Raw genomic sequence first — 54,392 nt, 5'->3', positions numbered from 1 at the left:
GGTCCCCGGGACGGCCGGGCTCCGGCTGGAACTGGTAGGTGTACTGGCCGTCGACCTCGAAGGAGGTGTGTCCCACGCCGTCGTTGCGCGGATCGGGTTCCATGCCGTGCCAGTGAATGGTGTGGGGACCCATGCTCGGATGCACGGTGCCGTGGAAGACCTTGCCTTCCTGCAACCTCAGGGTGGGGCCGGGGAAACCCCGTTCGTAGGTCTGGTCCTCGAAACTCCACATCTCGAACACAGCGCCGTCGTCCATCCTGAGTTCCCGCTTGTGCACATCCAGCTGAACCGCGAGTGCCGGGGTCTGTCGGAATTCCGTCACCGGATTGCTCACCTCCAGCTGGTCCGAGCTGAAATCCACCTGGCTCCGGAACCGGTGCTCCAGCATCTCCTCCGGCGTGCCGACGGGTGGCACCTGCGGTGCGGAGGTGACCGAAGGAGTTGCCGTGGGTGAGGCCGTCGCGGTCGGTGTGGGGGACGGGCTGCGCGGGGGTGTCGCGGTCGGCGTCGGGCTCGGCTTGACCGTGGTGGGGCGCGGAGTCGGGGAGGGCTTCTGGGTGGTGGGTTTCGGCGTAGGACTCGGCTTCCGCGTCGGTGCGGCGCGGTCCCGATCCTCGGAACGGCGTTCGGCGTCCGCACGCTTGCGTGCTTCCTCCTGCCGCTTGCGCTCGGCGGATTCCTGCGTTTTTCCGACGGCACGGACCGAGCGCGGGCCGATGCGTCTGCGGCTGAAGATACTCATCGTGCACCTCCCGTGTCGGGGCCCTTCAACGTCCAGTGGGCAACGAGGCCGCCGGGGTAGAGTCCGCCGGCGGCGGTCTGGGACGGCTCGGCATGGCAGTGCATGGGATAGACCCAATCCGTGGTGCGAGCGAACCAGACCGGGTCGATCGCATCCGGTGGTCGCTTGATCGGAATGATGCAGTCCTTGCGGTTCATCGGTTCCAGTTCGACGACGTCCTCCCACTGCTGGAGGATCACGTGCCCGTCACCGTCCACGAAGCCCTCACCCCGCGGCCAGTCGATGTTGTTCTTGCCGACGGTCCAGATGTGGTTCCCGTGGAAGTGCATCTGATGGAACGCGATTCCTGGATTGACGAGCCGGACGAGTTGGCCCCCGCGGAGGGTTCCGAGTTCGCTCCCTTCGCCGAACTGCCGTACGTCGAGTTGCCGCGGGTAACCGGAGATCAGGGTCTCCTCCTCGCTGGCCAGGTTCAACTCGTCGTCGAAAGTGATTCCGAGGGATTCGAAACCGCTGCGACCGTTGAGCGTGAAGTAGCGCGGCACCGCCCGGGTCTGCACTGGATCGACGGTCTGACCCGAGGCCTCCATGGCCGCCCACCGGGGTTCCACCGCGTGGCAGATCCACACCCACTGGCGCTCGAAGGATGCGCGGCCCTCCGCTATCTCCCACCGGTGGTCGGGATCGATGACCACCAGCACACCGAACAGGCCCAACACCCGTTCGACCGGCGCGTTCGTCGGGTCGGCGAAGATGTACGTCCCGGGCGGCGGGCAGTCGAACTCCAGGAGGGCCACGGAATCGGGGGCGATGGAACCGGAGGTGAGGTCACCGCCGTCGGGCCCCGCCCCGAAGACCGTCAGGACGTGGGGCTTCCCCAGCCGGTTCTGCACCCTCAGGCGGACAGTACTCCCCGACTCGGCGATGACGGTCCGCGGCGGGAAGTAGCTTGCCCAGTAGTTGCGGCGGATGAAGTACTGGCCCGGGTTCACAGGATCCGGGCCGACCGGCGTCGGTGTGCCTCGTGGAGGCACGGGCGCGCCGAGGGGGTAGCTGCGGCTCTGCACCACATCGCCCGCAGCGGTGATCACCGTCGGTTCCGTGGTCAGGCTCGGGCTCGGATCGCCGATATCGGTGGGCCGGCTGCCGAAACCGCGGTGATACACGAGGGTGTCGTCGACCATCTTCAGGTAGCCCTCGTTGATGTAGAGATCCAGCACTCCCTGCAGCGGCGCGAGCGCCAGTGGTATCGGGGCCCGTGCCACACGTCGGGGTGGTGCCGCCGGTTGAGCCATCGACAGCGCCGCGAGTCCCAGCCCTGCTGCTGCACCGAACCTGAGGAAGTCCCCTCGGGCCAATACTTCGGGGGGCAGGGGTTCAGCCATGGTCGTCCTCCAGGGAGCCGGGTCGAAGGGATATCCGGGGGAGGGCCAGCGCCAGCGGAGCCGGACCGCCCCACGGGTCGGTGAACTGGGCCGCGAGGCCTGAGGCCCCGATCGGGACCAGGAAGCTGATCCACAGACTGTGCTGTGAGTTCGCGGTCAACAGGATCTTCGAGACGTCGGCAGCGCGGTTGGTCACCGTCGTCGTTTCGCTGACGAGAAGGCGCAACTGTCCCGGCGCGAACAGCACGTCACTCTCCGAGGTGTTGCGCACGTCGAGCCTTATTGCCAGATGTTCGCCCCACGTGTGGTTGAAGGGTTGGGACAGCGCCCCGGGCGGAGCGGCTCCCATCGTCGAATGGGCACTCGGGTGTGCGCCGCCGGCGCCCACCAGCCGGGCCTGCCGCTCGGCGGCCGCGATCCGGACGGAACCGAACGACGTCGGAACCTCCTCGGTGCCGCCGGAAGCGACGACGACGCCCCAACCCGCCGCGGTACCCACGGCACCCGTGCCTAGCAGGACGCCGAACACTCGTCGGCTGAGTCCGTCGGGACGGTCGGCTGCCTCCCCGGGCATCAGGTCGGTCGCATCCCGTCGGGCCGGCGCGAGCTCCTCGATCGTCATCATTTGCCTCCGTGTCGTAGGTGGACGCTGCAGGGCCGATTCTCTGCAGTCGACCTTGGAAAAATGCTGTGCCCGCGAAAATACTCCGCGTGCACCCTCGATTGCGCTTCGCCCGTCCCGGCACCCCCGTCGGTGCCGAGCCACGGCCCGCCCCGGCGGAACGGTAGGGTCGAGACATGAGTGGTATGTTCTCGCATCCGTCCGCCGCGGCCGACTTCCCGGAGGCGCGGCCGGAGCTTCATGCGTCGGTGACCGTCCCGGCATCCATGGACCATGCCTGGGCAGGGCTGACGCAGCACCTCCACCTGTGGTGGCCGGCCGATGAACTGAGCCGCTGGGGTGAGGACAGCTTCTTCGACCTCGAGGACAACGCCCTCGTCGAGACGTCTGCTCGCGATGACGAGAACGTCTGGGGCGAGGTGACCGACAGCAGCCCCGGGGAGTGGCTCCAGCTGTCGTGGCGGCATGTCGGTTCCGCGTCGACGACGGTGGTGCGTATCGAGATGGCAGCAGGTGGAGGAGCAGAAGGAGCCGCTGAATCCCGCGTCACGCTCACTCTCACCCACGGCGGGTGGACGGCCGGGGATCCGAAGGACGTCTACGATTTCTACCGCGCGTTCTGGCCCGATGCGCTGTCGCGTTACCGACGCTTCATGGGCGGGAACCGATGATCCACCCAGCGCTCGATGAGCTCCGGAACGCCCTCCCGGGTCGCGTGTCGACCGCCCCTGAGGACCTGGACGAGTACTCCCGGGATCGTGGTCCCGTTCTCGAACCAGCGCTCCCCGGCGCGGTGATCCGTGCCCGCACCGTGGAGGACGTGCAGGTGGTGCTGCAGTGGGCAACCCGTCATCGTGTGCCGGTGGTGAGCCGGGGCGCAGGGTCAGGGGTGTCCGGTGGCGCCCATGCGACGGAGGGCTGTGTGATCCTCTCGCTCGAGCTCATGGACAGGATCCTCGCGATCAACCCGGACGACGAAACCGCCGTCGTCGAACCCGGAGTGATCAACGCCGACCTCGACACGGCTGCTGCGGAGCACGGCCTGATGTACGCGCCGGACCCCGCCAGCTACCGGTGGTCCACCATCGGGGGGAACGTCGCCACCAATGCGGGGGGTCTCCGCTGCGCGAAGTACGGGGTGACGCGCGACTCCGTTCTCGCGCTGAAGGTGGTCCTGGCGGACGGCACCCTCATCTCGACGGGGCACAGCACGTTCAAGGGAGTTGCCGGGTACGATCTGACGGCGCTGATGACGGGGTCGGAGGGAACCCTCGGCGTGGTCGTGCAGGTGACCGTCCGTCTCCGTTACCTGCCGCAGGAGGTCCACACCCTGGCCGCCTTCTTCGACGACTTCCCCCGGGCAGCAGCCGGTGTCCTCGCCATCGGTCGCGCCCGGGTGCAACCCTCGATCCTGGAACTCCTCGACGGGAGGACCCTCGATGCACTGGACGGCGTGCACGGTTCCGAGCTCCGTCGGCGAGGCGGTTCGCTCCTGCTGGTCAGGACGGACGGTTACGGTGCTGCGGCCGAGGCCGAAGCCATCCGGAGGGTCCTGATCGGGCTGGGTGCCGATGTCAGCCAGGAGGGATCGGAGGAGGCCGAGCGGCTCGTCGACCTGAGGCGCCACAGCCGGGGAGATGACGTGGATGACCTGTTCCGCGTGGGCGAAGACGTCGCCGTACCGAAATCCCGGCTCGTCGACTACGTCCAGGCACTCGAAGTGATGGCGGACAGGCATGCCGTCCATCTGAAGGTCGTGGCCCACGCCGGTGACGGCAATCTCCATCCCACTTTCTGGGTGGCGCGTAGCGAGGGTCCTCGATCCACGGTGCGGCTGGATGAGGCGCTCGACGAGTCGGTGCGCCTCGCGCTGGAGTTCGGCGGGACGATCACGGGCGAGCACGGCGTGGGACAGTTCAAGCGGAGATGGCTTGCCTGGGAGCAACAGGCGGCGGTCCTCGACCTGCAGGCCCGCATCAAGGAGGTCTTCGACCCCCTGGGCATCCTGAATCCGGGCAAGGCCATCGTCGCCTGATCGTTGCTGTCCCTGCCGGATGGGCAACGGCGCCCGGTGATAGTGTTCAGGAAAGTGTCGGAAATCTCCGTCAATTCCACTACATCTTTTCGGGGGCACCATGTCTGACAACAATCCGGGATCGCAGGGCGGACCGCCCTACGGTGAGCGTGACAAGCCGCAGTACGGGGAGAACGAGCCGAAGTACGGCGAGAATCAGCCGCAGTACGGGCAGCAGGATCAGCCGAAGTACGGCGAGAATCAGCCGCAGTACGGGCAGCAGGATCAGCCGAAGTACGGCGAGAGCCAGCCGCAGTACGGGCAGGCTCCGTCTCCCTACGGGCAGCAGGGCTCGGCTCCCTACGGGCAGCAGAGCCCCTACGGACAGGGTGCCGGCAACTACCCCGGACAGCAGGGCTACCAGGTCCAGACGGCGGAGAACCCCGGCAAGACGCTCGGCATCGTCGGCTTCATCCTTGCCATCCTGATCGCTCCGGTCGGCCTCGTCATCAGCATCATCGCCTTCGTGAAATCCCGGAAGGCCAAGATGGGCAACGGGTTCGCCCTTGCAGGCATCATCATCGGCGCTGTATTCACGGTCCTGGGAGCAATAGCTCTGATCGGTCTCATCGCCTTGATCCCGGCGTTCACCGAATTGGCCGAGCTGTGCCAGGGCGTGCCCAGTGGCACCCAGGTCGAGTTCCAGGGCACGACGACCACCTGCCCGTGACAGCACCCTAGACGAGGACCGGCAGCCGATGGCTGCCGGTCCTTCCGCGTTTAGGGCCTAGTTGTCCCTGTGCTCGGAGTCCTCGTCGATGCCGATGGTCTTCGCATCCGCCGTCAGCATGATCTCCGCCTCGTCACGGCGGTGACGGAGTTCGTCGTCGAGGTAGGACTGCACGGCTTCGGCCATCGGCACGTTCCTGTCCTCCCGCTCTGACATGTACCACCGGTGCTCGAGCACCTCGTGGACCACTTCGGCGGGCTCGAGCTTCCCACCCAGTTCGCGGGGGACGGCGCGGACGATGGGCTCGAAGACCTCGTTCACCCAGAGGTGCGCCGTGAACTCCTCGTCCAGCGTGGGGTTGTTGTCCGCCCGGTAGGCGTCCATGTCGTTGAGCAGGCGCCGGGCCTGGTTCTCCTGCGCGTCCAGGCCGGTCAGGCGGAGGAGTCTCCGGCTGTGGTGCCCTGCATCGACGACCTTGGGCTGGAGCTGGATCTGCGTGCCGTTGGCGGCCGTCTTGATCGCGTACTCCTCGACGTCGAAGCCGAGCTCGTTGAGCCGGCGGATGCGGGCTCCCACACGCCACCGGTCCCCGAGTTCGAACGATTCCTGCTCCGTCAGCTCGCTCCAGAGGCGTCGGTAGCTGTCCATGATCAGCTCGCTGGTGGCGAGCGGATCCACCTTCTCCTCGATGAGGCCACCCTCCGCGAGGTCCATCAGCTCGCCGGCGATGTTGACGCGGGCGATCTCGAGGTCGTACTCGCGCTGGCCGGTGGACAGCTCGGGGTAGAGCTCGCCCGTCTCGGCGTCCACGAGATACGCGGCGAAGGACCCGGCATCGCGCCGGAACAGGGTGTTGGAGAGGGAGACGTCGCCCCAGTAGAAGCCGACGAGGTGCAGGCGCACGAGGAGCAGCGCCTGCGCATCGATGAGGCGGGTCAGTGTGTCACGGCGGAGGGTCTGGGAGAACAGCGCCCGGTACGGGAGTGAGAACTTGAGGTGGCGGGTGACGAGGACGGGATCGAGTTCTTCGCCCTCGGGCGTGGCCCGGCCGGAGATGACGGCGACGGGCTCGACGCAGGGCACGTCGAGGCGCTGGAGCTTCCGGAGCATGTGGTACTCGTGGCGCGCGATGTGCTCGCCGGTCTCCTTGACCGCGATCACGGATCCGCCGAGGTGCGCGAAACGCACGATGTGCCGGGAGATGCCGCGGGGGAGGGCGGCGAGGGCACTGGCGGGCCATTCCTCGAGAGCGATATGCCACGGCAGGTCGAGCAGTTCCGGGTCGGTCGCTGCCGCGGTGATGTTGAGGGATCCCAGGTTGGGGACCTCGGAGGACGCGGGACGTACCCGCGGCAGCTTGCCGGTCTGACCGTAATCCGTCGGCTCGTCATGCCACTGCGCGTTCGAGGTCTCTGTCATGGGTGCTGCCTTCGTGTCTGGGCGGGAAATGAGCCTGCATCAAGCGTAGTGGCCGTTAAACGACAGCGGTGGCTTCCCCAGGGCCTCCGAAGGATGCCCGGCGAAACCACCGCCGTCGTCGTGCGTGATCCGCGAGGAACCTAGATCGTCTCGGCCAGGCGGAGTCCGTTCGTGGTGTCGAACAGGTGCACGTGGCCCTGCTCGGGGCGCACGTAGACACTGTCGCCCTTCATCGGCGGGCGGCGCCCGTCGACGCGAACCACCATGTCGTGGTTCTTGCCGTCCAGCGTGGTGTGGCCGTAGATGTAGGCGTCGGCGCCGAGTTCCTCGACGACGTCGACCTCGACCTGCAGTCCCTCACCCGCGGCCGCGAGGACGAGGTCCTCGGGGCGGACGCCGAGCGTCACGGTGTTGCCGGCCGCGGCGTCGAGGACGGTGCGCGGGACGGGATAGACGATGCCACCGAAGAGGACTCCGCCGTCGGCGACGGGCAGTTCCAGGAGGTTCATGGCCGGAGAGCCGATGAAGCCGGCGACGAAGACGTTCTTGGGCCGCTCGTACAGGTTGCGCGGGGTATCCACCTGCTGGAGGATGCCGTCCTTGAGCACGGCGACGCGGTCACCCATGGTCATGGCCTCGACCTGGTCGTGCGTGACGTAGACCGTCGTGACGCCGAGGCGGCGGGTCAGCGAGGCGATCTGCGTACGCGTCTGCACACGGAGCTTCGCGTCCAAATTGGACAGGGGCTCGTCCATGAGGAAGACCTGAGGGTTACGCACGATCGCGCGACCCATGGCGACACGCTGGCGCTGGCCACCGGAGAGGGCCTTCGGCTTGCGGTCGAGGTAGTCCTCGAGGTCGAGGAGCTTCGCCGCTTCGCGGACTCGCTCGGCGCGCTCCTCCTTCGAGACGCCGGCGATCTTGAGCGCGAAGCCCATGTTGTCGGCCACCGACATGTGCGGGTAGAGCGCGTAGTTCTGGAAGACCATCGCGATGTCGCGATCCTTCGGGGGGACGTCGGTGACGTCGCGGTCGCCGATGAGGATGCGTCCGGAGTTGACGTCCTCCAGCCCCGCGAGCATGCGCAGGGAGGTGGACTTCCCGCAACCGGAGGGCCCCACGAGGACGAGGAATTCGCCGTCGGCGATGTCGATGTTGAGCTTGTCGACGGCGGGCTTCTCGGTGCCCGGGTACAGGCGCGTGGCCTGGTCAAACGTTACCGTTGCCATGGAATTGGTTCCTTTTCACGGGCAGGTACGTGCCCGACGATCCGTAGTGAATGGAATGTATTCAGTTGTTGCGCGTGGTCCGCCAGCAGTACCGGTGACGTTGGTCACGCCTCCTGAGTATGACACGTTCCCTATCCGGGTGCACCTGCCGCGCGCAGCGTCGCGAGTTCCTCGAGCACCTCCGTGAAGGCCTCGGGGGTGGCGACGGAGAAGGACGCCGCAGTGTCACCGGGGCCGATCCTGATGCCGACGTCGTCCGCGCCGAGGGTCTGCTGGGCATGCTCGTCCGTGACGTCGTCGCCCGCGAAGAAGACCGCCGTCGCTGCTGCGGCCTGTCGCAGCAGCGTCAGTCCCTGGCCCTTGTCGGCCTCGACCACCGAGATCTCGAGCACGCGCTTGCCGTCCGTGATGCCCACGCCGTCCAGGAGGGCGAGCTCCGTCCGGGCCGCTGCCACGGCGGCGTCGGCGACGGCGTCCGCGGCCGTCCTCGTGTGGAGCACGACGCCGGCGGGCTTGAACTCGATCCGCGTCCCCGCGTGCGCGGCGACGACACGTTCGACGACGGCGACGGCACGCGCCAGGAGGTCGGACTGGTCCGGTGTCAGCGCCAGCGGGGCGCGGTCCGGCCCGGTCCAGGTCTCGGCGCCGTGGCTGCCGATCAGCATCGTGTCCGCCGGCGGGTCCGCGACGGCACGCAGGCTGTCGAGGGCCCGTCCGGAGATGAGCGCCGTCGTCGTGCGGGGCAGTCCTGCCAGCACCCGGACTGCTGCGGCCGACGCCGGGAGGGCGCGGGCATCCTCCGCCCGCTCGACGAGCGGGGCGAGCGTGCCGTCGAAGTCGAGGGCCACGAGCAGGTGCGGCGTGGAGGCGAGGGCCTGCAGCGCAACGCGCAGGGCCGGCTCAATCGCCACTGCCGGGACCTTCCGCCTGGAGAGCGGCGAGGAATGCCTGCGACCAGCGCTCGACGTCGTTGTGGACCACCTGGCGGCGCATGAGTCGCATGCGCCGCATGGCTTCGGGCTTCGGCATGGTGACCGCGGTGAGGATGGCGCTCTTCAGCCCGTCGATATCGTGCGGGTTGACGAGGATCGCCTGGCGCAGGGTGTCCGCCGCGCCCGCGAACTCGCTGAGGACGAGCATGCCCGTGTTCCCGGTCCGCGCGGCGACGTACTCCTTGGCCACGAGGTTCATGCCGTCCCGCAGGGCCGTGACGAGCATGACGTCCGCAGCCAGGTACAGCGCCACCATCTCCTCGACCGGGTAACTGTGGTGCAGGTAGCGGATCGCCGTGTTCTTCATGGTGTCGTGCGTGCCGTTGATGCGGCCCACGGCCCCCTCGATGTCCTCGCGCAGGAGGCGGTACTGCTCCACCCGCTCGCGGCTGGGGCTGGCGACCTGGATGAGGGCGGCACCCTCCACCGTGATGGCGCCGTCCTCCAGCAGTTCCCCGTAGGCCTTGAGGCGGTGGCCGATGCCCTTGGTGTAGTCGAGCCGGTCGACGCCGAGCAGGATGTGCTCCGGGTCGCCGAGTTCACGACGGATCTCCTTCGAGCGTTCGATGACGTCCGGTCGCTGCGCGAGTTCCGTGATGGATGCGGTGTCGATGGAGATGGGGAACGCCTCGGCCCGCGACACGTAGCCCGGTGTGCCGTCGGCGCCCGCCGGGACCTGCACCTGCTGGGCCTTGATGGTGTAGCCCTTGAAGCGGCGCACGCACCGCAGGAAGTTGCTCGCGTCGCTCGGGCGCTGGAAGCCGATGAGGTCGGCGCCGAGGAGTCCCTCGATGACCTGCCGGCGCCACGGCAGCTGTGCGTAGATCTCCAGCGGGGGGAACGGGATGTGGTTGAAGAAGCCGATCTTCAGGTCCGGGCGGGCCTCGCGCAGCATCTTGGGGACGAGCTGCAGCTGGTAGTCCTGGACCCACACCGTGGCCCCCTCCGCCGCGACGGACGCCGTCGCCCGCGCGAAGCGCTCGTTGACCCGCCGGTAGGAGTCCCACCAGGTGCGGTGGAACTCGGGGGAGGCGATGACGTCGTGGTACAGCGGCCAGAGGGTGGCGTTCGAGAACCCCTCGTAATACAGCTCCACCTCCTCGGCACTGAGCGGCACGGGCACGAGGCGCATGTTCGCCTCGTCGAAGGGCTCGAGCGTCTCGTCGGGTGCGCCGTGCCAGCCGACCCAGGCGCCGTCGGCCTTGGCCATCACGGGCGCCAGCGCGGTGACGAGACCGCCCGGCGAACGCCGCCACGAGCTCTCACCGTCCTCATCGACGATGCGGTCCACCGCGAGCCGGTTGGAGACGACGATGAAGTCGAACTCACCGTACTGGCCGTCCGCCGAGAACGACGCCTTGACGCCTGGTGTGGTCGAGGGTTGTGCAGCACTCACAGCGGGCTCCATAAAAGTAGTTGGTCTCGGAAATGACTCTATCCGGTCGGGCGCTGCCGGACGCGTGGCTGATTTCACGCGGTGCCGGCGCTGGGCTACCCTTATTGAGCGCTCGGCGTCATGCCGCCCCCGGCAGTCTCCACCCAGGACCATGACGACGGCGCCGCGCTGGCTCGGTCAGCACGCCTCCTTAGCTCAGTTGGCCAGAGCACCGCTCTTGTAAAGCGGGGGTCGTCGGTTCGAATCCGACAGGGGGCCCGACGAAAGAACCGCGCCGCGACTGGGAACCCTCCCGGTGGCGGCGCGGTTTTCGTTTGTCCTGGTATCGGGGAACCCGCTACTACCCCGCTACGGCGCCGGCCGGATGTTCTGGTTGGAGCGGAAGAGGTTGGTTGGGTCGTATTTGGCTTTGGCAGCGCTGAGTCGGTCGTAATTCGCCCCGTAGGCTGCCTTCACCCGATCCTCACCTTCATCGCCCAGATCGTTGACGTAGACCCCGCTCACCGCGAAGGGCTGCAGCGCCTCGAACAACGCGCGGGTCCAACCGACGTTGCGCTCCGTTTCAGCCGGGTCGGCCCACTGGGACAGGATGAGGAGTTCGATCTGCGACCGGCGATGAGGGAACGCCGTGGCTGCGGTGTCGACTCGCGCGGCCGCACCGTGCATCTGCTGCATACCGATGCTGCTCGCCGGTGAGGGCAGCTCGGCCGCGAAATGGAGCAGGATGTCAATGGCGTCGTCGGTGAAGTCCGTGAAGAAGCTCGATTTCCAATAGTGGTTCTGGCCCCGAGGAAAGCCCGCATCATGAGCGCTTTGCAGTTCGCAATAGTCGGTTGGTGCGACTATGTCCACCGCCGGGCCGAGATCGCGCAGGGGTCGGAGCGCCGAATCCGCCCCGCGGTGCTCGCCGCTCCAGCACACGCCGACGCCAAGAACAGGGCGCCCCGAGTCGTCGCGCCCCAAACTTGCTGACATCGAGAGTTCATCGGGACACGAGGCGGCGAATTCGGGGTAGAACCGCAGGACCTCGCGCGTGCGCTCCGCCGGGAACAGGAATCCTCCGGCAAGGACCGGTCCGACGGGATGCAGCCGATAGGTGAACGAAGTGACCACGCCGAAGTTGCCGCCGCCTCCCCGGATCGCCCAGAAGAGGTCTGCGTGCTCGTCGGCGCTCACCGTCAGAAGCACCCCGTCCGAAGTGACAATATTGGCGGCGAGCACGTTGTCGCAGGCGAGACCGTGCTTGCCGTTGAGCCAGCCGATGCCGCCGCCCAGAGTCAGGCCGGCGATGCCGGTCACCGACACCACTCCCAGCGGCGTGGCAAGGCCACCTGTCTGGGTGGCGCGGTCAAGGTCGGCCAGTAACGCCCCGGCCCCGGCCACGGCGACGCGCCGTTCGGCGTCGACCCGAATCTTCTTCATGCCTGAGCAATCCAGCATGAGCCCACGGGCGATAACGGCACTCCCGGCTACGTTATGACCGCCCCCCTTGGCGGAGACGGGGAGATGGTTTGTCCGTGCGAAGCTCACCGTACGGCAGATATCTTCGGCGTCGGCTGGGCGGACGATAAGGGCGGGACGGCGGTCGATCATCGCGTTGAAGACCTTCCGGGCGTCGTCATAACCGTGTTCGCCGGGGTGGAAAAGCTGGCCCTGAAGGGCCGAACTCAGAGCGCCGACGGCGGACGGGTCGAGCGATGGCCAGGGAGTTGGGATATCCACGAAAGGGCACCTTTCTCGATCCGGACGCCATCGCGTCCCGTGGGCCAAGCCGATCGAACGTGCTGTCAGGCGTTTTGAGCCTACGCTCCCTACAAATGCTGTCAACGAGGGAACATGACCTGCCTCCCCCCGCGCGACCAGGGTCATGGCGAAGAACGAGGCAATGCGGGACATGGTCGCAAAGGTGCGCTGCGGGAGCTCCAACGGGCGTCCCAAACCAGTCCGGCATGGTCCGCAGGCCTGAGCGACCCACGGCGGTGATCGCCCAGCCGACGCCACCGATGGCGTAGAGGCTGATGGGCACGAGCAGGCACCACTCGCGGATGGAACCGGCGTTGGCGAGGACGGGGACGGCGAAGTAGCCGTTCTTCTTCCACATCCGGTTCACGCCCGGGAGCGCACCGATCGCCTTGGGCGGCTTGATGGTGGACGGGTAGAAGAGGTCGCAGCCGCCGGTGCTCGTTGTGTCGTCGATGATGTGAACGATCACGCCGATATCCATGGCCAACGGGAACCGGAACTGCTCCTCAGGGGCGAAGGCGGTGACGCACGCACCCGCGGCGAGGCCGACGGCCACGGGGACTTCTCCAGGCCGTCCGGGATGATCTTCAGGTCCTTGGCGGCGAAGGCCGCCAGCAGGACGGTGAGCAGCCCGGCGCTCGGATAGATGGTTCCGAACGGCTCGGTCTCCATCGTCCAGAGGCCGGCCACCCAGGCGACGGTGATGAAGGCGACGATCCAGAGGAGGGAGTGGGCGCTGTGGCGGTGGCCGACGGGGTTCACGCCCAGCAGGCCCGGGCCGAGACCGATGGAGTCGGGCAGGAAGGGAGCCTCCGCCGGCCGCCTCCCCGCCGTCGTCGTCGTCGAGGTGCCCGTCACCCTTCCCGGAAACGGTTCCGGTAGTCCTTCGCCAGGACTGCATCCCGGACCGTCCGACGAAACGCCTTCCCCTGACGACGCTGCTCCGCGACGTTCTGCCGCCGGTGGAGGCTCGCGAGCTCGCGGTCCATCTTCCGGTAGCTCAGCCAGCGTCGTTCCTCCAGGTCCCCGGCGGCGATGGCGGACTGCACCGCGCACCCGGGTTCGGTCTCGTGCGCGCAGTCGTGGAACCGGCATGAGGCGAAGAGCTCCTCGATGTCGCCGAACACCTGGGACAGCCCCTCCTCCGCGTCCCAGAGGGCGAAGCCGCGCAGCCCCGGCGTGTCCATCAGGACGGCACCGTCCCCGAGCGGCACGAGTTCCCGCGCCGTGGTCGTATGCCGCCCGCGTCCGTCGCTCGCGCGGACCTCGCCGGTGTCCTGCCGGACGCCGCCGGTGAGGGCGTTGATCAGGCTCGACTTGCCGGCACCCGAGGGGCCCAGCATCGCCAGGGTCTGCCCGGCGCCGATCCGCCCGCGCAGTTGCTCGAGGCCGTCACCGGCCTCTGCCGACGTCGTCAGCACCTCCACCCCACGGGCACGTTCGACCGTCTCGGCGACCACGCCGTCGAAGCGCGAGCTGAGATCGGCCTTGGTCAGGATGACGACGGGCACCGCGCCGGAGTCCCAGGCAGCGACGAGGGTGCGCTCGAGCCTGTTGGTCGAGAGCGGCCGGTCCAGGGGCACAACGACGCCGAGGAGGTCGATGTTCGCGGCGAGGACCTGGGGCTCGGACAGCGGATCATGGGCCCGTTTGCGCTGGAGCAGGGACCAGCGCGGAAGGTGCCCGGTGATGGCGTGGGCGTCGCCATCGCCCTCCAGCCCCACCCAGTCCCCGGTGACGAACGCGTCCGGGCTGTCGAGGTGCAGGATGCCGCGCCGTGTAGCGACCATCACCCGCCCGCGGTCCGTGCGGACGACCCTGGCCGGATGCACGCCGGACGGATAGTGGAAGGAGAAGAGGGCGCCGATGCGGTCGGTGAAGCCGTACTGCAGGAGAGTGTTCAACGCGGTTCCTCCGGAGGAGGCCTCCCGCGGGGCGCGGCTAGGGCGCCGAGGTCGGGGAGGCGGGGTTCATGGGGTTGTTGTCGGCGCACAGCGCAACGGCAAGGACCTTCTTCATGACTCCACCTCCTCGTGCTCTCCGGTGGCTCCTCGAGCCTCCGGGCCTACAGCCTAGCGGGGCCGGCGGGGGAAAGGAACAGGCGCCGCGGGCCTAGTGCGACCGCCGTGGGACGAGCGGCCCCAGGACCTTCACGAGTCCCACGAGGCAACCCATGATGATGACCGAGAGTACCGCGAGGAAGGGCATGTTCGGCTGCCTCCGCGCTTCCGTCCGGTCGATCGCCACGGCCTCGTCGGCGCTCGCCGACGCGGAGGCCGTGGGCGTGGAGGGTGTCGCGGAAGGGGACGGGGAGGGTGTGGAACTCCGGGTGGGCTCGGCTGACGGCGTCTCCTCCGCCGGCACCTCCTCGACGATCGGAGGCGGCGGCAGCACCTCGGGCGCCGGAGGCAGGGGGGCCACGGGAACCACCGGCTGCGCCGGTAGCGGGACGGGGACCGGTGCTGGCGCGATCGGTTCCGGCGTCGGATCCGGGGTCGTCGGTGGTGGCGTCGTCGGCTCGGCGGGCTCGACCGGGGGATCGGTGACCACCGGTGGGGTTGTCGGGAGGGGGTCCTGCGGCGTCGTCGGCTCGGACGACGACGACGGCGACGGCGACGAGGTCGGTGGGGCAGGGGAGGTCGTCGCCGGTGTCGAGGGGGTGACCCTGCCCGGGCTCCCGGGGGCCTGGGTCCCGGGAGCCTCGCATCCCGCGGCGCCGACGCCGGGGCATACCTCCGCGGCCGCAGCGGGCAGCGCCCCGAGGGTGAGGCCGCACAGCATGACCGCGGTGGCGGGCACGAGCGGGTACAGGCGCTTGCTCACGGGGCTCCAGGATCTCGACAGGCTACTGACTTCTGGTGGTCACACTACCAATCCGGGGCTTCCGCAGCGGACCGTTGCGCGATCGGACGGGATGCCGGAGCGCCCCGGGATCAGCGCGGCGGCAGGCGGCACAGGGCGACGCCCAGGTGCCCTGCGTCGATGGTCGCGGTCATGAAGGTGCAGTGCGGCTGGCGCCGGCGGTCCGTGGGGGAGCCCGGGTTGAGCAGGCGGAGCCCTGTTGCAGCCCTCGTGTCCCAGGGGATATGGCTGTGCCCGAACACCAGGACGTCGACGTCGGGGTAGAGCGCTGCCATGCGGGCCTCCCGCCCCTGCTTCTGGCCCGTCTCATGGACGACGGCGAGACGGACGCCGTCGAGCTCGGCACGGGCGACCAGGGGCAGGCGTGCCCTGAGGTCCCCGCCGTCGTTGTTCCCGTAGCAGGCGATGAGGCGGCGGGCCCGGGCCTCGAGCTCGTCCAGGAGTGGCGTCTCGGTCCAGTCGCCGGCGTGGACGACGACGTCGGACGCCTCGATCGCGTCCCACACCTCACCGGGCAGCTGTCGCGCCCGCTTGGGCAGGTGGGTGTCGGCGAGGACCGTCAGGAGGAGGGGCATCCAGCCATTCTCCGGTGTGTCCCGGGACCCGTGACAACTGGGAGGCGTTGTGCCATGATCCCCTAAGCACGCTTACTAATCGGTGTCCGACCCATCAGGAGGCAGCCATGGAGATCGACAGGGCGCAGATCATCGATCTGCTGAAGAGCCAGGGCAGGAACGACGACGCCGAGCAGGCGCAGTCCCAGCTCCCCGACCAGGTGGACCCGGAGCAGCATTCCGACCTCCTCGCCAGGTTCGGCATCAATCCGAAGGACCTGCTGGGCAAGATCCCCGGACTGGGCGGCTTCGAGGGCTAGGAACGTCCCCGGGCCGCCGTCGCCAACGATCGAAGGAGTCAGCTGTGGATACGAATCAAGTGGTGTGGATCGTCGTCGGGATCATCGTCGTCCTTGCCGTCATCGCCGTCGTGGCGATCCTCGTCCGCAAGCGCGGAGCGACCCAGCGCCGACACCGGGAGGACCAGGACCGGCACCGCGCGGCCGAGATGCGCGAGCAGGCGAACGCCACCGAACTCGAAGCGCGCGAGCGCGAGGCCAAGGCATCGATGGCGGAAGCGGAAGCCCAGCAGGCCGAGGTGGAAGCCGAGAGGCTCCGCCAGCAGGCCCAGGAGCGGCACGCCGACGCGCAGGGGCTGCGTGAGGAAGTGACGCATCATCATCAGGAGGCCGACACGATCGACCCGGACGTCACACGGGACGACGATCAGCGCGGGGGTCGCTGACCGGCCCTGCCCGACACCCGGAAGGGAGTCGGCCACCCGGGCGGGTCTTTTTCCTGCGTCTGCTGCTCCTCGGTAGCGGATGGTGTCGATCACCGTGACGCGGACGGCGACGACGGCCGGGACGAGCCCGTATGTCGTGGGTCCGTGGGGCCCGGCCCGCTCCTGCCGGGCAGGGCGCGCGAGCAACCCGTGGAGTGGCAGGGTCGGCGCCCCGAAGGCGCGGGCGGATCATGCCCGGCTCCGCCGCACGGCCGGGCACCGAGCCTGCCTCCGGATGCAGCCCATGGATCACCGGCCCGCCGGTGTGAGGGACACAATAGCGACGGCTGGCCGTGATTTGCGGTTGCCACCCCATAGTTGAGCTATGAATCAATGGCAGGGCCTCCTCAAGCAGTGCGCCCGGAGTATGGGTCTCGATCGTGGGCACAGGCGCGCGGCCTACGCGCTCGCAGGGGTGGGCGTCTTCTGGGCCGTCGGCCTGTTCGGCGGTCTGCGGATCCTGCACAGCGCCTCGTCGCCGATGACCACCCTCGTAGTGCTGTACGTGATGCTGGCCGCCGTTGCACTCTCCGTGGTCGTCGCCGCAGCCGCGATCGCCGAGCTGGGTCGGCACGCAGCGGCGAGGCGCCGGCGCTAGCCGCCTCGGGAGGCTCGGCCCTCCCCGATCGACCGACGCGATGGTCGATCTCGCGGGGGCGAGAAAACGCTCGGCAGGCGCAGGTGGCGGCAGGTAGCGTGAGGTCATGCTCACCGTTCCAGAGAACTTCCCGCCCGCCTACATCACCTTCCTCGAAGCCCAGGATGAGGGTTTCGCCGAGACCGTGCTGATGGTGATGAAGCAGTCCGTCGCCGAAGGCAAGTACGGCATCCTCGTCAGTGATCAGGCCGTGGACCGGCAGGCCGAACTGTCGCAGGAGGTCCCCTTCGGTGAGGTCGTCGAGGGCGTCCGCTGACACTGGTCCGCTGATGCCGGTCCGCTGACATCAGCGAGACCGCACAGAGCCGCACCTACAGGAGAGCACGTCCACGGAGCGGGTTCTCGCGCACGTGCGGTACGCGCGTGGAAGCAGTCAGTGGCGGCTCACCGTCCGGATGCGGATCGGATCACGTGTCGTCGCTGACCTGGTCCTCGCGGTCCGCGCCTTCGGCGGGTTCTTCGGCGTGCACCCGGATATCCGCGGGGTCGGCGGCGGTGTCGCCCTCAGCCGGGGCCTCGCTGTGGATACGGTCGTCGTCGCCTGAGGTCTCTGGCATGCGCTCATCCTCTCGATTCGAGGGAACAGAAGCTCCCATGGCGTCAGTCTACGGATCCGGGGCCCAGGGGGTCCCGGTGAGGTTCCGCGTGACGCACGGTCATCAGCATGCTTACGATCAGGGGATGGAAGCCCTGGACGCCGCCCCGCCGTCCGTCGACCGCCCCCGGGTGAGCGCGCTCCCTGCCGCCGTGGGCCTGCTGGCGGTCGGGCTCGGGGCGGTGGTCCATACCCTGTCCGGCGGCTCGCTCCCGGCCCTGCCGATCCTGGGTGCTCTCGCGATCTTCGCCGTCCTGGCGGCCACCCTCGCCGGACGCGCACGGGTGCCCGGATGGTGTGTGCTGCTGCTGCTCGGCGCCGGGCAGCAGGTGCTCCACTGGCTCCTCGGGGGGCTGGCGGACGGGGCCGTGACATCCGCCCCCGACCCGGCGGTCCACCACGACGGCGCCGTGCCCGTCGGGTCGGCCGCCGCACCGGGGCACTCCCCGGAGGTCATGCTGATGCTCCACACGCACCTGGCGGCGGCCCTCCTCCTCGGGTGGGCCGCCCTCCGCTGGTCGGGTCTCCGCGCTCGGCTGGAACGCATCCCGCGGCCCGAGCGCCGCCCGGAAAGCGCGGAGGGCGCCCCCGTCGAATGACGGGGGCGCCCTTCGGGTGCGCCGTGCGGAGCCGGTCGGTGCCGGCCCGTGGTCTAGTTGGCGCTCACCGAACCGTCGTAGAACGGGTAGTCCGTGTACCCCTCGGCGCCCGTCGAGTAGAACGTGGCGGGATTCGGCTCGTTCTCCGGCAGGTTTTCCCGCCAGCGGCGGGCGAGGTCGGGGTTCGCGATGGCGGGACGGCCGACGACGACGGCGTCCCCCACCCCGTCCTCGAGGATGGCGATGGCCTCGTCGCGATTGGTGATCACGCCGAATCCGCTGTTGATCAGGACGGGTCCGCCGAAGCGCGTGCGCAGATCCTGGACCAGCTCTCCCGTGGGGTCGGCGTGCAGGACGCTCAGGTACGCGAGCTTCAGCGGGGCGAGGGCGTCGACCAGCGTGCCGTAGGTCGCGTGGACGTCGGCAGCCTCCGTCTCGAGTGCGTCCTGGATGTTGTGCGCGGGGGAGATGCGCAGGCCCACCTTCTCCGCGCCGACCTCGGCCACGACGGCCGTGACGAGTTCGATCAGGAACTGCGCACGCTTCTCGGGTGATCCGCCGTAGGCGTCCTCGCGCTGGTTCGACTCGGGGGAGAGGAACTCGTGCAGCAGGTAGCCGTTGGCGCCGTGCAGTTCGACGCCGTCGAACCCTGCGACGTCGATGGCCTTCCGTGACGCGGTGACGAACTCCTCGATGATGCCCGGGAGCTCCTCGGTGCTGAGGGCGTGCGGCACCGGGTAGGGCTGCTTGCCGGTGCTGGTCCGCGTGACGCCGTCGATCGCGATGGCGCTGGGGGCCACGACCTCGTACCCGCCGTTCGTGTCGGGGTGGGTCACCCGGCCTGCGTGCATGACCTGGGCGACGATCCGCCCGCCGTCCGCGTGGACGGCGTCGGTGACGCGCTTCCAGCCCGCGAGCTGGTCGTCCTCGACCAGCCCGGGCTGGCCCGGGAAACCCTGGCCGGCGTGGCTGGGGTAGGTGCCCTCGCTGACGATCAGGCCGAGGGAGGCGCGCTGCCGGTAGTGCTCGACGACGATGTCGCCCGGGACGCCGGCGTCACCCGAGCGGACCCGGGTGAGCGGCGCCATGACCACGCGGTTGGGGAGTTCGAGCGTGCCGAGCGTGAGGGGGGAGAACAGTTTCACGAGGTCCTACTTTCCGGTCGATGTCTACTGGCGGCAACCGGGGCGCGACAGGGCGTATTCCGGATGTGTGGTGCATCACGGGTACGAAGAGGCCCCGGGGGAATGCCCCGGGGCCTCGTACTGCATCACGCGGTGGGCGCTACTCGATGTCCTGCTCGTCGATCGCGCTCAGCGGCGAACCGCCGCGGTTGGCGGGATCGTCGCTCGCATCGACCTCGTCGTCCTCCATCATGCCGAAGTCGACGTCGGCCGCGGCCTCGCCGAGCATCGGCTCCTCCGGCGGGTACTGCTCGTCGCCGTGCTCGTACCGGGCCTCGGCCGTCTCCGCGCGCAGGGTCTGGTCGCTGAGGACGCCTTCCTCGCCGACCACGGCGACACCGTTCTCATCGGCGACGGCCGCGGTCACCCCGGGCTCGTCTTGCAGCAGCGGATCCTCCTGCCAGCGGTCCGGATTGTCCTCCGCTGCGCCCTCGTAGCTGTCCGGCCGGCCGTCGAGGACCGGGTCGAAGGCCTCCGGGGCCAGCGCGTCGTTCGGCACCTCGGGCTCCTCGTCAACGATGGTCAGTTCCTCATCGGGAAGGTTCTCGGTCATCTTCTCTGCCTTTCGTCGGTGCTGCGCATCTTCAATCATCAGCCTACTGATGAACTGGTCCGGACGACAGTCCGCACCGCTGCCCGGACCGTCGGGACCTGCCCGGATATCGCCCTAGACGTGGTCGCGCCAGCTGTGCCGGGGCTCGTACCCCAGCACCCGGCGGGCCTTGTCGATCGAGAGCAGCGTCTCGTGTTCGCCCACCGCGCGCGTCAGCTCCACCCCGGGGAACACCTCGGCCGCCAGGTCCGCGCTGCCGCGGCTCATCACGGTGTCGGCGGCCGCGATGATGAAGCGGTCGAAGCCCGGCGCCGCGTTCTCGAGGGCCTTCGCCACGGCCTGGGCCCCGTCCCGCCCGTCGATGTACCCCCACAGGTTCCACTTCCGGGCGGTCGCATCCGCATCGAAGGACGGGAACCCGGCGTAGTCCTCCGGGTCCATGACGTTCGAGAAGCGCAGCGCCGTGATGCTCAGCTGGGGATCCCAGCGCGTCAGCTCGATCGCCAGCTGCTCCTCGAGGTGCTTGACGAGCGAGTAGGTGCTCTCGGGCCGGGCCGGGTACTCCTCGTCCACCGGGATGTACGGGGGCGGGGTGTCGAACGGTAGCCCGAGGACGGTCTCGCTGGACGCGTACACGACCCGCTTGATGCCCGCCCGCCGGCAGGCCTGGAAGACGTTGTAGGTCGCGGCCATGTTGTTGTGGAACGTCGCCACGTCCGCCTGCAGGCCCGGGGCCGGGATGGCACCGAGGTGCACGACGGCGTCGACGCCGGAGTGCCGGTCGTCCACACCGAGGAGGGCATCGACCACCTGGCCGTAGTCCCGCAGGTCGATGCGCAGGAACGTCGGGGTGCGCTCGCCGTGCTGGTCGAGCTCGAGGACGGTGTGCCCTGCCTCGCGCAGGCCGCGGACCACACTCCGCCCCAGCTTCCCGTTGGACCCCGTGACCGCGACGGTGAGGGGGCCGGTCGCAGCCACCATCAGACGGGCCGCGTCTCGGGCGAGACGGTCTTCGCGACGTCCGTCTCGGCGAGGTCGCCGATGGCGTCGTCGATCGCCTTCAGGACGTCGTCCTCGAGCTTCACGCCGGCGGCGGCGGCGTTCGACTCCACCTGCTCGGGCCGGGAGGCGCCGATGATCGCCGAGGCCACGTTCCTGTTCTGCAGCACCCACGCGATGGCCAGCTGCGCCATCGTGAGGCCCACTCCGTCTGCGATCGGGGCGAGCTTCTGCACGCCCGTGAGCACCTCGTCGCTCATCCAGCGCTTGATCATGTCGGCGCCGCCCTTGTCGTCCGAGGCGCGGGTGCCCTGCCCCGGCTGGGCGCCCGGCGTGTACTTGCCGGTCAGCACGCCCTGCGCGACGGGCGACCAGACGATCTGCGACAGCCCGAGCTCCTCGGACGTGGGGATGACGTCGCCCTCGATGACACGCCACAGCATCGAGTACTGGGGCTGGTTGGAGATGAGCTGGAAGCCGAGGTCCTTCGCGAGGGCGTGGCCGTCGCGGATCTGCTGGGCCGTCCACTCGCTGACCCCGATGTACAGGGCCTTGCCCTGGCGCACGATGTCGGCGAAGGCCTGCATCGTCTCCTCGAGGGGCGTCTCGTAGTCGTACCGATGCGCCTGGTAGAGGTCGACGTAGTCGGTCTGCAGGCGCTGCAGCGACCCGTCGATCGACTCCATGATGTGCTTGCGGGACAGCCCGACGTCGTTGTGTCCCTTGGGCCCGGTGGGGCCCCAGACCTTCGTGAAGATCTCGAGCGACTGGCGCCGCTCGCCCTTGAGTGCTTCGCCGAGGACCGTCTCCGCCGCGGTGTTCGCGTAGACGTCCGCAGTGTCGAAGGTGGTGATGCCGACGTCGAGCGCCGCACGCACGCACTGGTGGCGACGTCGTTCTCCACCTGCGATCCGTGGGTGAGCCAGTTGCCGTAGGTGATTTCCGAGATCTTGAAGCCGCTGTTGCCGAGGTATCTGAAGTCCATATCGCCGATGCTAGCCACCCGGATGGGACGAGTACAGGAAACCCGGTTCCCAAGGCAACAAGTACGGCGCTGCGACGCGGAGGCGTAGTGTGCAGCCGCTAGACTTGTGGGCGTCCTTCTGTTGCCACCACCAGTGAATGAGGAATCTTGGTCGATTTCAGCGCTCGTTTCGCCACCGGGACGGAGCAGCGGGACTGGGATTCCCTCGTGATGGCGAACCCGGGCGGGGGCAACATGCTCTCCTCCGCCGCGTTCGCGGAGGTGAAGTCGCACCACGGGTGGCGGCCGCGCTTCGTGGTCCTCGAAGGCCCCGGGTACACGACCCACACCCTCCTCCTCGAGAAGAAGGTCCCCGTCATCGGGGCCCTGTGGTACCTGATCAAGGGCCCCACGGTCACCGACGCCGCCCATGTGCCCGCCGCGGCGCGCGCCGTCGCCGACCTCGCCCGCAGGGAGGGGCACAACGTCTTCGCGATCAAGGTGGAACCGGACCTCGTGGACGGGCCGGAGGTGCGGGAGGCGTTCCAGTCGGCGGGGCTCGTCAAGACCTTCAACCTGCAGCCCAACGACAGCACAGCCATCCTGGACACCACGCCGGACGCGAACCAGCTGCTACGGAACCTGCACTCGCGCGGCCGCAACGCAGTGCGCAGGGCCATCCGCGAGGGCGTGGAGGTCCGGCGCATGGAGCCGACGCAGGAGACCTTCAGGGCCATGTACTCGCTCATGACGCACATCGAGGACCGCTCGGCGGCACGCATGCGCTCGTTCGAGTACTACAGCCGCTTCTGGCAGAACTTCGTGGACGCCGGGCAGGGCCGTTTCTACTTCGTGTACGAGGACGGACAGCCCTCGGTCGGCGCCTTCGTGGTCAACTACGGCACCAAGGGCACCTACAAGGACGGCGGTTCACGCCCGGGGAGGCGCCAGTACGGGGACTCCCATCTGGTGCAGTGGCGGGCCATCACCGACCTCAAGGACGAGTTCGGGATCGTCGAATACGACTTCTGCGGCACGCCGCCCGGCGACCGGCTGAAGGACACGGACCACCCGTTCCACGGCCTGGGACTGTTCAAGACGAGTTTCACCAAGACGGTGACGGATTTCGCCGGCTGCTACGACCTCGTGGTCAGCGGCTGGAAGTATCGTGTCTGGAACACGATCGCGGAGCGTGTGGCGCGCCAGATCTACTGGCGGCGCACGCACCAGCCGTTCTACTGAGGAAGAGCCCGCAGAGGGCACGGTGATCGATGCATGAAAGGCCGCTGTGACAGACGGTTCGACCCCGGCCGATGGGCTCCTGCCCCCTGACCCATCACCCATGGCGGAAGCGCTCCCGGTCATCCGGCGGCCCTTCGACCCGTCCGACGACGAGAAGCGTCAGCTGGCGGCGGGCAAGGGGGGTGCCGGCAGGAAGGGCAGCAGGGCAGGGGCTCCGCCCAAGCGTCCGGCGTCGGAACCGAAGATCCCCCGGCCGTCCCGCCAGCGGCAGCCTGTCACGCGGCCCACCGACGCGTTGCCCACCACGCCGCGGAGCGTGCCGTCGTCGAGCCGGTCCAACGCCGCAGCCCGGAACGTGCTCCGCCGCCTCGTCCAGGGCGAAGCGCCGCCCACCCAGGCCATGAGCATCGTGGAGCGACTGGCCGGCAGCCCCTACGCGAACCCGATGATCCAGGTCGGCGGTCCCGACGCCGGAGCGCGCAAGGCCTTGGACTTCGCCCTCAACCTCGCCGAGACCATGTTCCGGTACGGCGCGGGAGCCCTCGAGGTGGAAACGAGCATCATCGCGGTCACGGCCGCCTTCGGCCTCGACCACATCGAGGTGGACATCACCAACCAGTCCGTGATCATCAACTACTCCGCGAAGGACCAGACGCCGACGACGGTGCTGCGGGTGGTCCGCTCCTGGACGAACAACTACGCGGGCCTCACGGCCATCCACCGGCTCGTCTCCGACATCGCCGACGGCGGGGTCTCGCGGACCGAGGCGGCGCAGCGGCTCGACGAGATCACCCACCGGCCGAAGCCTTTCCCGCGCTGGATGGTGACCGCCGCGTTCGGCATCTTCTCGGCCGCCATCGTGGCCTTCGTCGGCGGGACCCTGCTCGGCTCGCTCGTGGGGTTCATCAGTTGCATCCTCGTGGACCTGGTCAGCCGCAAGCTGGGGGAGTGGCGCGTCCCGGAGTTCTTCTCCGTCGCCACCTCGTCCGCGCTCGTCACCCTGATCGCGATGCTGTTCTGGTGGCTCGAGGTGCCCATCGCCCCGGCACTGGTGGTGGTGGGCGGCATCCTGCTGCTCCTGCCGACCGGCCGGCTCGTCTCGGCCACGCAGGACGCCATCAACGGGTTCCCGGTCACGGCCGCGGGCCGGTACCTCTCCGCGATCCTCGTCTTCGCGGCGCTCGTGGCGGGTATCGCCGTCGCCCTCGTCGCCGGCTCGGCGATCGGGATCCCCGAACTCGACGTCTTCGAATCCGCCGGCAGCCAGTACCCGTGGCCCCTGGTCGCGGTGCTCGTGTTCATCGCCGTGGCCATGATCTGCATCGCCGAGCAGACCGACGTGAAGCTCGTGATCCCCACCTCGCTCGTCGCCGTCGCCGGGTATCTGCTCATGATCAGCGCCGTCGCAGCGGGCGTCGGGTACCGGTTGGCGCCGGCCCTCGCGGCCATCCTGATCGGCGGGCTCTCGCGTGTCGTGTCCCTCCGGCTCGGCGCCCCCCAGCTCGTCGTCGCGGTTCCCGCCGTGCTGTTCCTCTACCCCGGGCTGTCCATCTTCCGCTCGATGTACATGCTCACGATCGAGTCGGAGATCGTGTCCGACGGCGCGCTCGGCCTGTTCAACGCCCTGACGGTCGTGCTGGCGATCGCGGCGGGCGTGGTCCTCGGAGACAACCTGGCTCGACCCTTCACGCGGAAGCTCAGCTCCGACGAGCGGCAGCGGAACCGACGGCGGTAGGCGGAGGCATCGATTCGCCGGCACGGCGACGCCCTCCCGCCGGACAGGTGGCGGACGTCCTGCGGAGACGGGGTGCGGACACGGGCCCGGGAGGGGCGTCAGTCGGTACGGCCTGCCGTGCGCGTCCAGTCGACGGGGTCGGCGCCCTGTGCGGCCAGGAGGTCGTTGGCCCGGGAGAAGGGCCGGGAACCGAAGAACCCGCGGGAGGCGGAGAGCGGGCTGGGGTGCACCGATTCGACCGTCGGTGTCGGTCCGAGCAGCGGCTTGAGGCGGAGCGCGTCCTTGCCCCACAGGATGGCCACGAGCGGGCCGCCCCGCGCCACGAGCGCGCGGATGGCGGCATCGGTCACGTCTTCCCACCCCCATCCCCGGTGCGACGCCGCTTCGCCTGCACGGACCGTCAGCACGCGGTTGAGCAGGAGGACACCCTGCTCGGCCCAGCCGGACAGGTCGCCCGATGCGGGCGGCTCCGCACCCGTGTCGGACGCCAGCTCGCGGTAGATGTTCGCGAGGCTTCGGGGGATCGGCCGGGTCCGCGGATCGACGGCGAAGCTGAGCCCGACGGCGTGCCCGACCGTCGGGTAGGGGTCCTGCCCCACGATGACCACGCGTACGCTGTCCATCGGGGTGGTGAAGGCCCGCAGGATCCGGGACGGATCGGGCAGGACCCGGCGTCCGCCGTCGAGGTCCTCCGCCAGGGACACCGCGAGCCGGTGAAGGACAGGCTCCACCGGTTCGAGCGCGGCCGCCCAGTCAGCGGGAACCAGGTCCTCGATGCGGGCCGGGGCGGCGAAGGGGAAGGCCGAGGTGTCGGGGGTCGGCTGTCCGGCCGCACGAGGTCCCGCGGCGCCGGTCGCGTCGCTCCTGGGCGCATTCGGCAGGTCGAACAGTGTGGGGTCGGCGGAAGTCATGACCCCATTCTCGCCCGGTCGGCCATGCGGTGCCGTCCGAATGACAGTGCTGTCATTCCCCACTATCATGGGACGACAGTTATGCCCGCTGACGGAAGGCGACAGGGGAGATGGCCGAGCTACAGCGGCATTCGGATGACGCGACGTCCGGGACGGACGACCGGCTGGCCCTGGGCGACCGCGAGCAGCGGATGCTCGCCCTCGAACGCGAGTGGTGGAAGTACTCCGGTGCCAAGGAGCAGGCCATCCGTGACCTGTTCAGCATGTCCGCCACCCATTACTACCAGGCGCTCAACGCCCTCATCGACACCGAAGCGGCCCTCGCCCACGACCCGATGCTCGTCAAGAGGCTGAGGCGCCTCAGGTCCACCCGTCAGAAGGCACGCTCGGCCCGCCGGCTCGGCGCGGACATCTAGCACGTCCTGCCAGTCTCGACGAGCGAAGGACCACGCACACCCATGACCGATCACCCGCGGGACGAATTCGACCGCGTCCCGGCAGCGTCAGCGCGCCAGGGCGTCCACCGCGAGCGGCTGATCCCCGCACGGTCGACCGGCCTCGGACCCAAGCTCGCGGTGGGCGTGCTGGCGCTGCTGATCGGCCTGGGCTCGTTCTTCCTTCTTCCCCGCCTCGGCTTCCCGGGCGGGAACGACGGCGGCATGTCGTCGTCGTCGTCGAGCCCCGAGGCCTCCGCGACGGGAGGCGGAGCGGCGACGGCGGAGCCTTCGGGCAGCGCGTCCCCCGGCGCGACCAGCGAGCCGGGCGGCACGGCGACCGACGGCGCGTCGGCCTCCGCCTCCGACGAGGCCGACCCCGCGGACCGGGCCCAGACCGTCAACGTGCTCAACGGCACGGGTGCGCCGGGGCTGGCGTCGGTGGCGGCCGGCCGCCTGGCGGCAGCCGGATGGACCTCGGCCCTTCCCGGGAACTGGGCGGGAGTTCCCGTAGACGCGTCCGTCGTCTTCTACAACGGCGAGGATCAGCGGGCCGACGCGGAAGCCGTGGCCGAGGATCTCGGCATCACCGACCTCGTCGAGAGCGCTGACGTGTCGCCGGCCATCTCCGTGGTCCTCGGGCCGGAGTTCCAGTAGGAGGTGGGGCCTGCTGGGCCCCGCCCCCGTGGGACGCCGCGGTTGATCCGCGTCCGCCGAAGCCCGGACCGTGTGTGACGCCGGGATGTGGCGCGGCGGGTGGGACCGTCGGGAGCCCCGCCCGCCGGTGGGTCAGTCCTTGAGCGGGATGCCGCGGGCGTCCCGGCGGAACTGCTCGGACCCGACGAGGATCATAATGCCCTCGATGAGCCCCCAGATGCCCGCAGCGATGGCGCTCAGTCCGAACGTGAGCGCGGCGCCCACCGTCGACATGAGGAGCTGGATGATGCCGATCGTGGTGAAGCCGAGGTAGAACCGGTGGATACCCAGGGAGCCGAGGAGGATGCCCAGGACGCCGGCGATGACCCTGGACTTCTGCGGAGCATACGGCTGGCCGTACGGGTTTGGGTTGTACGGGCCCTGGCTGTAAGCGCCCTGGTTGTAGCCGCTCTGGCCGTACGGGGTCTGGGCATAGGGGGTCTGGCCCGGGCCGGACTGCGGGTACGGGGGCCGCTGCTGGTAGGGCGACGGCTGCTGGTAGGGGCCCTGCTGGTAGGGATCCTGCTGGTACGGCGGTTGCTGATGCGGGCCCTGCTGGTGGGGTTGGTCCCCGTAGGGGTCTCCGGCGGTGTCGCCGGGGGCGTCATCCCCTGGTGCGTACGGCTCCGGGGACGGGCGGTTCCCGCCGATCGGTCGTCCGGGGCGGGCTGCGTCGGCAGCTCCGCTCGCCGTACCGTGCTCCCCGGACTCTTCGTGGTCCGGACCGCTTGCTGACGTCGACACTGTGCCTCCTTGACTGATGGTCCGCCCAACCTATGCCCTCGCGAGTCCCCGCGCCATGGCACCGGGACGAGGTCGGCGGGAGGGCGCGGCGACCCGTACCGAGGGGCCCGGGCGGGTTGCACTCATAGGGTGGGAGTGCTAATTATTGAGTTAGCACTCGCGCGCGCAGACTGCTAAGACTGTGCGTGGCGCGTGAAGCAGGCAAACCTCTGTGGTGGGGGTGGTGCAGGAGCGTGAAAGAGATCGTTCCGGCGCCGCCCGGCCGTCGCGGGCACCACACGCAGGCAAGCATTCACATGCTGAAATGCAACCGTCCCGAAAGGACCTAAGCCGTATGGCCAAGATCATTTCTTTTGATGAAGAGGCCCGCCGCGGCCTCGAGCGGGGCCTCAACATCCTCGCTGACGCCGTCAAGGTGACCCTCGGCCCCCGTGGCCGCAACGTCGTGCTCGAGAAGAAGTGGGGTGCCCCCACCATCACGAACGACGGCGTGTCCATCGCCAAGGAGATCGAGCTCGACGATCCGTTCGAGAAGATCGGTGCCGAGCTCGTCAAGGAGGTCGCCAAGAAGACCGACGACGTCGCAGGCGACGGCACCACCACCGCCACCGTGCTCGCCCAGGCCCTGGTCAAGGAAGGCCTGCGCAACGTCGCGGCCGGCGCCGACCCCCTGAGCCTCAAGCGCGGCATCGAGAAGGCCGTGCAGGCCGTCACCGAGGAACTGCTCGCCTCCGCCAAGGAGATCGAGACCAAGGAGCAGATCGCTGCCACCGCGTCCATCTCCGCCGGTGACAACGAGATCGGCGCCCTGATCGCCGAAGCACTCGACAAGGTGGGCAAGGAAGGCGTCATCACCGTCGAGGAGTCCAACACCTTCGGGCTGGAGCTCGAGCTCACCGAGGGAATGCGCTTCGACAAGGGCTACATCTCGGGCTACTTCGTCACCGACGCAGAGCGCCAGGAGACGGTCCTCGAGGATCCCTACATCCTGATCGTGAACTCGAAGATCAGCAACGTGAAGGATCTCGTCGCCGTCCTCGAGAAGGTCATGCAGTCGGGCAAGCCGCTGCTCATCATCGCCGAGGACATCGAGGGTGAAGCCCTCGCGACCCTCGTGGTCAACAAGATCCGTGGCACCTTCAAGTCCGTCGCCGTCAAGGCCCCGGGCTTCGGAGACCGCCGCAAGGCGCAGCTCGCCGACATCGCCATCCTCACCGGTGGCCAGGTCATCGCCGAGGAGGTCGGCCTCAAGCTCGAGACCGCCACCCTCGACCTGCTCGGCACTGCCCGCAAGGTCGTCGTGACCAAGGACGAGACCACCATCGTCGAAGGTGCCGGCGACGCCGACGCCATCGCCGGACGCGTGGCCCAGATCCGCGCCGAGATCGACAACTCCGACTCCGACTACGACCGCGAGAAGCTGCAGGAGCGCCTGGCCAAGCTGGCCGGCGGCGTTGCAGTCATCAAGGCCGGCGCCGCAACGGAGGTCGAGCTCAAGGAGCGCAAGCACCGCATCGAGGACGCCGTCCGCAACGCGAAGGCCGCCGTCGAGGAAGGCATCGTCGCCGGTGGTGGCGTGGCCCTCATCCAGGCCGGCGCCAAGGCGTTCGCCAACCTCAAGCTCACGGGTGACGAGGCGACGGGCGCGAACATCGTCCGCGTCGCCATCGACGCACCGCTGAAGCAGATCGCCTTCAACGCCGGCCTCGAGCCCGGCGTCGTCGTCGACAAGGTCCGCGGCCTGCCGGCCGGCCACGGCCTGAACGCGGCCACCGGCGTGTACGAGGACCTCCTCGCCGCCGGGGTCAACGACCCCGTGAAGGTCACCCGCTCGGCCCTGCAGAACGCAGCGTCGATCGCAGGCCTGTTCCTCACCACCGAGGCCGTCGTGGCCGACAAGCCGGAAAAGGCAGCTCCTGCCGGCGGCGGCGACGACATGGGCGGCATGGGCGGCATGGGCGGCTTCTAGTCCCCACCGCCTGCGCGCCACCCGCGCGCAGCACGACCAGAGGGCGGCACTCCCGGACAGGGGGTGCCGCCCTTTCGTGTGCGGGGCCCGGACGGGGGCACGGGCGGGAACGATCAGCGGGCGTCGCCGGCCGCCCGGCCTGTCCCGGTCAGCTCATGAACATCCGCGCATTGCTCTGCTCGGCATCGGCGTACTGCTGCGTGGCGACGTTCAGGGCCGTGTTGATGCCGGTCAGCGACTCCTCGACCTGCTGCTGCGTGGCCCGCCACTGCAGGATGAGCTGCTGGAAATTGGTGGCCGCCTGCCCCGTCCAGAGGCCCTCCAGTTCACGCAGCCCGGCCTGCATGGAGTTCACCTCCGCCTGCAGCCTCCCGATGGTGCCCTGAACCTGGCCGCTCTTGACCGCCAGGCTGTCGGTGTCGACGTTGAAGAATGCCATGCTGTGCTCCCTTGTTCCCGTGCTCGCGCTTCCTTGACGTCGTCGACGCTAGGGCACGGGCGGGGACGATCAGCGGGCGTCGCGGCGTTTGTGGACAACAGGCTTCGTCGGCGGGGGCTGTGGAGGAGTGATGCCGTTCGAGAAGGCCGGGTGATGATCGGAGTCCGGCTCGCCGGGCACGTCCGTCACCGCCCTGTCGGACACGCCGTCCTGCTCCGGGGCTCCCTCCTCGGTGGCCTCCCCGTCCAGCGGGACGTGCGGAAGCCGGATCGACAGGGTCGCACCGCCGCCCGGCGTCTCCTCGAGCCTGACCGAGCCGTCGTGCTGGGCCACCAGTGCGGCGACGATCGCCAGGCCGAGTCCCGTGCCCCCGGTCTCGCGATGACGCGAGGTGTCCGCCCGGTAGAAGCGCTCGAAAACCTTCGCGGCGTCCTCCTCGGAGATCCCGGGGCCGTGGTCGCGCACCTCCAGGACGGAATCGCTGTGGCCGTGCAGCACGGGGGCCACGCCGACGGCGATCTCGATGGGTGAACCGGCGGGCGTGTACCGCAGTGCGTTGGTCATCAGGTTCGCGACCACCTGGCGAAGCCGCGCCTCGTCCCCCCGGGTGGGTGCGGAGCGGGGGCTGCCGCCGTCGAGCCCGACGACGGAGATGGTGCGGTCCGGGGCGGTGGCCCTCGCGTCGAAGGCGGCGTCATGGCCGAGCACCGTGAGGTCCACGGGCTTCACGTCGGGGCGGCGCTGCTCGTCGATCCGCGCGAGCGTCAGCAGGTCCTCGACCAGCTGGCCCATGCGGATCGCCTCGCTCTCGATCCGGCCCATCGCGGCGGCGACGTCCTCGTCCTTCTGCAGGGCCCCGTGCCGGTACAGCTCCGAGTAGCCGCGGATGGTGACGAGCGGCGTCCTCAACTCGTGGGACGCGTCGGCGACGAACCGCCGCATCTTGGTCTCCGACGCGGTGCGGGCGGCGAATGCCCGCTCGATGTGCGCGAGCATCGCGTTGAGGGACCGGGAGAGCCGCCCGATCTCGGAGGCAGGGCGTTCGACGGCGACGCGGCGGGAGAGGTCGCCGGTCGCGATCGCTGCCGCCGTCCGCTCCACGCGGGCGAGCGGCGCGAACTGCCGCGTCACCGTCACGAAGGCGATGAGGGAGGCCAGGGCTGTGGTGACGAGGCCCGAGGTGAAGATGATCTCCTTCGCCTCCTGCACCGATTCGTTCACCGTGTTCAGGCGGGAGGCGATCGCGAGGTAGCCGTCGGTGTTCGCGAAGCGGAAGATCCGCACGCGCCACCCCTGGCTGTCGGCGTCGGTGCTGGGCACGTCGAAACCCGAGCCATCGAGATCGATGATGCGTTCCTGCGTCATGTCCCCGAGATCGGGCACGTCGACGGCGTCGTCGGACTGGTTGGCCACCACCACGCCGCCGTCGCTGTCCAGCAGGGCCGCGTAGTACCTCAGCACGGCGCCGTCCGCCTGGGGCTCGGTGGAGTAGATGTCGTTCGCGACGGTCCTGGCGTTGTTCCACAGGTCCTGGTCCACGCGGTCCACCAGTCCGTCACGCAGCAGCGAGACGGTGGCGAGGCCGGTGATGCCCACGGTGACGATCATCAGGAGCATGATGATCGCCACGAGCTGCGAGCGGAGCGACGCCGCGTTCCAACGCTTGACCAAATCGCCGGTGCTACCGCTTGTCAGCGGTGCGCAGGAGATATCCCACGCCCCGCTTGGTCTGGATCAGGGCGACGGCGTCGGGGTTCCTGTCGATCTTCCGCCGCAGGTAGGAGATGTAGGACTCCACGATCGACGCGTCGCCGTTGAAGTCGTACTCCCAGACGTGGTCCAGGATCTGCGCCTTGGACAGCACGCGGTTCGGGTTCATCATGAGGTAGCGCAGGAGCTTGAACTCGGTGGGGGAGAGGTCGATGGTCTCCCCGTTGCGCCGGACCTCGTGTGCGTCGTCGTCCAGTTCCAGGTCGGCCACGCGGATCACGGCGTCGTCGTCCTCGAGCGGGTGCGTGCGGCGCAGGACGGCGCGGATGCGCGCGACGACCTCGTCGAGGCTGAACGGCTTCGTCACGTAGTCGTCGCCGCCGACCGTGAGGCCCGTGACCTTGTCGTCCGTGTCGTCCCGGGCCGTCAGGAAGACGACGGGGAAGTGCCGGCCCGCGGCACGGAGGCGCCGGGTAACGGTGAAGCCGTCCATGTCGGGAAGCATGACGTCGAGGACGGCGAGATCGGGATTGTGCGTCTCGGCGGCGGCGAGGGCGTCCCGGCCGTTGGCGGCGGCGACGACGTCGAAACCGGCGAAGCGCAGCGACGTCGACAGGAGTTCGCGGATGTTCGGTTCGTCGTCGACGACCAGTAGTTTCGCTTCAGGGCCTGTTTTTTTCACCCTCCCAGTATCCTCGCGATGCCTGTGAATTGGCTGGACCATTCCTGTAAGGAGGCTCCTCAGTCCCTGGGCTCGTTGTCCGCGATGGCGGTGGCGTCGAGGATGCGGTACGCGTAGCCCTGCTCCGCCAGGAAGCGCTGGCGTTTCGCCGCGAAGTCCTGGTCGAGCGTGTCCCGCGCCACGACGGTGTAGAACCGGGCCGCCCGGCCGTCCGTCTTGGGCCGCAGCAGCCGGCCGAGGCGCTGGGCCTCCTCCTGGCGTGACCCGAACGAGCCGGAGACCTGGATCGCGACGGACGCCTCCGGGAGGTCGATCGAGAAGTTGGCGACCTTCGACACCACGAGCACGGTGATCTCCCCGGCCCGGAAGGCGTCGAAGAGCCGCTGCCGCTCCTTCACGGGGGTCTCGCCCTTGATGACGGGGGCGTCGAGGCGCGCCGCGAGGTCGTCGAGCTGGTCGATGTACTGGCCGATGACGAGCAGCTGCTCACCCCGGTGCGCCGCCACGAGCTTCTCCACCACGTCGGACTTGGTGTCCGACGTCGCGCACAGGCGGTACTTGTCGCCGTCGTCGGCCATCGCGTACGCGACCCGCTCGTCCCGCGGCAGGTCGACGCGCACCTCCACGCAGTCCGCGGGGGCGATGTACCCCTGTGCCTCGATGTCCTTCCAGGGGGCGTCGTAGCGCTTCGGTCCGATGAGCGAGAAGACCTCGCCCTCGCGGCCGTCCTCGCGGACGAGCGTCGCGGTGAGCCCGAGCCGGCGGCGGGCCTGGAGGTCCGCCGTCATCTTGAAGATGGGTGCCGGGAGGAGGTGCACCTCGTCGTACACGATCAGGCCCCAGTCGTTGGCGTCGAGCAGCTCGAGGTGCGGGTACAGGCCGCCGCGCTTCATCGTGAGGACCTGGTACGTCGCGATGGTGACGGGCCGGACCTGCTTCACCGCGCCGGAGTACTCCCCGATCTCGTCCTCCGTCAGGGACGTCCGCTTGAGCAGCTCGTCCTTCCACTGCCGCGCGGACACCGTGTTGGTGACGAGGATCAGCGTGGTGGTCTGGCTCGTGGCCATGGCGGCGGCACCCACGAGGGTCTTCCCCGCGCCGCACGGCAGGACGACGACGCCCGAGCCGCCCGACCAGAAGTTCTCGACCGCGAGCTTCTGGTACGGGCGCAGCGTCCAGCCGTCCTCGTCGAGCACGATGGGGTGCGGCGTCCCGTCCACGTAGCCGGCGAAGTCCTCGGCCGGCCATCCGAGCTTGAGCAGCAGCTGCTTGAGCTGGCCGCGCTGGGAGGAGTGCACCACGACGGTCTCGCCGTCGATCCTGGGTCCGAGGAGGGGCTGGATCTTCTTCGCGTGCAGGACCTCCTCGAGCACGGGGTAGTCCGTGGTGCGCAGCACGAGGCCGTGCTGCGGGTCCTTCTCGAGCCGGAGGCGCCCGTACCGGGACATGGTGTCCTCGATGTCGATCAGGAGGGCGTGCGGCACCGGGAAGCGGGAGTACTTCAGGAGGGTGTCGAGGACGCGCTCGGCGTCGAGGCCGGCGGCACGCGCGTTCCAGAGCCCGAGCGGCGTGAGGCGGTAGCTGTGCACGTGCTCGGGGGCGCGCTCGAGTTCCGCGAACGCGGCGATCGCGTGGCGCGCCTCGGTGGCCTGCTCGTGGTCCACCTCGAGCAGGATGGTCTTGTCGCTCTGGACGATCAGCGGTCCGTCAACCATCGGCGGCGCTCCCTTCGAGGATCTCCACGTCCATGACGCGGTGTACGGACACGACTTTCTCCACCTGGTTCTCGGGATCGAACACCCGCAGGCGGCCTCCCGACACCGAGAGGGGAACAAGGACCTGGCGCACGTGATTCCCCTCGCTGTCCGCAGTGCCGAGGCGGATCCTGCTGCGCGACCGGATGGCCGCGCGCAGCGTCTCCAGCCCCAGGAGCGTCTCGCTGTCGGCTGCCCCCGCCGGATCGGCGGGGCCCGGGCGGGGAGTGCGGAGGGTGACCAGCTGCGCCGTGATCTCCTCCTCGGCGACCGACCACGGGTTGAGCCGTGACCGGAGCCTGTCCGGCGCCACACCTCCGGGCGCGGTCGCATCGGCTGTCCCGGCGGGCGCGGGTGCGACGGCGGTCATGGCGTCCGACGCCGGGGCGAAACCGAGGTCGCGGAGCAGGCCCGCCAGCTCCTGGGCGGAGGCGGGGGACACCAGGACGGTCGGAGCGATCTGCACGATGCCCAGCACCGCGGCGCGCGGGTCCGCCAGGACGGTGGCGGCGACGGCGTCGTCGTCCGTGCGCAGGTAGCTGCCGGCCCGGCCGACACGGAGGCCGCCGTAGCGGGACGCGGTGTCCTCGACGAGATACGTCAGGGCCTGCGGGATCTCCGTGGCCGAGTGCGTGCTGAGGAAGGCGAGGATGGAGGGCGCGTCCTCCCCGGCATCGAGGGCCGTGCGGATGGAGTCGGCGGAGAAGCGGTAGGTCGTGGCGGGCCCCTGGCCCTCGGGCGTGGACATGCGCAGGAGGCCGCGTGCGACCTCGGGCTGCAGGTACCCGGGCGCGACGGCGGTGAGATCGGCCTGCAGCACCACGTGGGAGACAGGGGCAGGCAGGGCGTCCCGTACACCGAGGGTGGCATCCTCGAAGCGTCCCTGCGCGACGAGCCGACCGGCCTCCGCCAGGGCTCCGCCTCCGGTCAGCCCGAGCGCGGCGGCCTCGGCCATCATGCCGGGGATCAGTCGGGAGAAGCGCCGGTGCAGGCGCGGCTGGTGCCAGGTGGCGAGGCCGACGACGGCCTGGTCGGTCAGGACGGGGACGGTCCCGCGAGCTCCGACGCCTGCCGCTCCGTCCGCGTCCGCGGGGGCATCCGACAGGTCGAGGGCGACGGAGAGGAGCCGCCGGCGCACCATCGGTGCGTCGGGCCGGGACGCCTCCGCGGCGAGGGCGTTGACGGACGTGCCGTCCGGCAGCTTCGATCCGACGAGCGCCGGGGCCCGGTCGACGGCGAGCCACCCCTCGACGAGCAGCTGCCACTGGGCGTCCCGGTCCAGCGACTCCCAGGCGTCCGGCCGGGGGGCCTTCCAGCGGGAGTCGTCCGGATCGAGCACGAGGAGCCCGACGGCGGCCGCGAGCTCGAGCAGCCATGCGGCGTCGCCGTCGCTGCACTGCACCGCTTCGCGGACGCGCCGCAGCTCGCGCACGCCCACGCCGCCGGAGCGGAGGGTGGAGACGGGGGAGCCGGCGACGACGGCGAGCAGGGACCCCACCTGCCGAAGGGTCTCGGCGATCGCGCCGAACGCCGCGTTGTCGCGCAGCGTGGCGCGCGTGGTCCGCGCAGCGGCGAGCGGGGGCTCCAGCTCGAGGGAGGCGAAGACGGCGTGGCCACGGACCGCCCGTCCGACGCCGCGGGGAAGCTCGACGTGCAGGGCGTCCAGCGGTGCCAGCAGGCAGCGGTCCAGGAGCCACTGCACGGCGGGCGAGGCGCCGCCGTCGCCTCCGGTCGCCGTCGAACCGACCGGGGTGTCGCGGAGGCGTGCGAGCAGGGTCGGCGCGCCCTCGGGGGCGTCGGCCATGAGCCGGTCCCAGGCGTCCGGATCCGCGGTCACCCGGTCCAGCACCCGTGCCGCGGCGGCCGACGTCAGCGCCTCGTTCCCGGGGTCCGGGGCGAGGACCGCGGCGGCGCGGACGAGCGCGGGACCGAAACGCGGGATGGAACGGGCGAGGGTCTTGAAGGAGCGGCCGAGGCCTGCCGGGTAGGGGGCCACGGCGTCGGCCATCGCTCCGACGGGCAGGAAGCCCTCCGCCGCGGACCCGACGACGAGGGCGCGCCGGGCGAGGTCGGCGAGGATCTCCTCGACCGCGTCGGTGCTCCCCTGCGACAGGGCGGCGGCGAGGCGCGCCGGCGGTACCGCGCCGGCGTCGTCCTCGGTGAGGACCACGAGGGCCTCGAGGACCTGGAGCTGGGGGCGCGTGACGTTGTCGAGGGCCCGCTGCAGGCTCGTGCGGGAGGACGCCCGGGCCGCGAGCGCGGCGAAGTCCGGCACCGGCGGAAGGATGAGGTCGGGCCGAACGGTGAGGAGGCGGCGTACGTCGTCATCGCTCCGGAGGGCCAGCTGATCGGCCAGTGCTCGGATTGCGGACATCACCTCAAGATTACCCGGCGCCGCCGACACGGGTCCGTGAGCCGCTGCGCCATGACGTGCGCGGCGACACCCGCGGTGCGGCGTGCAGTGCCCGCCGCCGGGGTGGGCTCAGGAGTTCCGGCGGGAGAGGACGGACCCGATGAGCAGCGAGACCATCAGGAGGAAGGCGATCGGCAGGCAGAAGTAGCTGGCCAGGACGAAACCGGGCCATACGGTCCCCTGCAGGAAGGCCGTTGTGAGGATGGCCGCCAGGGAGACGAGCCCGACGCCGGCGAAGGCGACCGCGAGGACCATGACCAGGAAGCGGCCGCGTGACGGGGCCCCGGGTGCGGCATCCGGCACCGCTGTACCGCCGGCGTCGTGGGAGGTGGGGTTCGTGGCCGATTCGTCAGGGATCATAGCCGTCCCAGACTACAAGAACCGCGCGATGTGCCGCTCGCGACGCTATACCCTAGGAGGCACAGACTTCCCCGGCGGCAGCAGCGCGCCTGGGTGCCAGGCGGCCTGCGTGGACCGGGCCAGGGCCGCCGGTGACACCGCCCGGTACAGCCAAGAAGAGGTAGACGACGTGCCCATCGGCAAAGTGAAGTGGTTCGACGCGGACAAGGGATTCGGTTTCCTGGCCACGGACGACGGCAAGGAAGTGTTCCTGCACGCCTCGGCCCTACCCGCGGGCGTGACCGAGGTCAAGGTGGGCGCCAAGCTGGAGTTCGGGGTCGCCGACGGGCGTCGCGGCCCCCAGGCCCTCTCCGCGCGCATCCTCGAGCAGCCTCCCTCCGTGGCGAAGGCCAGCCGGAAGAGCGCGGATGACATGGCCGTCATCACGGAGGATCTCATCAAGCTCCTCGACGGTGTCTCCAACAACCTCCGCAAGGGTCGCTACCCGGAGAAGGCGCACGCGGCGAAGGTCGCGGCGGTCCTGCGGGCGGTCGCCGACGACCTCGACGCGTAGGCTTCCATCATGATCCCGAGCAACCTGGACGCCGTCGACGGTGCTTCCTCGACCTACATCGACGAGACGCCCGTGGTCGCCGAGCCCGGCGCACCCGCCGTCGTCGAGGCCCCACGCAAGCCCCGGGTGGCCCGACGCATCCCGAAGACCGACTCCGTGCTCGAAGCCGCCGTGGAGCGGGCACGGCAGGGCGTGCTGGAGATCGCCCCCGAGTCCCAGGTGGGCCGGCACGTGTCGGCCACGATCGACGGAGAGCGCCTGGTCACCCACCGGTTCGAGGCCTTCGTGCCCGGCTACGGCGGATGGCAGTGGTACGCGAGCGTGGCCCGCGTGGCGCGGAGCAAGGACGTGACGGTCTGCGAAGTGGGGCTGCTGCCCTCCTCTGCCTCCCTGCTGGCGCCCGAGTGGCTGCCGTGGTCGGAGCGCGTGCGTCCCGAGGACTCGCCGCAGGACGAGGCGTCGCCGTCGGATGCCGCCGGAGATGCCGTCACCACCGACGCGGCTGATGCCGCCGACGCACCCGTCACTACCGACGCACCCGTCACCGTCGATGCGGCTGATACGACCGACGCACCCGTCACCGCCGACGCGGCTGATGCCACCGACGCAGGCGTGACCCCGGTGGCCGGCGAGGACGATCCGGAGACCTCCGCCGCGGAACAGCCCGACGCCGAGTGATCCACGCGGGGTGCCGGAGCGGACGGGGAGGGGCATGAGCACCTTCCGGTCCCTCGGTATCCACAACTACAGGCTCTGGTTCATCGGGGCGCTGATCTCCAACATCGGCACGTGGATGCAGCGGACCGCGCAGGACTGGCTGGTCTACGACATCCTGACCGAGCAGAACGCGTCGGCGCTGGGGATCGTCATGGCCCTGCAGCTGGGGCCCCAACTCGTGATCGCGCCGTGGGCGGGCCTCATCGCGGACACCGTGGACCGCCGGAAGCTCCTCGTGACCACGCAGGTGGCGATGGCGCTGCTGGGGGTCGGCCTCGGACTGATGGTCCTCCTGGACGTCGCCGCCCTCTGGCACGTCTACGCCTTCGCCCTGGCGCTCGGCGTCGTCTCGGCCTTCGACGCCCCGGCCCGGCAGGCGTTCGTCTCGGACCTCGTACGCGACGAGTACCTCCCCAACGCCGTGGCGCTCAACAGCGCCTCCTTCAACGGGGCCCGCCTCGTGGGCCCCGCCATCGCGGGGCTGCTGACGGCGGGCGTGGGGCCCGGATGGGTGTTCATGATCAACTCCCTGACATTCGGTGCGATGGTCTACGTGATGCTCGCGATGCGCAGCTCCGAACTGAACGCGCAACCGCGGCCGGCGCCGGGCAAGGGGCGCATCAGGGCAGGCTTCCGCTATGTGCGGGGCCGGCCGGACCTCATGATGGTGATGCTCGCGATCTTCATCGTCGGAACCTTCGGACTGAATTTCGCCGTGTTCATCGCCGCGATGGCGCGCACCGAGTTCGGCCAGGGCGCCGGGGTCTTCGGCGTGCTGTCCTCGGTGATGGCCGTGGGCTCCGTCGCGGGCGCACTGCTCTCCGCCCGGCGCGACAGGCCGCGCCTGCGGTTCATCTTCGGCGCCTCGGCGGCCTTCGGGATCGCGTGCGCTCTGGCCGCCCTGGCACCCACCCTGTGGCTCTTCGGGCTGGCGCTCGTGCCCGTGGGCCTGTTCGCGCTCACGCTGATGACCAGCGCCAACGCCTACGTGCAGACCACCACGGAGCCGGCCATGCGCGGACGCGTCATGGCCCTGTACTTCGCCATCTTCCTCGGGGGGACGCCCCTCGGGGCGCCGGTGGTGGGGTGGGTCTCCGACGTGTTCGGCCCGCGGTGGAGCCTCGGGGTCGCGGCGGCGTCGGGACTGGTCGCCGCCGGTGCGGGGATCTTCTGGGCGTGGCGCTACCACGACGTGCGGCTGCGCTACGACCGTTCGGCGCCCCGACGCCTGCGCATCGACCACGAGGCCGGCGCGTCCGACCCAACGCCGTAGGCCGGTCCGCGCACAGGGCTTCCACGGGGCGGTCCGCGCGGACGGGGACCCGCCGCGGAGGTCGGCGCGGCGGGCCGGATCCCCGGACGAACCGATCTACAGGAGGTTCTCGACCACGTGGTCGATGCAGCCGATGAGGGCCGAGACGTCGTCGGGCTCGATCGCCACGAAGGTGGCGACGCGGAGCTGGTTGCGCCCTAGCTTCCGGTACGGCTCGACGTCGACGACGCCGTTGGCGCGCAGGATCGCGGCGATGCGGGCGGCGTCCACGGCGTCGTCGAAGTCCACCGTCACGATCACGTTCGAGCGGTCCTCGGGGCGGGTCACATAGGGGCTCGCCACGGGCGAGGCCTCCGCCCAGCGGTACAGCCGTCCCGCCGAGTCCGCCGTCCGGGCCGCCGCGAAGGGCAGGCCGCCCTGCGCGTTGAGCCACCGCACCTGCGCCTCCAGCGTGACGAGGGTCGCCAATGACGGCGTGTTGTAGGTCTGGTCGAGGCGCGAGTTGTCGATGGCGGTCTGCAGGTTGAGGAAGTCCGGGACCCACCGGTCACCGGCGGCGATGCGCGCAGCGCGCTCCAGTGCGGCGGGGGAGAAGAGGCCGAGCCACAGGCCGCCGTCGGAGGCGAAGTTCTTCTGCGGCGCGAAGTAGTAGACGTCCGCCTGGGCGACGTCGACGTCGAGCCCGCCCGCTGCGGAGGTGGCATCGACGACGACGAGCGCGCCGTCGTCGGCGCCCTCGACGCGCCGGACGGGTGCCGCCACCCCGGTGGAGGTCTCGTTCTGCGGCCAGGCGTAGACGTCGACGCCCTCCTCCGCCGTCGCGTCGGGGCGGGTGCCCGGCTCGCTCGTGAGGATGCTGGAGGCGTCGAGGAACGGCGCCTTGTCGGTGGCGGACGCGAACTTGGAACCGAACTCGCCGAAGGAGAGGTGCTGGGCCTTGCGGTCGACGAGGCCGAAGGTGGCGACGTCCCAGAAGGCCGTCGAACCGCCGACGCCGAGGACCACCTCGTACCCGTCGGGGGCGGCGAAGAAGGTGCTGAGACCGTCGCGGACGCGCCCCACGAGGTCGCGGACCGGGGCCTGGCGGTGGGAGGTCCCGAGGAGGGACGTGCCGGCCGCGACGAGGGCGTCGATCTGGCCGCTCCTGACCTTCGACGGGCCCGCACCGAAGCGGCCGTCCGAGGGGAGGAGGTGTGCGGGAATGCGGGGCGACTCGCTCATGGGGGCTCCAGCTCTGGGACGGCAGGTTCAGACCTCATTCTGCCCCAGCGGTCGGTGGCCCTCCATTTGTTAACGACCCCCGGGGAGGACGACCCTGCCGCCCGGGGGTGGGATTGCCGGGCGCTTGATGCCATGCGTTAACCTTGGGAGGCGTGGGGCGGAGCCGGGCCGATGGCCGCACCCCTCACCGGCGTGAGGCAGTCCAGCCGCGCACCCGCACCGCCCCAAGGAGCTGAACCGCATGACGGACCTCATCGACACCACCGAGATGTACCTGCGGACCATCCTGGAGCTCGAGGAAGAGAACATCGTCGCGCTCCGTGCGCGCATCGCCGAGCGGCTGCGCCATTCCGGCCCCACGGTGTCCCAGACCATCGGACGGATGGAACGCGACGGCCTCGTGGTCGTCTCGGGAGACAGGCACCTGGAGCTCACCGAGACCGGCCGCCGCCGCGCCACCGGCGTGATGAGGAAGCACCGTCTCGCGGAGCGCCTGCTGAGCGACGTGATCGGACTCGACTGGGCGTACGTGCACGACGAGGCGTGCCGCTGGGAGCACGTCATGAGCGAGCGCGTGGAGCGCCGGCTGTACGAGCTCCTCGGCAAGCCCTCGGACTCTCCCTACGGCAACCCGATCCCGGGGCTGGCGGCGATCGGCGGCGTGGAATCGGAGCTGTTCACCGACGGCGTGGTCACGCTGCTGTCCGCGATGGCCACCTACACCCCCGGCAGCAAGGTCACGCTCGCGCGCCTCGCCGAGCCCATCCAGGTGGACCCCGAACTCCTCACGCAGCTCGACGAAGGGGGGCTGCGCCCCGGCGCACGGCTCACCCTCGAGTCGGTGGGGGGTTACGTCTCGGTGCGCGTCCCCGGCGTCGAGGGTGCCCTCGAACTGCCGCCCGAGGTCGCCTCGCACGTCTTCGTCTCCCTCGAGGATTGACCGCCTCCCAGGCCTTTGTCACCAGAAACACACCGTTCCGTGATCAGAATGTGACATATCTCGCGTTGTGTTGTAGCGTTCGATTTGTGCCGGACTCGCTCTAGATCCAGCACCCTCCTGCAAATCGCCTAGCTCTGCCATTGCCGGAGGTCCGTCCGCACCATCGCATGGCAGAGGCGGGGGAACCAATTCTGGGTTTCTGAGAAGAAATCCTTGGGGTTAAGTCGCTGTTCACGCAGCGGCCGGGTGACTCCCATCCGAATCCGACAGCTCACCTCGCAGGCGTTGGGAGAGGCAATCCAACGTGTCCACCAGCTCTTCGCCGGGCCGCCACCGCGCGCCCGGAAACATCAGTCCGCTGACCGCCCTGTCCGCCGCCGTCGCATCCAATGCCGGATCAGTCGGCCGCCAGGCAGCCGTCATCGTTGCAGCGTCAGGCCTGGTCCTCACCGCCGGCCTGCCGGCCCAGGGGTCCGTCGGCGCAGAGCGCGAGGTGCAGTCCTCCGCAGCCCTGGCCATCGAGCGGGTGGTCACGGCCGAGGTCACCGTGCCGGCCACCGCGACGGTGTCCTTCGACCGCGTCGCCGTCGAGGTGAAGACCGCCCCGAAGACCGTCGAGGCCGCCCCCGTGGTGGAGGCGCCGGTCGTCGAGGAAGCTCCCGTGGAGATCCCACCGGCAGCAGTCGCTGCCGCGGTCGAGGCCGCTCCGGTCGTGGCAGCCTCGTAGCCCCAGACGCGATCGTCGACGGCGTCGTAGATCGGCTGGANGGCCCCCGCTCCCGTGGTCGTCGCCGCTGCCGCGACTCCCGCCGCCCCGGCGCCCGCTCCCGCCCCGGCTCCCGCTCCCGCCCCGTCCTCCCGCGTCGCTGCCGGCCTGGTCGGTTCAGCGTACTCACAGATCGGCGTCGCCCAGGACTGCACCGCCATGGTCGAGAAGGCCCTGCGCTCGGTCGGCAAGTCCGTGGGCGACCTCGCTCCCAATCAGTTCTTCCGGTTCGGCGATGTCGTCGGATCACCCGCCCCCGGTGACCTCGTCATCACCGGCGGCCATGTCGCGATCTACGTCGGCAACGGCCAGGTCGTCAGCGGTGGCCTCAACGGCATGAACACCGGCCTGCACAACCTCTCAGACCTCCCCGGCGCCGGCTTCGTCCGCGTCCGCTAGCACCCCACACCTGGAGAACACCCTCATGTCATCACTCATGTCCTCACGCCCTGCCGCCCGCCACCGCGACGACGCCCGCAATGCTGCCGCCTTCTCCGTCCTCGCACGGACCGTGTCCACCAACGCCGGCGGCATGGGCCGCCAGGCCGCCGTCTTCGCCGCGGCATCCGGGCTCGTCCTGACCGGCGGGGTCGCTGCCAACGCCGCCGACCTCCAGCCCCAGCGCGACGTCGCAGCGTCGAAGGTCACCCTGCCCTCCGCCCGTGCGGCCGTCGTCGCCTCGGACAAGACCGTGGTGGCCTTCAACATGACCCCGGTCAAGGTGAAGGCCAAGCCGGTCGTCGTCGAGAAGGCGCCCGTCGTGGAAGCACCCGTCGTCGAAGCCCCTGTCGTGGAGGCCCCCGTGGCCGAGGCGCCCGTCGCGGAGGCCCCCGTGGTCGAGGCGCCCGTCGTGGAAGCACCTGCCGCTGCCGCCGTCGCCGCTCCCGCGGTGGCGGCCCCGATGGAGGCACCGGCCGCGCCGGCCGCCCCGGCGCCCGTCGTGGAGACACGCGCGGCGACGATCGTCCCGGCCTCGAAGCGCCTGCCGGCACCAGCACCCTCCTCGGGCAAGGCGGCGACGATCGCCGCCGCCGCGAAGGGCCAGCTCGGTGTCACGCAGGACTGCACGCGCCTGGCGAGCAACTCCCTCGCCGCCGCCGGGATCAACTTCCACGGCTGGCCGGCCGGCTACCTGTCCCTCGGCCGCACGGTGAGTGCCGGCGAGGCCATCCCCGGCGACCTGATCTACTACGCCGACGGGGGCATGGGCATGGCCCACATCGCGGTGTACATCGGCGGCGGCCAGGCCGTCCACGGCGGATTCAACGGCAACAGCACTGTCGTAGCCCCGGCCGAACTCGGCTCCGGCGGCGTGTACATCCGCGTCGGCGGCTGACCCGCACGGCTGCGCTGACAGGAGGACCGGCACGCGTGCCGGTCCTCCTGTCGTCGGACCCGCAGGAGGAGCCGGCAGGAGCAGCAGCCGTACGTCGTCGGTCCGGCGTTCCGCGGACGGGCGGGTGCGGCTTACCCTTGCAGTGTCCATCCGAAGCACTTCTCCCGATCCCGGGATGGCACCCGGTCGCGGGGGACAGGTCAGCAATGGGGCACGTCGAATGCGCACTCTCGTTCTGAATGCAGGATATGAACCGCTGGCGGTCGTCACCTTCCGCCGGGCGCTGGTCCTTGTGCTCACGGGGAAGGCGAGCGTCGTGGCGGAGGACGACGACCCCGTGGTCGGTCCTGCGGAAGTCTTCGGAAGGCCCTCGGTGATCCTGCTCAACAGATACGTGAAAGTGCCCTACCGCCAGGATTTCACGGCGACGAGGCGAGGGGTGCTGCGCCGGGACAACCACCAGTGCGCCTACTGCGGGAAGGCGGCGTCCACCATCGACCACGTGATGCCCAGGTCGCGGGGCGGCGGCGACACCTGGGAGAACCTCGTGGCCTGCTGCCTGCGATGCAACAACGCCAAGGGGAACAAGACGCTCGCCAGCCTCGGCTGGTCCCTGCGGGTGGTGCCCCGCCCGCCTCGCGGCCCCCAGTGGCAGATCCGCGAACTGGAGAGGCCCGCGCCGCAGTGGAGCGAGTTCCTCACGGAGACCGCCGCGTGAGGATTGGAGAGGCCCCCCGCCCGCCGTTCGACGCCGTGATCCTCGCCGGGGGGCGGTCCTCCCGGCTCGGCGGCGTGCCGAAGGCCGGGCTGGTCGTGGAGGGCGTGACCCTGCTGGAGCGGACGTGTGCCGCGCTCGCCGAGGCCCGGCAGATGGTGGTCGTGGGACCCGAGGCCGACGGGTGGCGCGGGCTGCCGGGCACGCCGTCCTTCGTGCGGGAGGAACCGGCCTTCGCCGGGCCGGCGGCCGCGCTCGTGGCCGGACTCCGCGCCGGGACGGGTGTCCGGGCGCGCTGGTGCGCCGTCGTCGCCTGCGACATGCCGCGCGTCGCCGAGCTCGTCGACGTGCTGCTCGCCGAGGCGGCCGACGACGACGGCGCATCGCTCGTGGCCGTGGACGGGGGCCGCGCCCAGCCGCTCGCGGCGCTCTACCGGAGCGATGATCTGGCGGCCGCCGTGGACGCCGTCCTCGCCGCCGGGACCGCCGACAACCTGTCGATGCGCAGCCTCCTTGCTAGTGTGAGGACCAGACCTGTCCCGGTTGCACCGGGCACAACGCACGACGTCGACACCTGGGCTGATGCGAGGGTCCTGGGAGTCGACGTCCCCTAGCACCTCCCGGAGGGCTCATGGACGATCGCCAGAAGCTGCTGCACGAATGGACCGGACGGCTGCTCGCCGCCTTCGAGATCGACGGGACGGACGTCGACATCGACGCCGTCCTCGACCTGGCCGGCAAGGCGGCCCACGGCGTGGTGCGCCCCGCCGCGCCCCTGACGACGTTCGTGGTGGGGTACGCCGCGGGTCTCGCCGTCGGCAGCGGGCAGGCCGACGAGGACGTGGCCATGCGCTCGGCACTGGGCGTCGCCGATGCCCTGTGCGCGGAGGCCGCGACGGAAGGCGGTACCGCATGATCGAGGCAGGCGCAGCGACCAATGCCGACTGGGCGACGGCCCGTACCCTGGCCTACGGCGCCGGGCGACCCCTGCCGTTCCAGACCGTACCCCTTGCCGACGCCCTCGGGCAGACCCTTGCAGAGCCGGTGCACGCGCTGCAGTCCATCCCCCACTACGCGTCGTCCGCGATGGACGGCTGGGCCGTCAACGGCGCGCCGCCCTGGACGCTCGTGAGCCGCCCCGAGCCGGAGCACCCGCGCGGCAGGGCGACCCCCCACAGCGATTCCGGGGAGGTCTCGCTCGCTCCCGGAGAGGCGACCTTCATCCTGACGGGCGGTGTGGTACCGCAGAACACCGTCGGCATCCTCCGCACCGAGCGCGGTGCCGTCCGCGGAGGCATGCTGGATCGCAACGACTCCGCGCGCCCCGACGAGCCGTCGCCCGGCGAGCACGTCAGGCCCGCCGGTGAGGAGGCGGAGGAGGGTTCCCTGGCGATCCCCGCCGGCGTGGTCCTCAACCCGGCCCAGATAGCCCTCGCGGCGGTCTGCGGCCACGACACCCTCGCCGTCCTGCGCGCGCCACGCGTGTCGCTGCTCATGACCGGCGACGAGGTGATCGAGCACGGGCTGCCGCACGCGGGCCAGGTGCGTGACACCTTCGGCCCCCAGCTGCCCGGCTTCGTCGCGATGCTGGGCGGCCATGTGGACGTGGCCGGCCGCGCGAAGGACGACCTCGACGACGTCGTGGCGGCCATCAGCGGCGAGCCCACCGACGAGTTCTCCCTCGCCCGCGCGTCCGGCGACGTGCTCATCACCACGGGCGGGACCGGCAGTTCCATGGCCGACCACATCCGCCGTGCACTCATGGAGGTCGGCGCCGAGATGATCATCGACGGCATCGCCATGCGGCCCGGGCATCCCACGCTGCTCGCACGGCTTCCCGACGGGCGCTTCCTCGTGGGGCTCCCCGGCAATCCGCTGGCCGCGATGATGGCCATGATCACCGTTGCCGGGCCCCTGCTCGCGGGCCTGCGCGGGTCCTCCCTGGAGGAGCCCTCACCGGTGGTGACGGCCGACGCCTTCGACCCGCTGCCGGGGAGGAGCCGCCTGGTGCCCTACAGGCTGGAGTCGGGCCGTGCCGTGCCGAGCACGCACCAGCGCTCCGGGATGCTCCGCGGGCTCGCCGCGGCCGACGGCGTGATGGTGGTCCCCGCGGAGGGCTGCCGGGCCGGCGATCCGGTGCAGGCCCTGTCACTGCCGTGGGCGCCGCCCGGGGGCCCACGGGCGTAGCGGAACGGCGTCCACGCTTCCTGTGGCGAAGCCGACGTGCCGGGTAGTGCCCGGGGTCAACTAACCTCGAGAGAGGACCGAGGTAAGGAGTACCGAATGAACCGGGTCACGCAGCGCCGCCGCATCACCAAGTTCCGGGTAGGAGCGCAGACGGGTCGTCGCGAGGACGTGCTCGCGGGGGAGGAGCCCCTGGAGATCCGCCTCGACGGAAGGGCCTTCACCGTGACCATGCGTACTCCGGGCGACGACTTCGACCTCGTGGCGGGCTTCCTCGTCTCGGAGGGCGTGGTCTGGGAGCCCGGCCAGCTGCCCAGCCTGCGGTACTGCGCGGGCGTGGACGACAACGGGCAGCAGACCTTCAACGTCGTCGAGGCGCAGCTCCGGCCCGGCGTCGAACTGCCGGACACCGCCATGGAGCGCCACGTCTACACCTCGAGCTCGTGCGGCATCTGCGGGACCGCGTCGATCGACGCGGTCCGGAAGTCGTCGCGGTTCGACCTGCACACCGATGAGTCGCCCGTGGACCTCGGGATCCTCGCCTCCCTGCCGGACCGCCTGCGCGAGAGCCAGAAGCTGTTCGACCGCACCGGTGGCGTGCACGCCGCCGGTCTCTTCTCCGCGGAGGGGGAGCTCCTGTGCCTCCGGGAGGACGTGGGGCGTCACAACGCCGTCGACAAGGTGGTGGGGTGGGCGCTGCGCGAGGGCATGCTGCCGCTGCGCGGGATGATCCTGCAGGTCTCCGGCCGGGCGTCCTTCGAACTCGTGCAGAAGGCGCAGCTCGCGGGCATCCCGGTGCTCGCGGCCGTGAGTGCGCCGTCGTCGCTGGCCGCGGACCTCGCGGACGACGCCGGGCTGACGCTCGTGGGCTTCAGCCGCGGCACCACCCTGAACTGCTACTCGCACCCGGACCGCATCGCGGCCTGACCTGCCTGACCGACAGCCTGCAGTGCCTGCTCGACCCCTCCTAGAAGGGGTTGAGCAGCCGCTGCACGAAGCGGCGCGTGCGTTCCTCGCGGGGATGGCGCAGCACCTGGTCGGGGTGGCCGTGCTCCACGACGACCCCGCCGTCCATGAAGACGACCTCGTCCGCGACCTCGCGGGCGAACGCCAGTTCATGGGTCACGATCACCATGGTCCACTTCTCCTCCGCGAGCTCCTTGATGACGGCGAGTACCTCGCCGACCAGTTCCGGGTCCAGGGCCGACGTCGGCTCGTCGAACAGGAGCAGGTCCGGCTGCAGTGCCAGGGCCCGGACGATCCCGACGCGCTGCTGCTGCCCGCCGGACAGGTTGAACGGGTGGTCGTCCCGTTTCTCCGCGAGCCCCACGCGCGCGAGCAGCCGCTCCGCGTCCGCGACCGCTTCCTTCCGTGGCCGTTTCTGCACCTGCACGGGGCCCTCGATGATGTTCTCCAGCACCGTCATGTGCGGGAACAGGTTGTAGTTCTGGAAGACCATGGCGCTCCGGTCGCGCAGCGACAGGGCCTCCCTCTTCGGGACCTTCGTGCCGAAGTCCACCGACGGACCGCCACGGAAGGCGACCGTCCCGGCGTCGGGCGTCTCCAGCCCGTTGAGGCAGCGCAGCACGGTGGTCTTGCCGGATCCGGAGGGGCCCACGAGGGCCACGACCTGCCCGCTGTCGATGTGCAGGTCGATCGAGGAGAGCACCCGGTTGGTCCCGAAGGACTTCTGCAGGTCCGTGACCTGCAGCAGGGGGCCCTCCAGGGCGGGGGGACGCAGGGAATCAGCGGGCGACATAACGATCCAATCGTTTCTCGAGGACGGTCTGGCCACTGGACAGGACGAGGCAGAACACCCAGTAGATCGCGGCGGCCTCGAGGTAGACCAGCATGAACTGCTGGGAGAACGCGGCGATCTGCTCCGCTTCGCGGAACAGTTCCGTCACGAGGATCAGCGACGCCAGCGAGGTGTCCTTGACGAGGCTGATGAACGTGTTGGACAGCGGCGGTACGGAGACGCGTGCGGCCTGCGGCAGGATGACCCGGCGCAGGGTCAGCGTGCGGGACATCCCGATGGTGTGGCCCGCCTCCCACTGGCCCTTGGGCACGGAGAGGATCGCGGCGCGCAGGATCTCCGCGGCGTAGCCCGCGACGTTGAGGGAGAACGCGATGATCGCGCTCGGCCACGGGTCGAGGGTCACCCCGATCGAGGGCATCCCGTAGAAGATCACGAACAGCTGCACCAGCAGCGGGGTGCCCCGGATGACCGACACGTAGAAGCGGGCGATCCCGGACAGGACGGGCTGGCCGCTGATACGCATGAGCGCGATGACCAGGGCGAGGGCGAGGCCTATCGCGAAGGACGCGAGCGAGAGCGGGATGGTCCCCGTCAGGCCACCGGAGAGCATGGGCCAGAAGGAGGTGCGCAGCAGCTCCCAGTCCATCGGTCAGCGCTCCGGGCGGGTGCGGCCCGCCGCCGGAGACCGTGGTGCCGGAGACCGTGGTGCCGGCGTCACTGGCTGACGTCGGAGCCGAAGTACTTCCCGGAGATCTCCGCGAGCGTCCCGTCGGCACGCAGCTCGTCGAGCGCCGTGTCGATGGCCTCCACCAGTTCGGTGCTGCCCTTGCGGACGGCGACGGCGCTCTGCGAGGACTCCTCGGTGGTGGCCGCGATCTTGATGCCGTCGTTCCCGGTGGTGTTCTGGTAGTCGAGGTACGTCAGTTCGTCGTTGATCGTCGCATCGACGCGGCCCTGCTCGAGGAGGGTCACGGACTGCGCCCAGCCCTCGACGGGCTCCACGTCCGCGCCGCTCTCGGTCGCGAGTTCGTTCCAGTTGCTCGTCAGGGACTGTGCCGTCGTCTTGCCCTCGAGGTCCTCGAAGGAGGAGATCTCGTCGTTGTCGGCACTCGTGACGATCACCCCGGAGCTGACCGTGTACGGCGCGGAGAAGTCGTAGGTCTCCTTGCGCTCGTCCGTGATGGAGACCTGGTTCGCGATGACGTCGAACCGGCCCGCCTCGAGGCCCGCGAAGATCGCGTCCCACTGCGTCTCCTCGAATTCGGCCTCGACGCCCATCTTCTCGGCGACGGCGGTGATGACCTCGACGTCGTAGCCGGTGAGCTCCCCGCTGCCGTCCTCGTGGTAGCTGAAGGGCTTGTAGGTGCCCTCGGTGCCCACGGTCAGCACGCCGGACTCCTGGATCTCCTGGAGGGAGGTGGCCTGGCCCGACCCGGAGGAACCGCCGTCACCGGCCGGGCCCGACGACGAGCAGCCGGCAAGGGCCAGCGTGAGGGCTGCAGCGGTACCGAGGATGGACAGGCGGTGATTCATGGGATGCTTCCTTGGGGTGTGGGGGACAGGCACGGCGGGCGCCGGAAATAGAAGGGCTCCTGAACCGCTTGAACCCTAGGTGCATCCGCTTCGCCCGCTCGCGGCCGGAGTCGGAACACTACCGGGGTGAACACCGGGACGACCACTTATTGTTCCGAAGCATGACGGCGGGGTCCGGAACACCTGCGAACTCGAGCCGGAACCGGCATCCACGGAAGGAACAGCCATGAGCATGGAAGGCGCGGCGTGGAGCTCGCTGTACAAGATCTCGACGGCGAAGGACAACAAGCACGGCTTCTCCCGGGAGTCGGTGCGCCGGATCCTGACCTTCGCCGTGCCGTACCGCCGGAAGCTGGTGCTCTTCATCCTGATGTCCGTGGCCGGGGCGTTCCTGGCCGTCGCGACCCCGGTCCTGGCAGGACAGGTGATCGACGTCATCGTCGCCGGCGGTGAGGTGCGGACGATCGTGTGGCTCGCGTCCATCATCGCGCTGGTCGCCGTCGTGGACGCCGGGGTGTCCCTGCTCACCCGCTGGTACTCGTCGCGCATCGGCGAGGGGGTCATCCTGGACCTCCGCACCGCCGTGTTCAACCACGTGCAGAAGATGCCCATCGCCTTCTTCACCAGGACGCGGACCGGTGCCCTGGTCAGCCGCCTCAACAACGACGTCATCGGCGCGCAGCAGGCGTTCAGCGGCACGCTCTCCGGGGTGGTCACGAACCTCGTGGCACTGGTCCTCACCCTCGCCGTCATGCTGAGCACCTCCTGGCTCGTGACCGTCCTCGCCGTCGTCATGCTGCCCATCTTCCTGGTGCCCGCCCGCCGCATGGGCAGCCGCCTCGCCGCGCTCCGCCGCGAGGCCGCGGACCACAACTCGGCCATGAGCACCCAGATGACGGAGCGCTTCTCGGCGCCCGGCGCCACGCTGGTCAAGCTCTTCGGCCGGCCGGACGAGGAGGCCGAGGAGTTCCGCGTCCGCGCGGCCCGCGTGCGGGACATCGGGGTGCGCACGGCGATGCTGCAGTTCGTGTTCTTCACCGCCCTCATGCTCGTCTCCGCGCTGGCGCTCGCCCTGGTGTACGGGCTCGGCGGGACCTTGGCGCTCGCGGGCCAGCTCGACACCGGGGAGGTCGTCACGCTGGCCCTCCTCCTCACGCGCCTCTACGCGCCCCTGACCAGCCTCGCCAACGCGCGCGTCGAGATCATGAGCGCGATCGTCAGCTTCGAGCGCGTCTTCGAGGTGCTCGATCTCGAACCGCTGATCAAGGAGAAGCCCGACGCCGCCGCCGTCCCCGCCGGCCCCGTGTCCGTCGAGTTCGACGACGTCCGCTTCGCCTACCCGTCGGCCGACAAGGTCTCCCTCGCCTCCCTCGAGGAGGTCTCGACGCTGGACACCCGGGGCGGCGAGGAGGTCCTGCACGGGGTGTCCTTCAGGATCGAACCCGGCCAGACCGTGGCGCTCGTCGGAACCTCGGGTGCCGGCAAGTCGACCATCGCGCAGCTCCTGTCGCGGCTGTACGACGTCGACAGCGGCGCGGTGCGCCTCGCGGGCACCGACGTCCGTGACGTCACGTTCGCCTCGATGCGCCACACGCTCGGCATGGTGACCCAGGACGGCCACCTGTTCCACGAGACCATCCTCTCCAACCTCCGCCTCGCGCGCCCGGAGGCCACGGAGGACGAGGTGTGGGACGCCGTGCGCCGGGCCCGGCTGGAGCCGCTGATCCGGTCCCTGCCCGACCAGCTCGACACCATGGTGGGGGAGCGCGGGTACCGGCTGTCCGGCGGCGAGCGCCAGCGCATGACCATCGCGCGCCTCCTGCTCGCGCAGCCGCGCGTCGTGATCCTCGACGAGGCGACGGCCGCACTGGATTCGACGTCGGAGGCGGCCGTGCAGGCAGCCCTGAGCGAGGCGCTCGAGGGGCGGACCGCCATGGTCATCGCGCACCGGCTCTCGACGATCCGCAGCGCCGATCTGATCCTCGTGGTCGAGGACGGCTCGATCGTGGAGCGCGGGACGCACGACGAGCTGCTGGCGGTCGGCGGACGGTACGAGGAGCTGCACCGGACGCAGTTCGCCGTGCAGAAGAACGTGGCAGTGGACGAGGAGCCCGAAGCCCTGAGCGGCGTCTGAGGGGCCGGCGAGACCGCGACGGGCGGACCTCAGCCATTCGGGGTGATCGCCCTGGCACCGGCGGAGTTCCCCGCCGGGAGGGCGCCTAGACTGACCCATGATCATCGTTCTCGCCGGGATCGACGGGGCGGGCAAGAGCACCGCAGGCCTGCTGCTCGCGGAGCGGCTGAGGGCAGCCGCCAGGCCCGCGGTCTTCACCATGAACAGGTCGGGCCGCCGCAGCATCACCGGCTGGTGCGACCGCCGGGGCATCCACCCGCCGCTGGCCCTGCTGGATGCCGTGGAGACATCGATCCGCTGCGTCAACGTCCTGGCCTCCCACGCCCGGGCCGGCCCCCGCGCGGGCGTCGTGGTCATGGACCGGTACCTCTACTGCCAGCTCGCGCTCCGGCACCTCCGCGGACTGCCGGCGGGCAGGCTGCTGCCCTTCCTCCTCGCGGTCCTGCCCACCCCGGGCCTGGTGGTCTACTTCGACGTCCCCGCGGATCTCGCGCACGCCCGGATCACCCGCCGGGCCGTGGACATCGAGACCCTCGAGCATCTGGCAGGTCTCGACGCCGCCTACCGGCAGCTGAGCGTCTTCCCGACCTTCCTCGTCCTCGACGCGAGCCGCACCCCCGAGCAGCTCGTCGGGGACATCCTGCAGGAGCTCGGGGTGTCCGGGGTGGCGCTCCGGTGACGCTCCTCCGGCAGGGACTGCAGGTGCGGGGCAGGGCGTCCGGTCAGGACACGCGCCGGCCCGTCAGCGGCCCGCGGTCCCCGAGCAGCAGGGGGACGACGTAATCGGTCAGCAGGGGAGCGAGGTCCGGGCGTCCCGCCGCGTCCCCGAGGTCGAGCCAGGCGAGCTCCTCGATCTCCGCCGCCGGGAGCGGTTCGGCAGTGAGGGGGCAGAGGAAGACGGTGGCCACCAGCAGGGCCGCCTCGTTCGCGGCCGGCCCTTCCCAGGTACCCAGCAGGCGGAGGTCGCCGGGCAGGACACTCAGGCCCAGTTCCTCGGACAGCTCGCGTGCGCCGGTCTCCGACGGCGTCTCGCCCGGTTCCGGCTTGCCACCGGGCTGCATGAACACGGTGGTCCCGCGCTTCCGGACGAGCAGGAGGCGTCCGTCGTCGTCGAGCAGGCACAGGGCCGTGACGGTGATCGTCGGGGCCTCAGCCACGCGCCATGACCTCCCTCTTCCCCGCTCGGAGCGGCGCGGACGCACGGGCTCGGTGGCCCGTCCACCGCGCCCGTGCCCGGCTGTGGTGCCCCTGGCCGGAATCGAACCGACGACCTTCCCTTTAGGAGAGGGACGCTCTATCCTACTGAGCTACAGAGGCGCGGATCGGCTGGTACACCCGATCCGGCGGTCCCAGCTTACCTGCTCTTCGGCCCGGGTCCTGCGCCCCTGCCGCCCGCCGCCCGGAGTGTCCGCGGCAGGAACACGGACGCGGCACCGGCCGCGAGGCTCAGCGCGAGCAGTACCCAGCGCAGCACCGTCAGTGTCGAGGCCAGCACCACGGCCCCGGCATCGGGCGCCGCGTCGGCGAGCAGCGCGTCGATCGCGATGTTCTCCCAGAGATCGACGACGACGAACAGGATCACGGGGGACCACAGCAGCCAGCGCAGCCAGCGGCGTCCGGCGTTGAGCTGGACCAGCAGGAGCCAGGTGAACGCGAAGATCAGCGGGAACAGGGTGCCGGCCGTCCGGTGGAGGTAGCTCAGCTGGCCGCGGGCGTCGTCGTCCATCGCGTCGCGGAGCCGATCCACATAGCCGGCGTCGTAACCGCCGATCATCATGTCGGGCATCGCGAGACCCCCCGAGAGCTGCGTCATCTGCCCGAGCGTGAGCAGGTGGAAGTACCAGAAGAGGAAGAGGGACGCGACGGCGGCCGCGATGAGGACCAGGCTGCCGTTGGAGCGTTGCCGGTCCACCGGGGGCGCCTCGGGCACGGCAGAGGCGCCGGTGGAATGCTTGCGTGCGATCTGAGCCCTGGTTCTTGCCATGACAGAAGTATGGGCGATCATCCGCGCCCGCAGATCCTCCGCGGAACACTGTGTGAACCGTCGTGCCACTCCGCGATTAATTCCTGCCGGGTGCAGCTTGTGATTGCGCTCACGCGCCAAGAGCGCTTTTCTAGAAGGATGCCACTCACAACATCACTCCCCAT

58 protein-coding genes, 2 tRNA genes, 1 pseudogene and 1 riboswitch (2 of these 62 only partly in view) are annotated in these 54,392 nt (G+C 70.0%); of the genes and pseudogenes, 29 read left to right on the top strand and 32 right to left on the bottom strand.

All coding sequences use genetic code 11. The features are described 5' to 3' along the window. The 3 genes in view from RY94_RS10220 to RY94_RS10210 are tightly spaced (each overlapping or abutting the next) and all read right to left on the bottom strand, a layout consistent with a single transcriptional unit that may run on beyond the window. Positions 1-742, bottom strand: partial view of a multicopper oxidase domain-containing protein gene (locus RY94_RS10220; protein WP_231554490.1) — the 5' portion only. Its footprint begins 716 nt before the window's first position; the window shows 742 of its 1,458 coding nt (coding positions 1-742); it begins with the start codon at positions 740-742; its stop codon lies off the left edge, out of view. Continuing rightward, positions 739-2,127 carry a Tat pathway signal protein gene (locus tag RY94_RS10215; protein WP_052274225.1) on the bottom strand — a complete coding sequence of 463 codons (1,389 nt, stop codon included), beginning with the start codon at positions 2,125-2,127 and terminating at the stop codon, positions 739-741. Before RY94_RS10215 ends, RY94_RS10220 begins: the two co-directional genes overlap by 4 nt. Beyond that, positions 2,120-2,752, bottom strand: a complete 633-nt coding sequence (locus RY94_RS10210; RefSeq protein WP_052274224.1) for a hypothetical protein — start codon at positions 2,750-2,752, stop codon at positions 2,120-2,122. The genes RY94_RS10215 and RY94_RS10210 overlap by 8 nt, the downstream gene beginning before the upstream one ends. A 173-nt stretch (positions 2,753-2,925) precedes the next feature. Between RY94_RS10210 and RY94_RS10205 the strand changes: the two genes are divergently transcribed. The 3 genes from RY94_RS10205 to RY94_RS10195 all read left to right on the top strand — a co-directional run bounded on the left by RY94_RS10205 (position 2,926) and on the right by RY94_RS10195 (position 5,493). Then, positions 2,926-3,420 (top strand): hypothetical protein, encoded by a 495-nt coding sequence (locus tag RY94_RS10205; protein WP_156135122.1) that lies wholly within the window; start codon positions 2,926-2,928, stop codon positions 3,418-3,420. Further along, positions 3,417-4,784, top strand: a complete 1,368-nt coding sequence (locus RY94_RS10200; RefSeq protein ID WP_043444563.1) for an FAD-binding oxidoreductase — start codon at positions 3,417-3,419, stop codon at positions 4,782-4,784. The genes RY94_RS10205 and RY94_RS10200 overlap by 4 nt, the downstream gene beginning before the upstream one ends. A 100-nt stretch (positions 4,785-4,884) precedes the next feature. Next, complete coding sequence (locus RY94_RS10195) at positions 4,885-5,493, top strand: DUF4190 domain-containing protein (RefSeq protein ID WP_043444562.1); 609 nt, start codon at positions 4,885-4,887, stop codon at positions 5,491-5,493. A 57-nt stretch (positions 5,494-5,550) separates the two neighbouring features. Here the strand turns inward: RY94_RS10195 and RY94_RS10190 are convergent, their stop codons facing one another. The 4 genes from RY94_RS10190 to RY94_RS10175 all read right to left on the bottom strand — a co-directional run bounded on the left by RY94_RS10190 (position 5,551) and on the right by RY94_RS10175 (position 10,541). After that, the gene (locus RY94_RS10190) at positions 5,551-6,912 is read right to left on the bottom strand and encodes a DUF4032 domain-containing protein (RefSeq protein ID WP_043444561.1); all 1,362 of its coding nucleotides are present in this window, start codon (positions 6,910-6,912) and stop codon (positions 5,551-5,553) included. A 140-nt stretch (positions 6,913-7,052) separates the two neighbouring features. After that, a complete protein-coding gene (locus RY94_RS10185) occupies positions 7,053-8,141 on the bottom strand; it encodes an ABC transporter ATP-binding protein (protein WP_043444560.1) in 1,089 nt (362 codons plus the stop codon). A 131-nt stretch (positions 8,142-8,272) separates the two neighbouring features. Then, on the bottom strand, positions 8,273-9,052 hold the full coding sequence (gene otsB, locus RY94_RS10180; RefSeq protein ID WP_043444559.1) for a trehalose-phosphatase: 780 nt from the start codon (positions 9,050-9,052) through the stop codon (positions 8,273-8,275). Continuing rightward, positions 9,042-10,541, bottom strand: coding sequence for an alpha,alpha-trehalose-phosphate synthase (UDP-forming) (locus RY94_RS10175; RefSeq protein WP_043444558.1), 1,500 nt, complete (start codon positions 10,539-10,541; stop codon positions 9,042-9,044). The genes otsB and RY94_RS10175 overlap by 11 nt, the downstream gene beginning before the upstream one ends. 172 nt (positions 10,542-10,713) lie before the next feature. Between RY94_RS10175 and RY94_RS10170 the strand changes: the two genes are divergently transcribed. After that, positions 10,714-10,787: transfer RNA gene (locus RY94_RS10170), tRNA-Thr, on the top strand. A gap of 90 nt (positions 10,788-10,877) precedes the next feature. On the opposite strand, the gene RY94_RS10165 is transcribed toward RY94_RS10170, so the two are convergent. From RY94_RS10165 to RY94_RS10145, 5 genes are all read right to left on the bottom strand, one after another. Next, positions 10,878-12,251: an FAD-binding oxidoreductase gene (locus tag RY94_RS10165; protein ID WP_043444557.1), complete on the bottom strand. Its 1,374-nt coding sequence runs from the start codon at positions 12,249-12,251 to the stop codon at positions 10,878-10,880. Between the two features lie 486 nt (positions 12,252-12,737). Then, positions 12,738-13,130 carry a hypothetical protein gene (locus tag RY94_RS16865; protein WP_052274223.1) on the bottom strand — a complete coding sequence of 131 codons (393 nt, stop codon included), beginning with the start codon at positions 13,128-13,130 and terminating at the stop codon, positions 12,738-12,740. Continuing rightward, positions 13,127-14,176 carry a ribosome small subunit-dependent GTPase A gene (rsgA, locus tag RY94_RS10155; RefSeq protein WP_043444556.1) on the bottom strand — a complete coding sequence of 350 codons (1,050 nt, stop codon included), beginning with the start codon at positions 14,174-14,176 and terminating at the stop codon, positions 13,127-13,129. Before rsgA ends, RY94_RS16865 begins: the two co-directional genes overlap by 4 nt. Positions 14,177-14,384: 208 nt before the next feature. Beyond that, positions 14,385-15,095, bottom strand: coding sequence for a hypothetical protein (locus tag RY94_RS10150; protein ID WP_043444555.1), 711 nt, complete (start codon positions 15,093-15,095; stop codon positions 14,385-14,387). A 110-nt stretch (positions 15,096-15,205) separates the two neighbouring features. Further along, on the bottom strand, positions 15,206-15,709 hold the full coding sequence (locus RY94_RS10145) for a metallophosphoesterase family protein (protein WP_043444554.1): 504 nt from the start codon (positions 15,707-15,709) through the stop codon (positions 15,206-15,208). Between the two features lie 107 nt (positions 15,710-15,816). On the opposite strand from RY94_RS10145, the gene RY94_RS10140 reads away from it, so the two are divergent. The 4 genes from RY94_RS10140 (at position 15,817) to RY94_RS10125 (ending at position 17,386) form a co-directional block, all read left to right on the top strand. Then, on the top strand, positions 15,817-16,008 hold the full coding sequence (locus tag RY94_RS10140; protein ID WP_043444552.1) for a hypothetical protein: 192 nt from the start codon (positions 15,817-15,819) through the stop codon (positions 16,006-16,008). Positions 16,009-16,052: 44 nt separating this feature from the next. After that, complete coding sequence (locus RY94_RS10135) at positions 16,053-16,433, top strand: hypothetical protein (RefSeq protein ID WP_156135121.1); 381 nt, start codon at positions 16,053-16,055, stop codon at positions 16,431-16,433. 364 nt (positions 16,434-16,797) lie between these two features. Next, positions 16,798-17,070: a hypothetical protein gene (locus RY94_RS10130; protein WP_156135120.1), complete on the top strand. Its 273-nt coding sequence runs from the start codon at positions 16,798-16,800 to the stop codon at positions 17,068-17,070. Between the two features lie 106 nt (positions 17,071-17,176). Then, entirely contained in the window at positions 17,177-17,386 is a 210-nt protein-coding gene (locus RY94_RS10125) for a hypothetical protein (RefSeq protein ID WP_043444548.1), read from the top strand. A 151-nt stretch (positions 17,387-17,537) separates the two neighbouring features. Here RY94_RS10125 and RY94_RS18155 read toward each other — a convergent pair whose 3' ends face one another. Next, positions 17,538-17,687: a hypothetical protein gene (locus tag RY94_RS18155; RefSeq protein ID WP_197060645.1), complete on the bottom strand. Its 150-nt coding sequence runs from the start codon at positions 17,685-17,687 to the stop codon at positions 17,538-17,540. A gap of 124 nt (positions 17,688-17,811) precedes the next feature. On the opposite strand from RY94_RS18155, the gene RY94_RS16860 reads away from it, so the two are divergent. After that, the gene (locus tag RY94_RS16860; protein ID WP_052274221.1) at positions 17,812-18,324 is read left to right on the top strand and encodes a hypothetical protein; all 513 of its coding nucleotides are present in this window, start codon (positions 17,812-17,814) and stop codon (positions 18,322-18,324) included. 53 nt (positions 18,325-18,377) lie between these two features. Here RY94_RS16860 and RY94_RS10115 read toward each other — a convergent pair whose 3' ends face one another. The 4 genes and pseudogenes from RY94_RS10115 to RY94_RS10100 form a co-directional block, all read right to left on the bottom strand. Further along, on the bottom strand, positions 18,378-19,469 hold the full coding sequence (locus tag RY94_RS10115; RefSeq protein WP_043444546.1) for an alkene reductase: 1,092 nt from the start codon (positions 19,467-19,469) through the stop codon (positions 18,378-18,380). A gap of 139 nt (positions 19,470-19,608) precedes the next feature. Next, the gene (locus RY94_RS10110) at positions 19,609-20,061 is read right to left on the bottom strand and encodes a hypothetical protein (RefSeq protein WP_043444544.1); all 453 of its coding nucleotides are present in this window, start codon (positions 20,059-20,061) and stop codon (positions 19,609-19,611) included. A 114-nt stretch (positions 20,062-20,175) separates the two neighbouring features. Next, positions 20,176-21,042 (bottom strand): NAD-dependent epimerase/dehydratase family protein, encoded by an 867-nt coding sequence (locus RY94_RS10105; protein ID WP_043444543.1) that lies wholly within the window; start codon positions 21,040-21,042, stop codon positions 20,176-20,178. After that, positions 21,042-22,045 (bottom strand): annotated as a pseudogene (locus RY94_RS10100) (aldo/keto reductase family protein). The gene RY94_RS10105 and the pseudogene RY94_RS10100 overlap by 1 nt, the downstream one beginning before the upstream one ends. Before the next feature lie 147 nt (positions 22,046-22,192). Here RY94_RS10100 and RY94_RS10095 point away from each other — a divergent pair. Both RY94_RS10095 and RY94_RS10090 read left to right on the top strand, forming a co-directional pair. Beyond that, positions 22,193-23,266 carry a lipid II:glycine glycyltransferase FemX gene (locus RY94_RS10095; RefSeq protein ID WP_043444540.1) on the top strand — a complete coding sequence of 358 codons (1,074 nt, stop codon included), beginning with the start codon at positions 22,193-22,195 and terminating at the stop codon, positions 23,264-23,266. Positions 23,267-23,366: 100 nt separating this feature from the next. Next, positions 23,367-25,001 carry a threonine/serine ThrE exporter family protein gene (locus tag RY94_RS10090; protein ID WP_082046237.1) on the top strand — a complete coding sequence of 545 codons (1,635 nt, stop codon included), beginning with the start codon at positions 23,367-23,369 and terminating at the stop codon, positions 24,999-25,001. A gap of 98 nt (positions 25,002-25,099) precedes the next feature. Here RY94_RS10090 and RY94_RS10085 read toward each other — a convergent pair whose 3' ends face one another. Further along, positions 25,100-25,912 carry a uracil-DNA glycosylase gene (locus tag RY94_RS10085; protein ID WP_082046236.1) on the bottom strand — a complete coding sequence of 271 codons (813 nt, stop codon included), beginning with the start codon at positions 25,910-25,912 and terminating at the stop codon, positions 25,100-25,102. A gap of 110 nt (positions 25,913-26,022) precedes the next feature. Here RY94_RS10085 and RY94_RS10080 point away from each other — a divergent pair, with 110 nt between their 5' ends. Further along, on the top strand, positions 26,023-26,328 hold the full coding sequence (locus RY94_RS10080) for a DUF3263 domain-containing protein (protein WP_043444538.1): 306 nt from the start codon (positions 26,023-26,025) through the stop codon (positions 26,326-26,328). A 42-nt stretch (positions 26,329-26,370) separates the two neighbouring features. After that, positions 26,371-27,003, top strand: a complete 633-nt coding sequence (locus RY94_RS10075) for a LytR C-terminal domain-containing protein (RefSeq protein WP_043444536.1) — start codon at positions 26,371-26,373, stop codon at positions 27,001-27,003. Positions 27,004-27,135: 132 nt separating this feature from the next. Here the strand turns inward: RY94_RS10075 and RY94_RS18395 are convergent, their stop codons facing one another. Beyond that, on the bottom strand, positions 27,136-27,786 hold the full coding sequence (locus RY94_RS18395; protein ID WP_052274220.1) for a TM2 domain-containing protein: 651 nt from the start codon (positions 27,784-27,786) through the stop codon (positions 27,136-27,138). 334 nt (positions 27,787-28,120) lie between these two features. Between RY94_RS18395 and groL the strand changes: the two genes are divergently transcribed. Then, the gene (gene groL, locus RY94_RS10065) at positions 28,121-29,755 is read left to right on the top strand and encodes a chaperonin GroEL (RefSeq protein ID WP_043444535.1); all 1,635 of its coding nucleotides are present in this window, start codon (positions 28,121-28,123) and stop codon (positions 29,753-29,755) included. Positions 29,756-29,903: 148 nt separating this feature from the next. On the opposite strand, the gene RY94_RS10060 is transcribed toward groL, so the two are convergent. The 6 genes from RY94_RS10060 to RY94_RS10035 form a co-directional block, all read right to left on the bottom strand. After that, a complete protein-coding gene (locus tag RY94_RS10060; RefSeq protein ID WP_043444532.1) occupies positions 29,904-30,194 on the bottom strand; it encodes a WXG100 family type VII secretion target in 291 nt (96 codons plus the stop codon). A 69-nt stretch (positions 30,195-30,263) separates the two neighbouring features. Continuing rightward, positions 30,264-31,865, bottom strand: a complete 1,602-nt coding sequence (locus RY94_RS10055) for a sensor histidine kinase (protein WP_331375568.1) — start codon at positions 31,863-31,865, stop codon at positions 30,264-30,266. 10 nt (positions 31,866-31,875) lie between these two features. Next, positions 31,876-32,586, bottom strand: coding sequence for a response regulator transcription factor (locus RY94_RS10050; protein WP_043444530.1), 711 nt, complete (start codon positions 32,584-32,586; stop codon positions 31,876-31,878). 59 nt (positions 32,587-32,645) lie between these two features. Next, on the bottom strand, positions 32,646-34,301 hold the full coding sequence (locus tag RY94_RS10045) for a DNA repair helicase XPB (protein ID WP_043444528.1): 1,656 nt from the start codon (positions 34,299-34,301) through the stop codon (positions 32,646-32,648). Continuing rightward, a complete protein-coding gene (locus tag RY94_RS10040) occupies positions 34,294-36,714 on the bottom strand; it encodes a helicase-associated domain-containing protein (protein ID WP_043444526.1) in 2,421 nt (806 codons plus the stop codon). Before RY94_RS10040 ends, RY94_RS10045 begins: the two co-directional genes overlap by 8 nt. A gap of 108 nt (positions 36,715-36,822) precedes the next feature. Then, a complete protein-coding gene (locus tag RY94_RS10035; protein WP_043444524.1) occupies positions 36,823-37,113 on the bottom strand; it encodes a hypothetical protein in 291 nt (96 codons plus the stop codon). Positions 37,114-37,282: 169 nt separating this feature from the next. On the opposite strand from RY94_RS10035, the gene RY94_RS10030 reads away from it, so the two are divergent. From RY94_RS10030 to RY94_RS10020, 3 genes are read left to right on the top strand one after another with little or no spacing between them, the layout of a single operon-like run. Next, the gene (locus tag RY94_RS10030) at positions 37,283-37,666 is read left to right on the top strand and encodes a cold-shock protein (protein WP_043444522.1); all 384 of its coding nucleotides are present in this window, start codon (positions 37,283-37,285) and stop codon (positions 37,664-37,666) included. A gap of 9 nt (positions 37,667-37,675) precedes the next feature. Beyond that, positions 37,676-38,344 carry a DUF3027 domain-containing protein gene (locus tag RY94_RS10025; protein WP_052274219.1) on the top strand — a complete coding sequence of 223 codons (669 nt, stop codon included), beginning with the start codon at positions 37,676-37,678 and terminating at the stop codon, positions 38,342-38,344. A 34-nt stretch (positions 38,345-38,378) separates the two neighbouring features. After that, complete coding sequence (locus RY94_RS10020) at positions 38,379-39,656, top strand: MFS transporter (protein WP_043444520.1); 1,278 nt, start codon at positions 38,379-38,381, stop codon at positions 39,654-39,656. A 96-nt stretch (positions 39,657-39,752) separates the two neighbouring features. Here the strand turns inward: RY94_RS10020 and serC are convergent, their stop codons facing one another. Further along, the gene (gene serC / locus RY94_RS10015) at positions 39,753-40,877 is read right to left on the bottom strand and encodes a phosphoserine transaminase (protein ID WP_043444518.1); all 1,125 of its coding nucleotides are present in this window, start codon (positions 40,875-40,877) and stop codon (positions 39,753-39,755) included. Positions 40,878-41,118: 241 nt separating this feature from the next. On the opposite strand from serC, the gene RY94_RS10010 reads away from it, so the two are divergent. The 9 genes from RY94_RS10010 to fdhD all read left to right on the top strand — a co-directional run bounded on the left by RY94_RS10010 (position 41,119) and on the right by fdhD (position 47,745). Next, positions 41,119-41,817, top strand: coding sequence for a metal-dependent transcriptional regulator (locus tag RY94_RS10010; RefSeq protein ID WP_043444516.1), 699 nt, complete (start codon positions 41,119-41,121; stop codon positions 41,815-41,817). Between the two features lie 131 nt (positions 41,818-41,948). Next, positions 41,949-42,116: riboswitch (cyclic di-AMP (ydaO/yuaA leader) on the top strand. Positions 42,117-42,121: 5 nt separating this feature from the next. Beyond that, positions 42,122-42,544, top strand: a complete 423-nt coding sequence (locus tag RY94_RS18390) for a hypothetical protein (RefSeq protein WP_052274218.1) — start codon at positions 42,122-42,124, stop codon at positions 42,542-42,544. 54 nt (positions 42,545-42,598) lie between these two features. Further along, complete coding sequence (locus tag RY94_RS18385; protein WP_231554489.1) at positions 42,599-42,982, top strand: NlpC/P60 family protein; 384 nt, start codon at positions 42,599-42,601, stop codon at positions 42,980-42,982. Positions 42,983-43,019: 37 nt separating this feature from the next. After that, positions 43,020-43,919, top strand: a complete 900-nt coding sequence (locus RY94_RS10000; RefSeq protein WP_043444514.1) for an NlpC/P60 family protein — start codon at positions 43,020-43,022, stop codon at positions 43,917-43,919. Between the two features lie 220 nt (positions 43,920-44,139). After that, on the top strand, positions 44,140-44,637 hold the full coding sequence (locus tag RY94_RS09995; protein ID WP_043444513.1) for an HNH endonuclease: 498 nt from the start codon (positions 44,140-44,142) through the stop codon (positions 44,635-44,637). Beyond that, positions 44,634-45,248, top strand: a complete 615-nt coding sequence (gene mobA, locus RY94_RS09990) for a molybdenum cofactor guanylyltransferase (protein WP_231554488.1) — start codon at positions 44,634-44,636, stop codon at positions 45,246-45,248. The genes RY94_RS09995 and mobA overlap by 4 nt, the downstream gene beginning before the upstream one ends. Positions 45,249-45,265: 17 nt before the next feature. Beyond that, complete coding sequence (locus RY94_RS09985; protein WP_043444512.1) at positions 45,266-45,550, top strand: DUF6457 domain-containing protein; 285 nt, start codon at positions 45,266-45,268, stop codon at positions 45,548-45,550. Next, complete coding sequence (locus tag RY94_RS09980; protein WP_052274217.1) at positions 45,547-46,821, top strand: molybdopterin molybdotransferase MoeA; 1,275 nt, start codon at positions 45,547-45,549, stop codon at positions 46,819-46,821. Before RY94_RS09985 ends, RY94_RS09980 begins: the two co-directional genes overlap by 4 nt. Positions 46,822-46,917: 96 nt before the next feature. Next, positions 46,918-47,745 (top strand): formate dehydrogenase accessory sulfurtransferase FdhD, encoded by an 828-nt coding sequence (gene fdhD / locus RY94_RS09975; protein WP_043444511.1) that lies wholly within the window; start codon positions 46,918-46,920, stop codon positions 47,743-47,745. A gap of 40 nt (positions 47,746-47,785) precedes the next feature. On the opposite strand, the gene RY94_RS09970 is transcribed toward fdhD, so the two are convergent. The 3 genes from RY94_RS09970 to RY94_RS09960 form a co-directional block, all read right to left on the bottom strand. Then, positions 47,786-48,577 carry an amino acid ABC transporter ATP-binding protein gene (locus tag RY94_RS09970; protein ID WP_052274216.1) on the bottom strand — a complete coding sequence of 264 codons (792 nt, stop codon included), beginning with the start codon at positions 48,575-48,577 and terminating at the stop codon, positions 47,786-47,788. Continuing rightward, on the bottom strand, positions 48,564-49,223 hold the full coding sequence (locus RY94_RS09965; RefSeq protein WP_043444509.1) for an amino acid ABC transporter permease: 660 nt from the start codon (positions 49,221-49,223) through the stop codon (positions 48,564-48,566). Before RY94_RS09965 ends, RY94_RS09970 begins: the two co-directional genes overlap by 14 nt. A 68-nt stretch (positions 49,224-49,291) precedes the next feature. After that, entirely contained in the window at positions 49,292-50,110 is an 819-nt protein-coding gene (locus RY94_RS09960; protein WP_043444506.1) for an amino acid ABC transporter substrate-binding protein, read from the bottom strand. A gap of 226 nt (positions 50,111-50,336) precedes the next feature. On the opposite strand from RY94_RS09960, the gene RY94_RS09955 reads away from it, so the two are divergent. Both RY94_RS09955 and RY94_RS09950 read left to right on the top strand, forming a co-directional pair. Then, a complete protein-coding gene (locus tag RY94_RS09955) occupies positions 50,337-52,244 on the top strand; it encodes an ABC transporter ATP-binding protein (RefSeq protein WP_043444504.1) in 1,908 nt (635 codons plus the stop codon). Between the two features lie 97 nt (positions 52,245-52,341). After that, a complete protein-coding gene (locus RY94_RS09950; RefSeq protein WP_043444502.1) occupies positions 52,342-52,923 on the top strand; it encodes a thymidylate kinase in 582 nt (193 codons plus the stop codon). Positions 52,924-52,966: 43 nt separating this feature from the next. Here RY94_RS09950 and RY94_RS09945 read toward each other — a convergent pair whose 3' ends face one another. The 3 genes from RY94_RS09945 to RY94_RS09935 all read right to left on the bottom strand — a co-directional run bounded on the left by RY94_RS09945 (position 52,967) and on the right by RY94_RS09935 (position 54,228). Then, positions 52,967-53,401 carry an NUDIX hydrolase gene (locus tag RY94_RS09945; RefSeq protein ID WP_043444501.1) on the bottom strand — a complete coding sequence of 145 codons (435 nt, stop codon included), beginning with the start codon at positions 53,399-53,401 and terminating at the stop codon, positions 52,967-52,969. A gap of 83 nt (positions 53,402-53,484) precedes the next feature. Next, positions 53,485-53,561: transfer RNA gene (locus tag RY94_RS09940), tRNA-Arg, on the bottom strand. Between the two features lie 37 nt (positions 53,562-53,598). Further along, positions 53,599-54,228: a hypothetical protein gene (locus tag RY94_RS09935; protein ID WP_043444499.1), complete on the bottom strand. Its 630-nt coding sequence runs from the start codon at positions 54,226-54,228 to the stop codon at positions 53,599-53,601. A gap of 162 nt (positions 54,229-54,390) precedes the next feature. Here RY94_RS09935 and RY94_RS09930 point away from each other — a divergent pair, with 162 nt between their 5' ends. After that, on the top strand, positions 54,391-54,392 hold a 2-nt sliver of the coding sequence (locus RY94_RS09930) for an alanine/glycine:cation symporter family protein (RefSeq protein WP_043444498.1). 1,540 nt of this gene lie beyond the right edge of the window; a 2-nt sliver of its 1,542-nt coding sequence is all that appears in the window; the start codon is cut by the window's right edge — 2 of its three bases fall inside, at positions 54,391-54,392; its stop codon lies beyond the right edge, outside the window.

The sequence above is a fragment of the Arthrobacter sp. L77 genome (assembly GCF_000816565.1).
Taxonomy (GTDB): Bacteria; Actinomycetota; Actinomycetes; order Actinomycetales; family Micrococcaceae; genus Arthrobacter_D; species Arthrobacter_D antioxidans.
The sequence above is the reverse complement of the archived record's forward strand: the minus strand, read 5'-3'. Positions and strand labels throughout refer to the sequence as shown.

What these genes read in the sequence shown, in the direction of transcription:
- RY94_RS09980 (WP_052274217.1), top strand. Translation starts at nt 45,547, where the DNA reads ATGATCGAGGCAGGCGCAGCGACCAATGCCGACTGGGCGACGGCCCGT.
- RY94_RS10105 (WP_043444543.1), bottom strand. Translation starts at nt 21,042, where the DNA reads ATGGTGGCTGCGACCGGCCCCCTCACCGTCGCGGTCACGGGGTCCAAC.
- RY94_RS18155 (WP_197060645.1), bottom strand. Translation starts at nt 17,687, where the DNA reads ATGCCAGAGACCTCAGGCGACGACGACCGTATCCACAGCGAGGCCCCG.
- RY94_RS09965 (WP_043444509.1), bottom strand. Translation starts at nt 49,223, where the DNA reads ATGGACTGGGAGCTGCTGCGCACCTCCTTCTGGCCCATGCTCTCCGGT.
- RY94_RS09960 (WP_043444506.1), bottom strand. Translation starts at nt 50,110, where the DNA reads ATGAATCACCGCCTGTCCATCCTCGGTACCGCTGCAGCCCTCACGCTG.
- serC (WP_043444518.1), bottom strand. Translation starts at nt 40,877, where the DNA reads ATGAGCGAGTCGCCCCGCATTCCCGCACACCTCCTCCCCTCGGACGGC.
- RY94_RS10000 (WP_043444514.1), top strand. Translation starts at nt 43,020, where the DNA reads ATGTCCTCACGCCCTGCCGCCCGCCACCGCGACGACGCCCGCAATGCT.
- RY94_RS10175 (WP_043444558.1), bottom strand. Translation starts at nt 10,541, where the DNA reads ATGGAGCCCGCTGTGAGTGCTGCACAACCCTCGACCACACCAGGCGTC.
- RY94_RS10020 (WP_043444520.1), top strand. Translation starts at nt 38,379, where the DNA reads ATGAGCACCTTCCGGTCCCTCGGTATCCACAACTACAGGCTCTGGTTC.
- RY94_RS10140 (WP_043444552.1), top strand. Translation starts at nt 15,817, where the DNA reads ATGGAGATCGACAGGGCGCAGATCATCGATCTGCTGAAGAGCCAGGGC.
- RY94_RS09950 (WP_043444502.1), top strand. Translation starts at nt 52,342, where the DNA reads ATGATCATCGTTCTCGCCGGGATCGACGGGGCGGGCAAGAGCACCGCA.
- RY94_RS16860 (WP_052274221.1), top strand. Translation starts at nt 17,812, where the DNA reads ATGGAAGCCCTGGACGCCGCCCCGCCGTCCGTCGACCGCCCCCGGGTG.
- fdhD (WP_043444511.1), top strand. Translation starts at nt 46,918, where the DNA reads ATGAACCGGGTCACGCAGCGCCGCCGCATCACCAAGTTCCGGGTAGGA.
- RY94_RS10060 (WP_043444532.1), bottom strand. Translation starts at nt 30,194, where the DNA reads ATGGCATTCTTCAACGTCGACACCGACAGCCTGGCGGTCAAGAGCGGC.
- RY94_RS10130 (WP_156135120.1), top strand. Translation starts at nt 16,798, where the DNA reads ATGAATCAATGGCAGGGCCTCCTCAAGCAGTGCGCCCGGAGTATGGGT.
- RY94_RS10045 (WP_043444528.1), bottom strand. Translation starts at nt 34,301, where the DNA reads ATGGTTGACGGACCGCTGATCGTCCAGAGCGACAAGACCATCCTGCTC.
- RY94_RS09935 (WP_043444499.1), bottom strand. Translation starts at nt 54,228, where the DNA reads ATGGCAAGAACCAGGGCTCAGATCGCACGCAAGCATTCCACCGGCGCC.
- RY94_RS09985 (WP_043444512.1), top strand. Translation starts at nt 45,266, where the DNA reads ATGGACGATCGCCAGAAGCTGCTGCACGAATGGACCGGACGGCTGCTC.
- RY94_RS09995 (WP_043444513.1), top strand. Translation starts at nt 44,140, where the DNA reads ATGCGCACTCTCGTTCTGAATGCAGGATATGAACCGCTGGCGGTCGTC.
- RY94_RS09970 (WP_052274216.1), bottom strand. Translation starts at nt 48,577, where the DNA reads ATGTCGCCCGCTGATTCCCTGCGTCCCCCCGCCCTGGAGGGCCCCCTG.
- RY94_RS10195 (WP_043444562.1), top strand. Translation starts at nt 4,885, where the DNA reads ATGTCTGACAACAATCCGGGATCGCAGGGCGGACCGCCCTACGGTGAG.
- RY94_RS10040 (WP_043444526.1), bottom strand. Translation starts at nt 36,714, where the DNA reads ATGTCCGCAATCCGAGCACTGGCCGATCAGCTGGCCCTCCGGAGCGAT.
- RY94_RS10205 (WP_156135122.1), top strand. Translation starts at nt 2,926, where the DNA reads ATGAGTGGTATGTTCTCGCATCCGTCCGCCGCGGCCGACTTCCCGGAG.
- RY94_RS10200 (WP_043444563.1), top strand. Translation starts at nt 3,417, where the DNA reads ATGATCCACCCAGCGCTCGATGAGCTCCGGAACGCCCTCCCGGGTCGC.
- RY94_RS10185 (WP_043444560.1), bottom strand. Translation starts at nt 8,141, where the DNA reads ATGGCAACGGTAACGTTTGACCAGGCCACGCGCCTGTACCCGGGCACC.
- RY94_RS10190 (WP_043444561.1), bottom strand. Translation starts at nt 6,912, where the DNA reads ATGACAGAGACCTCGAACGCGCAGTGGCATGACGAGCCGACGGATTAC.
- RY94_RS10080 (WP_043444538.1), top strand. Translation starts at nt 26,023, where the DNA reads ATGGCCGAGCTACAGCGGCATTCGGATGACGCGACGTCCGGGACGGAC.
- RY94_RS10210 (WP_052274224.1), bottom strand. Translation starts at nt 2,752, where the DNA reads ATGATGACGATCGAGGAGCTCGCGCCGGCCCGACGGGATGCGACCGAC.
- RY94_RS10090 (WP_082046237.1), top strand. Translation starts at nt 23,367, where the DNA reads ATGGCGGAAGCGCTCCCGGTCATCCGGCGGCCCTTCGACCCGTCCGAC.
- RY94_RS10110 (WP_043444544.1), bottom strand. Translation starts at nt 20,061, where the DNA reads ATGACCGAGAACCTTCCCGATGAGGAACTGACCATCGTTGACGAGGAG.
- RY94_RS10145 (WP_043444554.1), bottom strand. Translation starts at nt 15,709, where the DNA reads ATGCCCCTCCTCCTGACGGTCCTCGCCGACACCCACCTGCCCAAGCGG.
- RY94_RS10010 (WP_043444516.1), top strand. Translation starts at nt 41,119, where the DNA reads ATGACGGACCTCATCGACACCACCGAGATGTACCTGCGGACCATCCTG.
- RY94_RS10035 (WP_043444524.1), bottom strand. Translation starts at nt 37,113, where the DNA reads ATGATCCCTGACGAATCGGCCACGAACCCCACCTCCCACGACGCCGGC.
- RY94_RS10025 (WP_052274219.1), top strand. Translation starts at nt 37,676, where the DNA reads ATGATCCCGAGCAACCTGGACGCCGTCGACGGTGCTTCCTCGACCTAC.
- RY94_RS10075 (WP_043444536.1), top strand. Translation starts at nt 26,371, where the DNA reads ATGACCGATCACCCGCGGGACGAATTCGACCGCGTCCCGGCAGCGTCA.
- RY94_RS10215 (WP_052274225.1), bottom strand. Translation starts at nt 2,127, where the DNA reads ATGGCTGAACCCCTGCCCCCCGAAGTATTGGCCCGAGGGGACTTCCTC.
- groL (WP_043444535.1), top strand. Translation starts at nt 28,121, where the DNA reads ATGGCCAAGATCATTTCTTTTGATGAAGAGGCCCGCCGCGGCCTCGAG.
- RY94_RS10125 (WP_043444548.1), top strand. Translation starts at nt 17,177, where the DNA reads ATGCTCACCGTTCCAGAGAACTTCCCGCCCGCCTACATCACCTTCCTC.
- RY94_RS09955 (WP_043444504.1), top strand. Translation starts at nt 50,337, where the DNA reads ATGAGCATGGAAGGCGCGGCGTGGAGCTCGCTGTACAAGATCTCGACG.
- RY94_RS10085 (WP_082046236.1), bottom strand. Translation starts at nt 25,912, where the DNA reads ATGACTTCCGCCGACCCCACACTGTTCGACCTGCCGAATGCGCCCAGG.